Here is a 43,915-nt window from a genome sequence, read left to right on the forward strand (position 1 = left end):
GCCCGGGAAAGCCGACCGACAATGCCTTCATCGAAGCCTTCAACGGCCGTTTCCGCAGCGAGTGCCTGAACACGCACTGGTTCCTGACGCTTGCAGATGCGGCCGAAAAGATGGAGGCTTGGGTCAGATACTATAACGAGGATCGGCCGAACGGGGCCATCGGCAACAAGCCACCGATCCTGCTGCAAAATCCCGGCGGGACACCCGGCTCACCGCCGTGATCGAAGGCCGGAAACTCCAGCCTCCGGCGGTCCAGCAAACGGTCTCGGATCAACCAAACTCAGGACTCTCCCTCAGACCGGAGGAGAAAAGGGTCTCAGGTCATGCGTCTTCGGAGAGCTGAGCGGTCCGCGATCGCCGCCATGCGCCGGGGCTTTCCCCGGTCATCTGCCCGAAGACGCGTGTGAAGTGGCTCTGGTCGCCGAACCCGCAAACGAGAGCGATATCCGATAGCGGCAAATTTCCCTTTGTCAGGAGCTTTTTTGCCTCTTCGATACGGAGTTGCGTGAGATAGCGCTGTGGCGCGACGCCCATGCTGCGACGGAAGGCTCTGGCGAAATGGCTCGGGCTTAGCCTGCACTCGTCGGCGATCTGCGCGATTTTCAGGTTGGAAGCGAGACGGGCGGCCATCATTTCCGTAGCTCGCCGTCTCTGCCACGGAGCCAATCCAGTCGCATGTTCTTTTTCAGGAGGCTGCAGATGTCCGTAGCTCTCCATAAAATGCGTCAGGAGCGCGATGGCCAGCTGATCGATCAGGAGCTGATTTGAGTTCGGCGCTGCGGCGGCGTGGATGAGGGCGTTGGATAATCCCCAGAGAACGTTGTCAGTAATCCCAGTCTGCCAGCTCAACGACGTGATTGCTCCTACGCTGCACTGTTTGGCGAATGATGCCAGGCCAGCGACGGAGACGTAGAACTGGAGGGCGTGGAACTCGCCGCTGAACTGCCATTGTGGACGATCGCGTAGATCGACGATCTCCACCTCCCTGGCGTGGACAGGGCTAGAGATATCCAAGTGTCCGCGAAGCCAACGCGAGCGGCGTTGTAGATCGCTGAACTGATAGAGGATTGAAAAGGCCGCATCGGAGGCAATCGGCAGGGTTCGTTCCCTTGATTGCCGACAGCAACGCAGGTGGGTTGCGACGAGCGCCGGCTGTCCCTCGACCTCGAAGGAGGCGAGGGCGTTCCCTGTCATACCGAAATGGTCCACGGCACTCTGGCCGTAGAAGCCCCGATGAAGGGTCGACAGCGCTTCGCCCATGACCATCACACCATGACCGTTGCCGGCATCCCGACACGTAGAACCGCGCGATCCGGACGCGGCGGCCTGCCTCACAGAGCAATCCGGAATGTCGCCAGAAACACTTGACGTCGGCACGATTATTTATCCCGCGACATAATTCGGCCGTCAAGTTCCAATTTGATGGGAATGCGCTAGCCTGACGAGAATGAATCGAGTGCCGGCCGGCTGGGACGGAACATGCTATCGCTAGACCAACACATCTGCTTCGCGGTCTATTCGACCGCACACATGTTCAATCGCGTCTATCGTCCATTGCTCGACGAATTGGGGCTGACTTACCCGCAGTATCTGTGCCTTGTCGTGCTCACCGACGAAGGTGCGCAACCCGTTGGCGCGATCGGAGAGCGTCTTAAGCTTGAATCGAGCACGCTCACGCCGATGCTCAAGCGTTTGGAGAAGGCGGGGCTTATCTCTCGCGCTCGGGCCGTGACTGACGAACGTGTCGTCACGGTGGATTTAACCGCCTCGGGTAGAAAACTTCTCGAAAAGGTCCCTCCGATCAACATTGCGATTGCAGACGCCATCGGCGAGACCGAAGAACAGCGTGAAAAAATTCGGCAAGCCATTCTCGCAATCCGGGATCGGCTGGAGGCGAAGGCCGGATAGGCGCTGCCGCGGTCCGGTAAGTCGAAACCTACCAGGACCGAAGATGCCAGACCCAATGGCAGCCCAGCAATTTGTCGCTGAGAATTTTAGGGACCTCCTGCGCCGCTGGCACGGCTTTGACGCGCATGTCGGTCATTGGTTTCGATCATGATGGCTAAGGAGCCGCGCCGCGAGGCTGACAAGGGTCGCCGCGTCGAACCGACGGCCCAACGCTAAAAAAGGGCTCAGCAACCTTGGGCAGCCGCCGCAAACGCTAGCGGCAGCACGGGCATTTCGCGTCCTTATTCCATCAAAGCTCGATGTATAGGACCATCAATCTGGGTCAGTAAATCGAAGCGTGCAGGGCAGTTAAGTTCCGAAACACAAGGCCAAGATGACATCGGAACGAAAGAGATCCCCCATGGCTAGCATCACTGTCGAGACCCCATCGAGAGGTCTCTCGCCCCTCACGACCTTCGCGATGGCCGGTGCCGCCGGCATCGCGGTCGCCAACATCTATTACAACCAACCCATGCTCGGGCTGATTGAAGCCGACATCCCTGGCTCGCTGACAGCGCTCGTCCCGACCGCGACCCAGTTGGGGTATGCAGCAGGCTTGTTTCTGCTGGTACCTCTCGGCGATGTCGTTGAACGCAGACGCCTGATCGTTCTTCAATTCGGACTGCTCGCGCTTTCCCTGATTTTGGCGGCTATGGCGCCGAACGCGGCGATGCTCGTGCTCTCTTCGGTCGCCGTGGGTCTGACGGCGACCGTCGCCCAACAGATCGTTCCATTTGCCGCGCATTTGGCGTCGCCGGAGCGACGGGGAGCGACGGTTGGAACCGTCCTCGCCGGAATTTTGACCGGTATTCTTCTCAGCCGAACTTTGGCTGGTATCGTCGCAACTCACGGCGGCTGGCGTGAGATGTTCTGGCTGGGCGCTCCCATGGCGCTCCTGGCTGCCGGTCTCGTGATATTGGCCCTGCCTCGCAGTGAGCCCGATTCTCAACTCAGCTACGGGCGGCTGCTCCGCTCGATCGCCGGTCTTTGGCGCGAGTTTCCGCAGCTGCGGCTGGCAGCCACGACGCAGGCCCTGATCTTCGCGGCCTTTACAGCCTTCTGGACCGTGTTGGCGTTCCGTCTTCAGGCGCCTCCCTTCGGCATGGGTGCTGATGTTGCAGGACTGTTTGGGGTTGTGGGCGCAGTCGGCATCTTCGCAGCTCCGCTGGCCGGGCGTTTCGCGGACTCGCATGGGGCGGCGCCGGTGGTTGCGCTGGGAGCCGTGCTCACCGTCATGTCCTGGCTGGTGTTCGGGCTGTGGACCTCCTTGCTGGGTCTGGTCGTCGGCGTGATCCTGCTCGACTTCGCCATGCAGTCGGCGCTCGTCGCGAACCAGCACATCGTCTTCGCCCTGCGGCCCGAGGCCCGTGCACGACTGAACACCATCTTGATGGGCGCGATGTTCCTGGGCGGGGCGGCCGGATCGGCCGCGGGCACTGCGGCCTGGCAGTTCGGAGGCTGGACCGGTGTCGTGGCGCTGGGACTCGTGCTCGGGCTTCTCGCGGCGCTGCTGCAGGTTGTTAGAACCCGCCCGCTTGCACGCAAGCACTGACCGTACGACGCGGCGCCTCGACGAACGCCGAGGCGCCGCCCAAATCTCCAATGCCTACCCGCCCGCAAGTCGAGAATAGCAGTGTTCCGGCCAGGAGGTGCGCTGTTCGGCCCTGCTGGAATGCTGCAATTTAGGGGCGCGAAAAACGCACGGTGAAAACAACTCGCCGCGTCCGACAAAAAGGCAACGAAGCGAGCTGCTCAGTCCAGTGGCCAGAGGTTGTCATCAAGCCTGGCTCGAAGCTGCTCGACGAATAGTCTGACCTTTGACGGCAGAAATTGGCGGCTCGGATAGACTGCGGAGACTGACAGGGTTTCGGCAATTGCATCATGCAACGGCAGGGGAACCAGCGAGCCGTCCTTTATCTCGCTGTGCACGTCCCATTCGGAGAGAAGCGCGATACCGAGGCCTTCGACGCATGCACGGTGCAGTATCTCGATCGAGTTCGCCGTAAACCGCCCGCCGGCAAGCTGTGTAACCTGCTTGCCTCCTTGACGAAACGACCAATGGGTTTGGCCGGCGAGCGACAGGCATTCATGGTTCGCGAGGTCGCTTAGCTGTCCCAGGGGGCCTGCGCGTTCCAGATAGCTGGGGGCGGCGACGAGTATCCGCGTACTGTCGAACAAGCGCCGGGCGATCAGGTCGCTGTTTCGAAGCTGAGCGATTCTGATCGCAAGATCGTAGCCCTCGCCAACGAGATCGACCAAGCGGTCTGTAACCAGAAGGTCGACCTTGATCTTCGGGTGCTGGTTCATGAACGTGGCGATGAAGGGCACGATGACCTTTCGGCCGAATGCGGCCGAGGCGGTCACGCGCAAAAGACCGCTCGCGTCCGTGTTGCCGGCGATGCTCGCAATGGCCGCCGCTTCCGCTTCCAGCATGGCTTGCGCGTGGGGAAGAAATGCCACGCCAGCTGCGGTCGGAGATAGGGACCGGGTGTTGCGCTGGAGGAGACGGACGCCAAGCCGTTGTTCCAGTGAAGCCAAGCTGCGCCCAGCGGCCAACGATCCGAGACCCAAGCGACGCGCCGCGCCGGCAAGGCTCCCGGCGGAAACCGCTTCAACGAAAACGGCGAGAGAGACTGAGTCCATTCAGGTTTTCCGTAAAGCAGGGCGCCAAAACTGGCGCTGACGCGCTGTGACGATCGCCCGGCGCAATTGCCCCGTCATCGATCAAGACTTGTCGCCTCAAACGCCCTGACGATACCGGGAGGGAGTTGATGTTCCCGTGGGGCGACTGCCCGGAGCGTCTGCCTTTGCTCGCCACGCAAAAATGAACTCCGGCAACGTTGGATTATCATGCAGGCCCGACGGTTACATCTCTTGGCGACATCAGCCGAGAGATGAAGCATGACCCAGATCTTTGAACCTTTGACACTGCCTTCGCTGCAGCTGCCGCACCGGATTGCAATGGCTCCTCTGACGCGATCGCGCGCTGGCAAGGGGAACGTGCCGACCGCGATGATGGTCGAATATTATAAGCAGCGAGCGAGCGCGGCGCTTATCGTGACCGAAGCGACTCAAATATCTCAGCAGGGCCAGGGCTATGCCTGGACGCCTGGCATTCATACGCCTGAGCAGGTTGCCGGGTGGAAGGCTGTCAGCGATGCCGTTCACGCCGCGGGCGGGCGGATATTCTTGCAGCTCTGGCATGTGGGGCGCGTGTCGCATCCGAGTTTTCAGCCAGGCGGAGCAGCTCCGGTTGCGCCGACCTCTATGGAAGTCCAGGGCAAGACCTTCATCGTCGATGAAAACGGGCAGGGGGCTTGGACCGATATTCCCGTCCCGCAGGAACTTGCCATCGAAGGTATCGAGGCGATCGTCGAAGACTATGTGTCTGCCGCGCGAAATGCGCTCGCTGCCGGAATGGACGGGATCGAAATTCACGCCGGAAACGGTTACCTCCTCGATCAGTTCATCAATAGCGCCAGCAATCGCAGGACCGACCGGTATGGCGGGAGCTCGGAAAATCGGGCCCGGCTGCTCATCGAGGTGGTCGATCGGATCAGCCAGGTCGTGGATTCGCGGCGAGTTGGTGTTCGCTTGACGCCGATGGGCCGTTTCATGGGAATGGACGATGAGACGCCTGAGAAAACCTTCGGCTACATCGTGGACGAGCTCGACAAGCGCAACCTCGCCTATCTGCACCTCGTCGAGCCGGAAATCGTCGGGACCGAGAAGGACGCCGTTCTCGATCCGCGCTGGGATGCCATCATTCGCGATCTGCGCCGACGCTTTCATGGCGTCCTGATGCTGGCGGGAGGCTATGACGGTTCCAAGGCGGCAGAGGCGCTTGAGACGGGCAGGGCGGACATCATCGCCTTTGGCCGGCTCTTCATTGCCAATCCGGATTTGCCCGAGCGTCTGAAGCAGGTCGCGGAACTCAATGTGCCGGACAGCGCGACATTCTTCGGAGGCACGTCGCGTGGGTACACGGACTATCCGTCGCTCTCCGCTTAGAGCGCTTTCGCGCGAACTGGACACCGGTTCGCGTGAAAGACAATGCGATAAAACAAAGCCTTGGAGCATTTCCTTGATGCGCGGAAATGCTCCAGGGCACGATCGGATCGGCACAGGCGCGAGGCCGCGCTCCCCTCAGTCCAGCTTCAGCTTGCGCTGGGTGACGAGGCGCGTCCACTTGCCCTGCTCGGTCCGGAGCGTGCTGGCGAACTGGTTCGGCGTGCTTGCCACGCCGGTGAGGCCCTGCTCCTGGAGGCGCGCTGCCAGGGCGGGCTCCGTCACGATCTTGCGGATTTCGGCGTGGAGCCGGTCAATGATCGGCTGCGGCGTGCCGGCCGGAGCGAGCAGGCCGACCCATGAGTTGACGGTGAAATCGGGATAGCCGCTCTCCGCCACGGTCGGCGTATCCGGATAGGCGGGAACCCGTTCCGCTCCCGTCTGTGCCAGTGCGCGCAGGGCGCCCGCCTTGACATGCGGATGCGCGAGCGAAGCCGACAGGAACATCATCTGCACCTGCCCGCCGACCAGGTCCTGCTGGGCCGGGCCGCCGCCGCGATAGGGCACATGGGTGATGGTCGTGCCGGTGGCTTCTTGGAACAGCTCCGCCGTCAGGTGATTGCTGGAGCCCGCGCCGACCGACGCATAGTTGAACTTGTCCGGCTGCGCCTTGAGCAGGGCGACGAACGCCTTCAGGTCGTTAGCCTGGACACGCGGATTGACGACCAGGACCAGCGGATTGCTGGCGATCTGCGTCACAGGCTTCAGATCCTTCAACGAATCGAAGCTCAGCTTCGGAAAGACCAGCGGATAGGTCGCATAGCTGTCAAAGATCATAAGCAGCGTGTGCCCGTCCGGCTCCGAGCGGGCGACCTCGGCCGATCCGATCGTGCCGCCCGCGCCGCCGCGATTGTCGATCACGACAGGCTGCCCGAGCGCTTGTTGCAGGGAGGGCTGCAACTGGCGGGCGACGGTGTCGACGAGGCCTCCGGCGGGGAAGGCGACGATCAGGCGGATCGGCTTGCTCGGCCAGCTTTGCGCCTGCGCTAGTGCGGGCAGCATCAGCAGCAGGGCGCCTGCGGCAGCCAGCTTGAGAGCCTTGCGGATCATGGGGTGGTTTCCTCCCTGGTGTTTTCAGCGCTGGAAATGGGGTGGGATCTCGGCGTCCACGTTCACCCAAACGCTCTTGACCTGCGTATATTCGTGCATCGCGTCGAAGCCCATCTCGCGGCCGTAACCGCTCTTGCCGACGCCACCGAAGGGCGAGCCGGGGTTCACGCGCTTGTAGCTGTTGACCCAGACCATTCCGGCATTGAGATCGCGGGCGACGCGATGCGCGCGGCTCAGATTCTGTGTCCACAGGCCGCTGCCCAGGCCGTAATCGGTGCCGTTGGCGATCTGCAGCGCCTGCTCGTCGGTCGAGAAGGTCAGCACGGTGGCGAAGGGGCCAAACACCTCCTCTTGTGCGACCCGGTCGCGGAAGGACTTCGCCCTGACCACAGTCGGCTCGACATAGCAGCCCCCGGCAAGCGCGCCTGCCGGTGCCTTGCCGCCGGCCAAGAGCTCGCCACCCTCCTGCATGGCGGTGTCGACATAGGACAGGACACGTTCGCGATGCTGCATGCTTGTCAGCGGACCCATCTCGGTGGCCTCGTCCAGCGGGTTGCCGAGCCGGATCGAGCGTGTCAGCGGCAGGAACTGGTCGAGGAAGGCGTCGGCGATCTTCTCGTGCAGCAGTAGGCGCGCTCCGGCGATGCAGGCCTGACCCTGATTGTGGAAGATCGCCCAGGCGCTGCCGTTCACGGCAGCTTGCAGCGGCGCATCCTCGAAGATGATGTTGGGGCCTTTGCCGCCGAGTTCGAGCTGGACCTTCTTCAGATTGCCGCTGCTGGCCTGGACGATGCGCCGGCCGGTGGCGGTGCTGCCGGTGAAGGCGATCTTGGCGATGTCGGGATGCTCGGCGATGTATTGTCCTGCGACGCTGCCGAGCCCCGGCAGCATGTTGACGACGCCGTCGGGTAGGCCGGCCTGCGCCATCAGTTCGGCGATCTTGAGCGAGGTCAGCGGCGTGATCTCGGCCGGCTTCAGGACGATGCAATTGCCGGCCGCAAGCGCCGGGGCCATCTTCCAACTCGTAAACATCAGCGGGAAGTTCCAGGGCACGATCTGCCCGACGACGCCGACCGGCTCGCGCAGGGTGTAGTTGAGGAAGCCCGGCTCGACGGGAATGGTCTCGCCCTGGAACTTGTCGGCCATGCCGCCGAAATAGCGGAAGCAGGCAGCGGTGCGGGGAACGTCGAGACGCCGCGAATCCCGCAGCGGATGACCGGTGTCGAGCGTTTCCAGCCGCGCGAGGTCTTCCGCATGCGCCTCGATCAGATCGGCCAGGCGCAGCAGGATGCGCCCGCGTTCGGCCGCCGCCATCCGGTTCCAGGCCGGGAAGGCGCGTTGGGCAGCGACGACGGCGGCGTCCACATCCTCCCGCCCCGCGACCGCGACCTGCGCGATCACGCTGTTGTCGTGCGGATTGAGCGTTGCGAGGGTTTCGCCGGAGATTGCGTCGGTGAAACGGCCGTCAATGAAGAGCTGATGCCGGATGGGCGTCGTCAACCCGAGTTTCGCTTCGAGATCGGCGAAGCTCATGGGGCGACGTCCGATTGCGGGATCGTTGCGCGATTGCCGTATCTCATGACCCCTCTCGCGACATGACAGTGCCTGTCACGGCCGCTCGGGGGCGGTCATGTCCGATCGGTGAAGGTGCCTTCGCCGGGCAGCTGTGTTGTGGTGACCGGCCGACCTTAGGGGAGGCGCGCAGTGTTCGATAGCTGCCTCACGCCGAGCGCATTGTTCGGTGATCCCGACTAATCGCCATGAGGTCCGCAGCGAGTGCGGCGCCGTTTTCATCGTGCGGCGTCGCCGGAAGTAGACCCGCTTCGATCAGGGCCTCGTCCCAGGGCGGCAATCCGCCGAAGGTTGCGCGGATATGGTCGATGAACAGCTTAAGCTTGAAGGTCTGGCGTGACGTCACTGCATAGACCGCGTTCAAGGGGAAGGACGACAGGGAGTATTGCGGCAGCACGAGCTCCAACCGGCCCCTCTGGATCTGTTCGCTGGCGAGCAGCGTCGGCAGGCAGACAATGCCGGCCTGTTCCTGCGCATATTCGCAGAGCAGATGAACGCTGTTGGTCAGCAGCGTCGGGGCAAGGTCGACGATCTCGGCCTGCCCGTCGCGGTGAAACGTCCAGCGGTCGCGCGTCGGATAGCCGGAATAGAGGCCGAGCCGATGATGATGCAGATCGCGCGGGTGCAGCGGCGTGCCATGAGCTGCAAGATATTTGGGCGCCGCGCAGAAGACGCGCCTGACGAAGAACAGAGTTCGGGAGATGAACTCGCCGGATGTCGGCTGGAACATCTGCAGCGCGCAGTCGACGCCTGCCTTGATCGGGTCGACGACGACGTCGCTGACCGTCAATTGCATCTGGAGCTCGGGGTGAGAACTCTGGAAATCCCGGAGCAGCGAGGCGAACCGCCCCAGAACCAGCCCCGTCAGCGCATGGACCTTCAGAGTGCCGGCCGTTCCAGCCGGATCGATGCGCATCTCGCCGAGCAGATCCTTCGCCTGCCGGACAAGCGCGGCGCATTGAGGCAGGAAGGACTGCCCCAGCTCGCTGAGCCGCACCGCACGGGTGCTGCGATGGAGCAGCGGGCCGCCGACGAACTCCTCAAGCTGCTTGATGCGGTCCGTCACGACGGAGCGGGAAACACGCAGCTGTCGCGCCGCCTCGACGAAGCTGCCTGTCTCCGCGACGCGGACGAAGGTTTCGATGCTCTCAAGCCGATCCATGATGCGCAACCCAGGAGAGCAAATTGCCGGAGAAGCGCGAACCGATCATGCGCGCACGGTTCAATTCGGCCACTGCGTCTCTCGCCGCCTTCAGGGCGATGCGCGATCGTCCAACCATTTCAGGATGTTCGCGACGGTATCGCCGTAGAAGCGCTCATACAGGTTCTGCGAGACGTAACCGATATGGGGGGTGGCGAGCAGGTTCGGCAGGTTGCGGAACGGATGGTCCGGGGGGAGAGGCTCCTGATCGAAGACGTCGATGGCGGCGCCGGCGATCGTCTTCTTCTCCAGAGCGGCGATCAAATCGGCCTCGACGACGATCGGCCCGCGCGACGTGTTCACGAGCCGGGCGGTAGGCTTCATCAGCGCCAGCTCCGCCGCGCCGACGAGCCCGCGGCTGCGGCCGCTCAGGACCAGATGGACGCTGAGGAAGTCCGCCTGGCGGAACAGATCCTCCTTCGAGACCCAGGTCGCACCCGCTTCCTCGGCCCGTTCCACGGTCAGGTTCTGGCTCCAGGCAATCACGTTCATGCCGAAGGCCTGGCCGATCCGGGCAACGGCGGTGCCGATATTGCCGAGGCCGAGAAGGCCCAGGGTCCGTCCGCTGAGATCGCCGCCGATACGGCTCTGCCAGCCGCCGGCACGAAACGAGGCGTTCTCGTCGACCAGTCCACGTGCGCTTGCCAGGATCAGCGCCCATGTCATTTCGATGGTCGGCGCTGTGGAGTAGCCGGTAAAGGCGACCAGTATACCGCGCTCCTCAGCCGCCTTGGCATCGATCGAGGCGTTGCGCGCGCCGGTCGAGGCGATCAGGCGCAGCCTCGGGAGGCTTTCAATGATCGCGCGCGTCATCGGCGTGCGCTCACGCATGATGCAGACGACATCGAACGGCTGAAGGCGCGCGATGACTTCAACCGGATCGGCGAGATGGTCGTTGAACACGGTGATCCGCGCTCGCCCGTCGAGCGCGGACCAAGCCGCCATCGACAAGGCCACGTTCTGATAGTCGTCTAGCACGGCGACGTTCACGGGGGTGGAGGGGGCTGGCATGCGCTCGTCCTCATGATCTCGGGCAGTGCTTTGGCTTGCGGGACGCTAGCCGCCCCGCAAGCTTGCGACAATCGTTGACGCCTCAGGCTTGCCCCGTGGCGCCGCTCAGCGCCTCGCCCGTGCGGACGGCGAGGCCGTGCGTGCCGGGGGCAATCGCTGGATGCTCCTCTGTCGCCGTATCGGGCAAGGCTTCTCCCGACAGCGCTGCCTCGAGCTTCGCCTGATCGAGCTCGCCCTCCCAGCGGGCCATGACCAGCGTCGCGACCCCGTTGCCGATCATGTTCACCAGGGCGCGGGCCTCGCTCATGAAGCGGTCGATGCCGAGGATCAGCGCCATGCCGGCGACGGGGATCGCGGGCACCACCGAGAGCGTGCCGACCAGCGCGATGAAGGAGGCGCCGGTGACGCCGGAGGCGCCCTTCGAGGTCAGCATCGCCACGGCGAAGATCGCGAGCTGCTGGTGCAGGCTGAGGTCGGTATTGGTCGCCTGCGCCACGAAGAGCGCGGCGAGCGTCATGTAGATCGAGGTGCCGTCGGTGTTGAAGACATAACCCGTCGGCACGACCAGCCCGACGACCGGTTTCGAGCAGCCGGCGCGCTCCAGCTTCGCCATTAGGCTCGGCAGGGCCGAGTCGGAGGAGGAGGTGCCGAGGACGATCAGTATCTCTTCCTTGATGTAGGCTAGGAACTTCAGGATGCTGAAGCCGGCCCAGCGGGCGATGAGGCCGAGGACGCCAAGGACGAAGATCGCGCTGGTCAGGTAGAAGGTCGCAATCAGCAGGAAGAGCGGCCCGAGCGAGCCGACGCCGTAGCGGCCGATCGTGAAGGCCATGGCGCCGAAGGCGCCGATCGGGGCAAGCTTCATGATGACGTTGATCGCGCCGAAGACGAGCTTCGCGCCGGCATCGATGACATCGCGCACCGGCCGCGCCCGCTCGCCGAGATGGGAGAGTACATAGCCGAACAGGATCGAGATCAGCACCACCGGCAGGATGTCGCCCTTGGCGAAGGCGTCGACGACGGTGTTGGGGATGACGTTGAGCAGGAACTCGGTGATCGTCTGCTCGCCGGCCTTGCCAGCATAGGCGGCCACGGCTTTGGCATCGAGCGCCGAGGGGTGCGCGTTGAAGCCCGCGCCCGGCTTGACGACATTGGCGACGACGAGGCCGATGACCAGCGCCAGCGTCGAGACCACCTCGAAATAGATGAGCGCCTTGCCGCCGACGCGGCCGACCTTCTTCATGTCGCTCATGCCGGCGATGCCGGAGACGACGGTACAGAAGATCACCAGCGCGATCACCATCTTGATCAGCTTGATGAAGCCGTCGCCGAGCGGCTTCATCTCGACGCCGATCGACGGCCAGAAATGGCCGAGCACGATGGCGAAGGCGATGGCGATCAAGACCTGGATGTAGAGAATATTGTACCAGCGCTTGGCCGGGCGGGGTGAAGGATGATCTGCAGCCATTTTGGTCCTCCCTGGGCGCACGAGGGCGCCGCCGCGGACGGACGCGCCCGCGCTTGGTTGTGTTTCTTGGCTAGGCGTTTCGCAGTCTCTTCGTGGTCGCGCCGATTCAGGCCGGCGTCGGAGGCTGGAGCGACATGACGAGCAGGATCGAGGCGGGCGCGTTCGTTTCGTTGCTGAGCTGGCGCCCCTCGCCGGGCGCGATCCGGCAGGAATCCCAGCGGCTCAGGCTGACTCTGTCCTGTCCGTTCGAGACGGTGACGGTGCCGTCGAGCACGACATAGAGCTTCTCGACGGCGGAAGCGTCGAGCGTCGTGCCGCCGCCGGGCGCGATGGTCGAGACGCCAAGCCACGCCGTGTCGGCCGGGCCGGCCTCGCGGCCCTGCAGCCGAACCATCTTCATCAGCGCATGGCCGGGGGCGTCATAGGGCGGGGCCTCGCCGAAGCGCACGACATGCATGGCGTCAGGCTCCCGGCACCAGCACGACGCGTTCGCGTGAGGAGCCCATCACCGCCTGATAGGCGGCGTGGGCGTCCTTGAGCGCATAGACCGCGCTGTCCTTGATCGGGAAGGGCTTCAGGAAGCCGACAGCGAAGCCCGGAGCGAGATCGCGCAGGATCGCACCGGTTTCGACCGAGCTCAGCGCGATGGTGTCGATGCCGACATAGGTGTGACGGCCCTTGTAGAAGGCCAGGATATCGAAGGTGACGAAGCGGTCGATCACGGCGATGAAGATCGCCCGGCCGCCGACGGCCATGGATTTCTGCCCGATCTCGTAGAAGGGGTCGCCCACCGTGTTGAAGACGATGTCGGCGCCCTTGCCGCCGGTGAGCTCGCGCACCCGCGCCGGCACATCCGTGCCGCTGGCGGAAATGACCTCGACCGGGCCGCTGGCATGGCCGGCATAGGGTTCCTGCCGGCGGGTGATGCCGATGACCTTGGCGCCGCGCCAGCTCGCGATCTGCGCAGCGGCCTGGCCGACCTTGCCGTTGAGGCCGAGGATCAACACGGTCTCGCCAGCCTTGGGCAGGCCGGCGCGCCGCAGACCCTCCCAGGCGGTGACGAAGGGCACGCCGATGCCGGCGGCCTCGCGCATCGTGACACCCGCGGGGATCTCGACGACCGCATCGGCCTCGACGATCAGATGGCTCGCCTGGGCGCCGTCCTGGCGGATGCCGAGATCGCCGGAGGAGCCGAAGACCTGCTTGCCGAGGAGGCCGGCCGGCCCGGCGACGACCGTGCCGGCGAAATCGCGGCCCGGCGTGCGTGGGAACACGGCATAGGGCATCAGCCCCGTCGCAGCCTTGGCGTCGGACGGGTTGACGGCCGCGGCCTGGATTTCGACCAGAACCTCATGGGCGGCGAGCGGGCGTAAGGGGCGTTCCTCGATCGGCAGCGCGATCTCTTCATAGCTCGCGGCCTTGGTATGGAGCCGCAGGCCGCGCACGGTCTGCGGGCGGGTGGCCTGGGCTTCGCGAATGAGGGCTTGGGTGGCAGGGGACATGATGGTTCGCTTCCGATGAGAGAGGTCAGGCCACCCGCTTCGCGCCGGCGGCGTGGTCGGGCAGGCCGATGAGGGCGCGGGCTTCCTGCGGGGTGGCGATCTGGCCGCCGAGGTCCTCAACGATACGGCGGGCCTTCTGAACCAGCGCCGCGTTCGAGGGAGCGAGGACGCCGTGGTCGATATAGACACCGTCCTCCAGTCCGACGCGGACATGGCCGCCGGCGAGATAGGAGAGCGCTACGCTCTGGAAGGCCGAGCGGCCGATGCCGATCGCGGTGAAGAGCGCGCCTTCAGGCAGAAGGCCGCGGGCATAGAGCACGGTCTCGGGCGAGGGCTGGAAGCCGTAGCGCACACCCATCACGAAGGAGGTCAGCGGCTTCGGCTGCAGCGTGCCGTCCTTGATCAGGTCGGTGAGCAAGGCGATGTCGCCGGAATCGAACAATTCGATCTCCGGGCGCACACCGGCCTCCGCGATTACCCTGGCCATGCGGCGGACGTTGCCGGGCGTGTTGATCACGACCTCGCCGCCGGAATTCATGGTGTTGAGGTCGAGCGTGCAGATATCGGGCTTCAGCGCCGCGACGTGGGCGACGCGCTCTTCAGGCACCATCAATGTCGTGCCGGGGCCAGCGACTTTCGGATCCTGTTCGGAGGGTACGAAGCGCCCGCCCGGACCGGTCGTGAGGTTGATAATGAGATCGGGATTGCCGGCGCGGATGCGCTCGACCACCTCGCGATAGAGCGCAAGCTCCATCGAGGGCCGGCCACTCTGCGGATCGCGGACATGGATATGGGCGATCGCCGCACCGGCTTCCGCCGCTTCGAGCGCGGAATTGGCGATCTGCTCCGGCGTGATCGGCAGATGCGGGCTCTGCTCGGGCCTGGTCAGGTTGCCGGTGATCGCACAGGTGATGAAGACTTTCGGGAGGGGCGCGCGCATCGGTTCGCCCTCAGAGCGCCCGGCCGCCATCGACCTGGACGGTATGTCCGGTCGAGTAGCCAAGCATGGTGGCGCAGGCGGTGATGGCGGCGGCGATGTCCTCGGCCGCGCCGATGCGCTTCAGCGGCGTCGAGGCGCTGACCTTGTCGTTGAAATCCGCGCCGCGGCCAGGGACGAACTCGGTGTCGACCACGCCCGGCGAGACAGCGAGCACGCGGACCTCCGGCGCTAGCACGCGGGCCAGCGCCTTGGTCATCACGTCGATGCCGGCTTTGGCGGCGCAATAGGCGATCGAGGAGCCGACGGCGGTGAAGGCGGCGATCGACGAGATCGAGACCACCAAGCCGTCACCCGAGGCCTTTAGCATCGGCGCGAAGGTGCGGATCGTCGCGAATTGCCCGCGCCAATTGACCTGCAGCATGCGGTCGATCAGCTCGTCGGTGAGCGCGTCGAGGTCGGCATGGGGCACCGGCTTGGTGTAGCCAGCCGCGTTGATCAGGATGTCGAGCTGGCCGAAGCGGGCCTGAATGGCGTCGCGCAGGGTGATGAGCGAGGCGGTGTTGGCGACGTCGGCGACATAGGCGGCGTGTCCGTCGCCGAGATCCGCGATGAGGGCTTCGGCGGCCTGCGTATCGCGTTCGCTGTCGAGATGGGTGACGATGATGGTCGCGCCGGCGGCGGCGAGCATGCGGCTGGTGGCGGCGCCGATGGCGCCTGCGCCACCGACGACGAGTGCGACCTTGCCGTCGAGCGAGCGTGGATAGAGCTTCCGGATCGGTGCCGCGGCGAGGGCATCCGGTTGGGCGAGATGAGACATGGCTGTCCCTGCTCCTGACTGTGAAGGGGAATGCGCGGATCAGCGTATCGGGGGGACCGGCAGCTTGGCTTCGCCGGGTTCCATCACGAAGGTGTAGTCGAAGAGGTACCAGGGCCCATCGACATCGGCGGCGGGCGCGGGGCCGGTGCCGGGCCGAAAATCGCCGATGAGATGGCGGGTCACGCCGAAGACGACGTCCGTTTCCAGATGCTCGTCGTCATCGACGAAGACCTGCGTGATCAGCGTCTTGTAGCCCGGCTTGAAGCCGAGGAAATGCAGATGGGCCGGGCGGAACGGGTGGCGCTGCTGGGCCCGGAGCAACTCGCCGACCGGGCCGTCGGTCGGGACCGGATAGCCGGCGGGCTTCACCGAGCGGAAGGCGATGCAGCCATCGGCATCCGTGGTGAACTTGCCGCGCAGGTTCATCTCGGCTTGGCCGGGATCCTGGTTCTCGTAGAGCCCGACCGGCGAAGCCTGCCAGACATCGACCTCGACGCCGGCGAGCGGGCGGCCCTCGGGATCGGTGATCCGGCAATTTGCGAAGAGGGCGGGGCCGGGCGTCTCTGAGCGGATGATCGAGCCGCCGTTCGGTGTCGTCGGCGAATGCATCCGCCAGAACGGGCCGAGCAGCGCAGCGGCCGTTTCGGTTGCGCCATTCTGGCCGTTGTTCAGCAGGCAGACCAACGTCGAGAAGCCGATCGCGTCGGAGAACAGCACGGCTTCGTTATGGCTGTCATTGGTCGCCTGGCCGATGCGGTTGAGGACATCGAGGCCGAGTTCGAACTCGTCCTCGGTCAGCCGGACCTCCCGGGCGAAGGCATGCATATGTCGCACGAAGGAGGCCATGACCTCCCTGAGCCGGGCATTCGGGGCTCGCGACATCGCGTCGAGCACGACCGGCGTCACGGCATCCTGGGTCTCGATGATGTGGGAGCGGAGTGCGGTCTCTGCTCCCACGGGGGTTGCCCTCGCATTCATCGGTGTTTCCTCCGTCGCCTGTGCCGCGTCAGCGGTGCATTGTTGTGCGATCGATTGCATTAACAGTTATGCGATCGATTGCACGTTGTCAAGCGAGCCAAAAAATGCTCAGTTGCAGGCGACGATTCAGCCGGCGGAAAACTGATGAAATCCATGACCTTGGCGTCTGGCGGGCCACGTGTGGCGACACTCCAGTCGATCGCCGAGGCAGCCGGCGTGCACCGCTCCACGGCGGCGCGCGCGCTCGATCCCGCCCAGGCCCATCGGATCTCGCCGGAAGTGGTGGAGAAGGTGCGGACGGAGGCGCTGCGGCAGGGTTATCGCCGCGACGCCATCGCGGCCTCGCTGCGGACCGGCCGGTCGCGCCTGGTCGGCGTCGTGCTGCCGGACCTCGCCAATCCGGTCTTCGCGCCAATCCTCGATGGCATCGGCGCCGCCTTGGCCCAGGGTGGCTATTCGATGCTGGTGGCGGAAGGCGGGGCCGACGAGGGACGCCAGGTCGCGATCGTCGAGGAGTTGATTGCGCGTCGGGTCGACGGGCTGGTGCTCGCGACGGTGCGGCGCTCCGATCCGGTCCTGACCGTCTGCCTCGGCGCCGGCGTCCCGACCGTGCTGGTCAACCGGGCGGAGGATGATTTGCGCGCAGCGACCGTGGTTTCCGACGATATCGGCGGCATGCGGCTGGCGGTCGAACATCTGGTCGCGCTCGGCCATCGCCGGATCGGACACCTGGCCGGTTCCGAAGCGCTCTCCACCGGTGTTCTGCGTCGGCGGGGCTTCGAGGCGGCGATGGCGGCGGCGGGGCTCGATGCTTCGGCCGTTTCGGTGGCCCCCGCCTACAGCCGCCCCCTGGGGCAGGCGGCGACGGCGTTTCTCCTAGACACATGGCCCGGCCTGACCGCGGTCGCGGCGAGCAACGACTTGCTCGCGCTCGGCGCCTATCAAGAGCTGAAGCAGCGCGGGTTGTCCTGCCCCGACGATATATCGGTCGTCGGCTACAACGATATGCCGCTGGTCGACATGGTCGATCCGCCGCTGACCACCGTACGGATTGCTCATGCCGAGATGGGCCGGACCGCAGCGCAACAACTGTTGGAGCGTCTCTCGGACGCGGATGTTGCTGCGCGCATGCAATTCATGCCCGTCGAACTTGTCGTGCGCGCTTCGACGCAGGAGCCGAAATAAGGTTCCTCGCGACGCGGTCGCGTCCATCCCACTCGCTGTCATTCAATCGGAACGCGGTCGAAGAACTGCCTTCGGGCATGGTCGAAGGCTCAGCTCGGCCGGACTAAACCACTGTATGATTTCGTTCGGCACGAGATCAGCGCACTTGTCTGCAGACCACATCCACCATCGGCTGGATCGAAATGCGGATAAGAGGATCGAGGCTTCGCGAAAGAGCGGCAACGAAGCGCCGGCCCTGGCTGACACCCCTCGTCGCTCTTGGCCTGAAGGCCCCGGCAATCACCTGTCGGCGTGAGACGGAAACCCTGGCAGCACGAATTCCGCAAGCTCTTGCAGAACCCCCTTAGCCGGGCGCTGACTATGGCGCAGGTTGAAGGCGACGTGATGAACACCTTGCGTAGAAAAAGCAACGAGTCGCTCGATCAGGCGTTTCCGGCCGATTTGGTAGCCGAGAAAGATCGGTGACGGCTCGGTGTCGGGACCGTCTGTCAGGTCGATGAACATGGATTGTGCGAAGGGCCGAAAGGCGCCGCCGCCTTGGGTCTCGACCGCACGCTGCCAGAGATCGATGCGGGGCTTCTGCTCGGCGACGGGCCTGAAATAGGAGACCCAGCCATCGAGATGGCGCGCGATCCACTGGATGCTCTGCTGGGCGCTGCCCACTGCCAGGATTGGCAGGTGGCGCCCCGTTGCCTTCGGAAGCAGATCGAGGCCCTGCATCTCGCCGAAAGACCCGGCCAGGGCAGGGTAGTCCTCGGAGGTCGTCCGGCGGATGACCTCGACCGCCTCGCGAAAGATCGTGCCGCGCTCCTCATGGGAGCGGCCGAAGGCCGGAGATTCCCCCGCGCGATCGCCCGAGGCGGCGCCGAGCAGGAACCGCCCCCCGCTGATCACATCCACCGACGCCGCCGCCTTGGCGGTATGCAGCGGGTGGCGCAGCGGCAGGACGATTCCGGCGGCGCTGAGCGCGATCCTCTGCGTCACCGTCGCGAGCTGACCGAGCCAGACCCAGGGGTCGTAGATCTGCCCGGCGTCGTTGAAATCGGGATCGAACAGCGGCACGTCGCGGATCCAGAGCGTGGCGAAGCCGGCCCGGTCGGCCGCGACGGCAAGGTCGAGCTGGCCGGTCATGTCGGGCACGCCGTTGGTCAGCGGCGCCATCGGCAGCATCAGACCAAGCGTCATGCCGCCCGGCCGGAACATGCGCGCAAACCCTTTGTGCTGGAACGGTGTATCGGGCACGCGCATGTCTCCTTGGCGAGGTGGCCGGGATCGGGATCGTCAGCCGATGCTGCAAGCGCCGTCGACAAAGGCGGCATCCTGTTCGGCGGCGCGTCGCAGCGCGGCCTCGAAGGTCGCGACCGATTGTGCCCCGGAGATGATGTCGCCGCCGATGATGAAGGTCGGCACGCTGCGCAAGCCGGCCGCGCCTTGCGCCTCTTCATGGGCACGCACATCGGTGGCGGCTTCGCCATCGCGCAGGAAGGCCTCGGCCTCGGCCCGGTCGAGCCCCTGTTCGGCAGCGATTTCGACCAGTGTATCGAGATCACCGATGTCGCGCCCTCGCTCGAAATAGCCCGACAGAAGTGCTTCTGCGAGCAGCGTCGCGACGCCGTGACGCTCGCCGAGGTGCATCAGCCTGTGGGCTGCGAAGGTGTTCGGCGTCTTCTCCATGGCGGCATAGTCGAAGGCGGCTTCACCGTCCTTGGCAGCCGCGACCGTTTGCGCGTCCAACATGCTGCTGCGCTCCCAACTGCCGAATTTGAGCGAACGATAGGTGCGCCGGTTCATGCCTTCGGCCGGCATGGTCGGATTCAGCTCGAAGGGCTTCCATTGGATGTCGACGGCGACATTCTCGGGCAGGGATTCGATCGCCCTGGCCAGCCGGCGCTCGCCGATGAGGCACCATGGGCAGATGAAATCGGAAACGATCGTGACGGGAATGGACATGGTGGGTCTCCTTCTGCGACCCAATGTCGGTGTTGCTCCCTTCAGTGATAATAGACTGGTTGGCGAGATCATTATTGCTCACAAGGCAAAGGTGGGACATGGACAGATTTGCCGCGGCAAGCGCCTTTGCAGCCGTCGTCGAGCATGGTGGCTTCGCCCCGGCGGCTCGCCGCCTCGGCGTGGCCCCATCCTCTCTGACCCGGCAGCTCAATGGCCTCGAGGAGGCGCTCGGCGCGCTGCTTCTCAACCGTTCCACGCGCAGCGTTACGCTCACGGATGCCGGGCGGCGCTATTATGAGGATGTCCGCCGCATCCTTGAGGATCTTGAGAAGGCCGATCGGGCGGTAGGCGAGCGGGCCGGCCCGCCGAGCGGGCTGTTGCGGGTGACGATGCCGGTCGCCTTCGGCCGCCTCCATATCGCCCCTGCCTTGCCAGGCTTCCTGCGGCGCTGGCCGCAGGTTCGGGTTGATATCCAATTGACCGATGCAATGACCAATCTGGTGGAAGACCGGATCGACATCGCGATCCGCTTAGGGCCGCTGCAGACATCGAGCCTCGTCGCGCGCAAGCTTGCGCCGCATCGCCGCGTCATCTGCGCCAGCCCCGATTACCTGGGCGAACGTGGCGTGCCGCGCGAACCCCTCGACCTCGCGCACCACAATTGCTTGCTGTTCGACTATCAGACGCTCGACAACAGCTGGACGATGGCGCGCGACGGCAAGAGCGAGAAGGTACAGGTCTCCGGCAATCTGCGTGCCAACGGCTCAGAGGTACTGCGCGAGGCCGCGATCGGCGGCGCCGGCCTGATCCTCATGCCGACCTGGCTCGTCGGCGGCGACATCGCGGCCGGCCGGCTCCAGCCGGTGCTGGAGGAATGGTCGCCATCTCCCGGCGCTGAGGAGGGCGCCATCTCGGCCGTCTATCTCCACAATCGGCGCGGCTCCAAGAAGATCGGGAGCTTCATCGACTTCATGGCGGACCATTTCGGCGCGCCGCCCTATTGGGATCGTTACGCGCGCTAGCGATCTTTGCGCAAATCGCAACGAAGAAGCGCATCGAAGGCGAATTATCATAGCCGCGTGGGGTGATCATCTTGCTGTCGTCGAAAAGGAGACGACCCGTGCAGACATCACCTTCGTCGGCGCAATCGAAGCACCGCGCCCTGATCATCGGCGGCTCCCTCGCTGGCTTGTTCACCGGCAATATGCTGCGCAGCATCGGCTGGAACGTCGATATCTACGAACGCTCGCGCCATGACCTCGACAGCCGCGGCGGCGGCATCGTGCTGCAGCCCGACGTGGTCGAGGTGTTCCGCCGTAGTGTCGCTTCGCTCGCCGGAGGCGAGCTCGGTGTCGCTTCGCGCTATCGCACGGTCCTGCGGCCGGATGGCACGGTCCAATCCAAGCAGTTTGCCCCGCAGGTCCAGACCTCCTGGTCACTGATCTATACGACGTTGAAGCAGGCTTTCGGCGAGGCCCATTATCATTGCGGCAAGGTGCTGGCCCGTGTCGAGCAGAACGCCGGGGCCCGAACGGTCACCGCGTTCTTCGACGATGGCTCCAGCGAGACGGGCGATCTGCTCATCGGCGCCGATGGCGGCAACTCGACGGTCCGGGCGCAGATCTGGCCGCAGGAGCAGCCGAGCTATGCCGGCTATCTCGCCTGGCGCGGGCTCGTGCCCGAGGATGAGATGCCCCCAGTTGCGCGCGAGACGCTGCGCGGGGATTTCGGTTTCGCCAATAATCGCGGCTCGCACATCCTCGGCTATCTGGTCCCCGGTCTAGACAACGACCTGCGCCCCGGCCACCGGCTCTACAACTGGGTCTGGTACCGCGTTGCGAGCGATGACGAGATTGCCGGCATCATGACCGACCGAGACGGCCGCCAGCGCGGATACGCGATCCCCGAAGGGCTCCTGGCGCGGAAGTGGATCGCCCATCTCGGCCGCGAGGCGAGGGCGCTGCTGCCCCCTGCGTTCCGCGAAATTGTCGAGGCGACAGCGGAGCCTTTCGCGCAGGCAATCCGCGATCTCGCTTCTGACAATATGGTGGCGGGGCGGGTGATCATCCTCGGCGATGCCGCCGCGATCCCGCGCCCCCATACCGCGGCGAGCACATCGAAGGCGGCGGCGAACGCGCTGGCGCTTGCCGAGGAGCTTGAGCGGTCGCCGGATGATATCGAGGCCGCGCTCGCGCGCTGGGAGCCGGCGCAGGTCCGCTACGGCAAATTCCTGAAGCGGCAGGGCGTCGAGACCGGGGAATATCTGCTGTTTCACAGGGTTCACGCCTTGTCGCAGGCATAGACCGCCTTCGACACCGAGCCTTGCCGGGCAGGCATGAAGGATCGGCGGCGGCTGTCCAATCGCCCTCGCTCATTTCTCGAATTGATCGTTTGATAAATAGTTGTTGACAGGAGCGCGTCGCTGCGAAATTGTTTATCAAAAGATAAATGAAGACAGCAGACCTGCCGCCCGCAGAACAACCAGGGCCAACGAGCGAGGAACGCCATGAAGATCGACCGTCGCCGGCTGCTGGCCGGAGCTGCTGCTTTGTCTCTCCCCGCTTACATCCCCTCGTTGCGGGCGCAGCCGGCGACCATCAAGATCGGTTTCCCGACCTCTTTGACCGGCCCATTCGGGGCCGAGGCGCAGGACCAGGTCCGCGGCGCGCAGCTCGCGGTGCAGCAGTTCAACCAGGGCGGTGGGCTCGGCGGCCGGATGGCCGAATTGCTGGCGCGCGACGACAAGCTCAATCCCGGCGAGGCGGCGACCCGCACGCTGGAGCTGATCGAGAAGGATCAGGTCCAGTTCATGGCCGGCAGCCTCTCGGCAGCCGTCCAGCTCTCGATCAACAACATCACCAAGGAAAGGAGGGTCATCTTCAATTCCTGCAGCCAGTCGGATGCCATCAACGAGGCGCGTGACTGGTCGCGCTACACCTTCCACGAGGCGCTGAACCCGCACATGACGACGGGCCCGGTCGCGCGCCACGCCTTCAAGAGCTTCGGCAAGCGCGCCGCCCTGCTGACGGCGGATTATGCCTTTGGCCATGAATTGTCGCGGGCGGTGCGCCGCGTCGCGCAGGAGGCTGGCGCGGAGATCGTGACCGAGATCCGCCACCCGCTGGGGCAGGCGGATTACTCGACCTTCATGCCGCGCATCCAGGCTGCGCGCCCGGACGTGCTGTTCCTGCTGAACTTCGGCCGCGACCAGATGATCTCGGCGAAGCAGGTCGGCGATTTCGGTCTGAAGCGCCGCACGCGCGTCGTCGCCCCGGTGCTGGCCTTCTATGCCCGCGTCGCGGGCGGGCCGGACGCCTTCGACGGCGTGATCGGCGGCGCTCCCTATTTCTGGCGGCTGGAGGAGACCTCGCAGACGGCGCGCGCCTTCAATGCCGGCTTCCGGGCGGCCAATGCCAATCTCGACCCGTCCGACTATGCCGCCGTTTCCTATTCCGGTGTGCGGGCCATTCTCGAAGCCGCCAAGGTCGCCGGCAGCACCGACAGCGAGCGCGTCGCCGCGGCGCTGCGGGGGCTGCGCTACGACCATTACAAGGGGCCGCAATATTACCGCGCCTGCGACCACCAATCCGTACAGAGCGTGCTGATCCTGGAATCGAAGCGCGGCGGCAGCAGCGCCAACGACGTGTTCCAGATCATCGGCAGCGAGGGCCCCGAAGAGGCCATGCTGCGGAGCTGCTCCGAGCTCGGCCACGCCGGCAACTGAACCGCCGCAACGCATGCAAAAACGGGAGGCGCCCATGCCGCTCTCCGAGATGACGCTCGACCTCTTCCTGCTGCAGCTCTTCACCGGGCTGGCGTTGGGAGCGATCTACGCGCTGATGGCCATCGGCCTTTCGCTGATCTTCGGCATGCTGACCGTGGTGAATTTCGCCCATGGCGCGATGTTCATGGTCGGCGCCTATGCCGGGCTGGTGATCTTCAATGCAACCGGGAGCTTCTGGCTCGCCGTCCTCGGCGGTCCGCTCGCGGTCGCGGCGATCGGCCTTCTGGCCGAGCGCTTCCTGATCCGGCCGCTCTACGGCAAGGGCATCGACTATCCGCTGCTCGTCACCTTCGGCCTCTCCTATGTGATGGTCGACAGCATCCGCATGATCTTCGGCAAGGTCGGCATGCCCTTCGCCCAGCCGGAATGGCTGCAAGGCGCGACCGATATCGGGATCGGCTTCTTCCCGACCTATCGGCTGTTCGTGCTGGCGGCCTCGGCCGCGATCCTCGCCGCGCTCTATCTCTTGGTCGAGAAGACGCGCTGGGGTCTAGTGATCCGCGCCGGCGCCCGCGACGCCACGATCATGAAGGTGCTCGGCGTCGATGTGGCGCGGGTCTGGCTCGTCGTCTTCGGCATCGGCGCGGGGCTTGCGGCGCTGGCCGGCGTGCTGGCGGCGCCGCTGCAGGGCGTCACGCCCGAAATGGGCAATGCCATGCTGATCGAGGCTTTCGTCGTCACCGTGATCGGCGGCATGGGCTCGCTCGCCGGCGCCGTGCTGGCCGGGCTCATTGTCGGCGTCGTGGTCAGCATGACCTCGCTGCTCATGCCCGAGATGGCGCAGGTCTCGATCTTCATCCTGATGGCTTTGGTGCTGATCGTGCGGCCGCAGGGCCTGCTCGGCCAGACCGGGCTGATGTCGTGACGCGCAGTGAGGTTCCGATGAGCACCCTCTCGACACCGGCCGTTGCCGCACGCTCGAATTGGCGCGACGCGGTCGCCCGGCACCAGTTCCTGATCGTTCTCGCCGTGCTCTGCGTGCTGCCTTTCGTACTGCCCTACAAGGCGCTCGCACTCAACGTCCTGATCTTCGGGCTGTTCGCCGTCGGCTTCAACCTGATGTTTGGCTATCTCGGCATGCTCTCCTTCGGCCATGCCGCCCTGTTCGGGGCCGGGGCCTATGGCGCGGGTATTGCCATCGTCCGCTTCGGCCTGCCCTGGCCGCTTGCCGTCGCACTCGGAACCCTGCTCGGCGGCCTGACGGCGCTTGCCATCGGCACGCTGGCAGCCCGCACGCGCGGTATCTATTTCGCCATGGTGACGCTCGCTCTGTCGCAATGCGTCTACTACATCGCGCATCAGGCGGTGGACTGGACAGGCGGCGAGAATGGGCTACGCGGGGTCAATGTTCCCGCGACCTCGGTCTTGGGCGTGGCGATCGACTTCCACAATCCGACGACCAAGTATTTCGTCGTGCTGGGTTTCGTCGCGGTCGCGCTCTATGTGCTGTCGCGCATCCTCGGCTCGCCCTTCGGGGCGGTGCTGGAGGCGATCCGCGAGCGTGAGGCCCGCGCCATCGCCTGCGGCTACGATGCCCGCATCACCAAGCTCGTCGCCTTCGTCATCTCGGGGCTGTTCTGCGGTCTGGCCGGTGCGCTCTATGCGATCCATCTCTCGGTCGTGCCGCTGGAGACGCTGCATTACGAGACCTCCGGCATGGTGGTGATGATGACGCTGCTCGGCGGGATGGGCACCTTCATCGGGCCGTTCATCGGCGCATTCGTCTATCTCGTGCTGAAGGATGTGGTGACGCTCTGGACCGAATACTGGCAGTTCGCCGTCGGCCTGGTCTTCATCGTCATCGTCCTGCGTTTCCCTGGCGGTGTCCTTGGCACGCTCCTGCAGAAGGTGAGACCATGACGGACGCGACCATGATCGAGGCCGTCGGGCTGACGCGCCGATTCGGCAGCTTCACCGCGGTAAAGGACGTCTCCGCCCGCTTCGAGCGCGGCAAGATCACGTCGGTGATCGGTCCCAACGGCGCCGGCAAGAGCACCTTCTTCAATATGCTGTCTGGCTCGCTTAAGCCGAGCAACGGGCGCATCCTCTTGGAGGGGCAGGATATCACCGGCCTGGCGCAACATCGCTTTGCTCCGCTCGGCATCGCCAAATCCTTCCAGATCACCAGCGTTTTCCCGCAGCTCTCGGTGCTGGAGAATGTGCGCCTCGCCTCTCAGGCGCTGGTCAGCCGCTACGACTTCTGGACGCCGCGTGCGCGATTGGAGGGGCTGCGCGAGATCGCGCTCGGGCTCCTGTCGGAGGTGGGGCTGGAAGCTCGCGCCGATGGTGTCGCTGGCACGCTCGCTCATGGCGAGCAGCGTGCGCTGGAAGTCGCGATGGCGCTGGCCTCGCGGCCGCGCCTGCTCCTGCTCGACGAGCCCACCGCTGGCATGAGCCCAGAGGAAACCGTGGCGATGATGGCGCTGATCCGCAAGCTCGCGAGCGAGCGCACGATCATCCTTGTCGAGCACAAGATGAAGCTCGTCATGGGCGTCTCGGATGCGATCGTCGTGCTCCACCATGGCGAATTGATCGCAGCCGGCACGCCGGACGAAATCCGCGGCAACGAGCAGGTGAAGCGCGTCTATCTGGGCGAAAGGCAGCACTGATGCTGGAGATTGCCGGACTCAATGCCTGGTACGGGCGCTCGCACGCCATCCAGGACGTATCGCTGAGCGTGCGCCGCGGCGAACTGGTCTGCCTCATCGGCCGCAACGGCGCGGGTAAGACCACGACGCTCAAATCAGTGATGGGGCTCGTCGCAAACTGCGCCGGCAGCATCGTCTTCGATGGGCAGGAGATGACCGGGCAGCCGGTCCATGCCCGCTATGCCGCGGGCCTCGCCTATGTGCCCGAGGAGCGCCGGATCGTGCCGGGGCTGACGGTGCGCGAGAATTTGATCCTCGGCGTGGTCGCCTCGCCCCGGCGGGCCGAGGCCGAGGACATGATCGAGCAGGCGACGGCGATGTTTCCGCGCCTGAAGGAGCGGCTCTCCCAGATCGCGGCGACGATGTCCGGCGGCGAGCAACAGATGCTGGCGATCGCGCGCGCCATGATCGCGGAGCCGAAGATGGTGCTGCTCGACGAGCCGAGCGAGGGCATCATGCCGCTGCTGGTCGACGAGATGTTCGAGCAGTTCGAGCTGATGAAGCAACGCGGCACCACCGTCCTGCTGGTCGAGCAGAATGTCGGGCTGGCGCTTGCGATCGCCGACCGCGCCTATGTGATGGAGAGCGGCGCGGTCGTCCACGCCGATACGGCGCAGGCGATGCTGGCGGATCAGTCCGTTCAGGAGCGCTATCTCGCCGTCTGACGTGCCGGTTGCCGGCCAGCTCGTTCAGGGCGCTGCAGATGCCAACGCTGTGAATAGACGACGGCAGGCTGCCAATGGCAACGACGATTGGACGTTGAAGCCGGATTGTCGAATCTGGCAGACCTTAACAGGAATGCTTGCCACGATGTCGAAAGGGGCCCTCGATCCGCAGGAGCGAGCGGCCAGATGTACTTTTGGCGACTGGTGGAAACCGCAGTCTTCGTCAAAGAAAGGATTTGGGATGGTCAAAGTTAAGTACGAGGTCGTCGAGCACGACGGAGGCTGGGCCTACAAGGTTGGTGACGTGGTCTCTGAGACATTTCCCAGCCATGAGGCAGCACATAAGGCAGCGTCGGATGCCGCCGCTCGGCAGACAGTCGCTGGTCAGACCGGTGGGATCGTCTATGAGGATCGCGATGGTCGCTGGCATGAGGAAGTTGCTGATGGACGTGATCGGCCGTCGACCGAGGTTGTCGATAAAGACTGAGATCCCTGGCTTCGACCATCTATTCCTCCCTGATCGCCATCTATCGGTCCGATCAGGATGAGAATGTCTTGGAGAGTGCTACCCGGATGGTTCACGGCCGGCACGTTGGATCAGGCAACATCGCAGGCATCGCGACGGCCTTGAATTCGATGAGGTTATGCAGAAATCGGAGTGGGCGTCGGGAACCCGACGCGCACTCTGGAAGCAGTGCTGTCAGGCGGCGGAGGAGGTCAGCGCGGGATAGTCGAGATAGCCTTCGACACCCTGCGAGTACCAGGTCTCCATGTCGTCCGGATTGAGGGCGGCGCCTTTTGCGAGGCGCTGGGGCAGGTCCGGATTGGCCAGGAAGGCGCGTCCGAAGGTGATCGCATCGGCCTCGCCTGCGGCCAGAGCCGCGCTGCCGCGCGCCAGATCGAAATCCGAGTTCAACACCAGCGGCCCGTCGAAAGCTTTGCGGATCACCGGCGCGATCGGCGGATGGTCGGGCCGGCCGCGCGTGCCGTTCGGCGGCGGCTCGCGGAGTTCGAGGAAGGCGATGCCGAGCGCCGACAGAGCCTGCGCCGCCGCGGTGAAGAGCGGCACCGGCTGCGGATCGTTGATGCCCTGGGATTCGCCGTTGGGCGAGAGCCGTACCGCGAGCCTCTCGGCGCCGACCACGCCGGCGACCGCCTCGCTGACCTCGCGCAGCAGCCGCGTCCGGTTATCGATCGAGCCGCCATAGGCGTCTGTGCGCAGATTGGCGCTGGAACGCAGGAACTGGTCGATCAGATAGCCGTTGGCGGCATGGAGCTGAACACCGTCGAAGCCGGCGCGCAGCGCGTTGTCCGCCGCCTTGCGATAATCCTCGACGATCCGCGGGATTTCCTCGATCGCCAGGGCGCGGGCCTGGACGTAGGGCTGCTTGCCGTCATAGGTGTGGGCGAGCCCCGGTGCGGTCGTCCCTGAGGACGAGACCGGCGCGGCGCCTTCGCGCAGGCTCGGATGCACGACGCGGCCCATATGCCAGAGCTGGCAGAAGATGCGCCCTCCGGCAGCATGGACCGCGTGGGTGACGCGGGTCCAGCCGACGACCTGCTCGTTCGACCAGATGCCGGTGGCGAAGGGCCAGCCGAGCCCTTCGCGACTGATGCCGGTCGCCTCGCTGATGATGAGGCCGGCACCGGCGCGCTGCGCGTAGTACTCGGCCATCATCGGGGTTGGCAGATGGTCGCGCGTCCCGCGGGCGCGTGTCAGCGGCGCCATGAAGATGCGGTTCGGCGCCTGCACCGCCCCGATGAGGATCGGATCGAACAAGGTCGGCATACAGTTTCCTTGAGGGTTGAGGACGGCGTCACGCGGAGGGCAGGGGGGCGTTAGCACCCTGCTTGAACTCGACCGTGGTGAAAACGAGTTCGGTGTCGCCTGTATTGGTCAGGTCGTGGATCATGAACTCACCCGCGCCATAGGCATGGTGCTGGGTGTCGCCCGGCTTGTACGAGACCTCGGCGACGCGGCCGTCGGCATATTGCGAGCGCGCGCTGCCACCCGTTACGGCGGTCCAGAAATAATCCAGGACATGGGTGTGGAAGCCGATGCGCTCGCCGGGCTGCAGGGCCAGTGCCCAGACCCGGACGCGGTCGGTCTCGGACACGAGCTGCGTACCGACGAGGCCACGGCCAAGATTGGCTTCGAACTCGGCGCGCTCATGGGCCGAGAGGTTCGCGGGAGGGTTGGGCCAGACGAAATCGCTGTTCTGGGTCATCGTTCTCATCCTTTCTGTCGCTGTTGCAAGGAAACGGTCGTCGCGTCAGGCGGCGATGCCGGTCGAAACTGCGGTTTCCGTCATCACGGCCTCGGGCTTGCGGTGGCGTTCGGCCAGCTCGCGCTCCGCCGGCGTAAGGAGCTGGGCCTGCATGTAGGCGCCGAGGTCGCGGGCGCGCTTGATCACCGCCCGCCCATAGGGCAGCCGCTCGGCCTCGAAGGCGGCCAGGCCGGCAGCGATGTCGTCGCCATGGGCCTCGAGGACGCGGGCGAGCGACCAGGCGTCGGCCGCGGCCTTGGTTACGCCCATCCCGACATGCGGCCGGGCGACGAAGGCGGCATCGCCGATCAGGGCGACGCGGCCCTCGATCGCCATCCGCGGCGTCTCCAGATCCTGGATCGCCTGGATGAAGGGCTGCGAGGTCTTCTCGACGACCTCCGCGAACTGGGGCGACAACAGACGCCGCGCCGCCTGCCGCATCTCCTGCTGAACCGCCGGGCGGATCTTGTTGGGAGGGATGGAGAGCTCGTGCTGCACGCCGTCCACGTCGGTCAGCAGTTCGCGCAGCGCGCTTCCCTGCGCGGCCGGCCGGTACCAGACGAAGTTGAAGCGGCGCTGGCCGGGCTCCATCGACTCGCCGGCTCCCGCGACGGGATAGCCGAGCATCTGCTCGCCCGGCGGCAGCGAGAAGGCGAAGCTGTCGAACAGGGCCTCGCGCGTCTGGGGCGAGAGATCGGCTTCGTCTACCAACCCGCGCCAGGCGATGTAGCCGACATAGGAGGGCATGGCCTCGGGCAGCAATTGCCTGCGGACGGCCGAGAAGATGCCGTCCGCGCCGATGAGGAGGTCGGCGCGTGCCGTCTCACCATAGCCGAAGCGGGCGGTGACGCCCTCGGCATCGACGGCGAGCGCTTCCAGGTTCCTGCCCCGGTGATAATGCGCGGCCGGCAGCGCCTCGCGCAGCAGACTGTAGAGCCGTCCCCAGGAGGTCAGGACTTGCGGCAGGGCATGTTCGCCGAGCAGGCTGCCGTCGGGAGCGAAGACGCAGCGTCCGCGCACGGCGACGCCAATCCGGGCCGTCTCGCTGTCGATCCCGCAGAGCCGCAGGACCTCGAACAGTTCGTCATGGGTGACGATGCCGGCGCCACGCCCCGAAAGCTCGTCGGCGATGCGCTCGTAGATATCGACCTGCCAGCCCTGGCGCAGCAGCAAGAGTGCCGCGAACAGGCCCGCCATCGAGCCGCCGATGACGATTGCGCGGCGCGATGGCGGGCGCAGCTCATGCGTTCCTTCGGACATGGGGTCGTTCCCTTTTCATATTTAATTGATCAATCGATCAATTGATGGCGCTGATGATGCCTTTGCCGTGGTGGTGGTCAGTGCACGCCGAGATGCTCTTCGAGGCGGGCCGGCTCGGCCAGGAAGTCTGAGGCCGGACCCTGTTCGACGACGCGGCCGGTGCTGATCACCACGACCTCGTCCGCGAGTTGCAGGGCGAATGTCATGTGCTGCTCGACGAGGATCACCGAGAGCCCGGCCTCACGCAGGCGTCGGACGATCGAGCCGACCTCGGCGACGATCTGCGGGGCGAGGCCTTCGGTCGGCTCGTCCATCAGCAGGACGCGCGGCGCCGTCATCAGCGCCCGGCCGATCGCCAGCATCTGTTGCTCGCCGCCGGAGAGCAGGCCGGCCGGATGCCGATACCGCTCCTTCAGCCGGGGAAAGAGGCCGTAGATGTCGTCATTGCTCCAGACGACCCGGCCAACGGGCGCCGACGCCCGGCGCGCCACGGCGAGGTTCTCCTCGACGCTCAGGCTGCGGAATATCCGCCGTCCCTGCGGCACCAGCGCGATGCCGGCCCGGCAGATCGCCTCAGGCGAGAAGCCTGAGACGTCACGACCCTCCAGCGTGATGCGGCCGGAGCGCGAGCCCAGCAGGCCGGCGACGGCGTTCATGCAGGTCGTCTTGCCGGCGCCGTTGCGTCCGAGCAGGGCGAGGATGCCGTTGGCCGGAACCTTCAGCGACAGGTCGTGCAGGATGTGGCTGTCGCCGTAGAAGGCGTTCAACGCTGAAAGGGAGAGGATGGGTTCACTGCGCAAGATAGGCCTCCCTGGTACGGGGATCGGCGATGACCTCGTCGCGCGTGCCGTCGACCAGCAGGCGGCCGTGATGCAGCAGCGCGATCTTTTCCGCGAAGGCCAGCGCGACGTCCATGTCGTGCTCGATCATCAGAATGGTCAGGGCGCGGGGCAGTTCCTCCAGCAGCGTGCTCACCGTCTTGCGTTCCTGCTTCGAGAGGCCGGCGAGCGGCTCGTCGAGGAGCAGGATCTCTGGATCCTGCGCCAGCGCCATCGCGATTTCGAGACGGCGCTTCTCGCCATAGGAGGTTTCCTGCACCGGACGATCGGCGAGGCTCTCCAGCTTGACGCGGGCGAGCACCTGCATGGCCTCGCGGCGCAGCGTGGCGTCGGCCGCGACCGCGCCGTATGGCCGCCAGCGCTGGCGGCGATTGCCGAGGAGCGCCATGATGACGTTGCCGATCACGGTCTCCCGCCCGAACAGCGTCAGGATCTGGAAGGTGCGGCCGATGCCGCGTGCCGCCCGGCGGAAGGTCGGCAGGGTCGAGACGTCCTCACCTTGCAGGAGAATCTGCCCGGCGCTGGCGCGCAGATCGCCGGCGATCAGGTTGAACAGCGTGGTCTTGCCGGCTCCGTTCGGCCCAAGCAGCAGTCGCCGCTCGCCGGGCTCGACCGTGAAGGTCACGCTCTGGATGACGTTGAGGCCGCCGAAACTCTTGCGGAGATCGTTGACTTGGAGCGCGGTCACGGGCGGGCCTCCTCGATGCGCGCGKCGGCGTTCGTCAGCCGAGCCCCCATCTCCCGGCGCGCCACCAGCCGTGCCCGCAGCAAGCCGGTCAGCCGCCTGGCGCCGGGCAGGAGACCCTCGGGCACGACGATGATGATGAAGAGGAAGATCAGCCCGAGCAGTGTCGGCCAGCGATCGGTATAGGCGCTGGCGACGTTCTTGAGCAGGACGACGAGGGCAGCGCCGAGCACCGGCCCGAAGGTCGTGCCGAGACCGCCGGCAATCACCATCAACACCGCTTCCGACGATACGGTCAAAGATAGCGAGTGCGGGCTGATGAAGCGGAAGACCAGCACGTAGAGGATGCCGGCGACGCCAGCGAGGACGGCCGAGAGCACATAGGCAGCGAAGCGGATCGCCCAGACATCGTAGCCGAGCGTGCTCATCCGCCGCGACTGGTCGCGCACGCCCTGCATCGCGGTGCCGAGCGGCGAGCGCGCCAGGGTGGCGACAAGGAAGAGGCAGCCCGCGGTGACGGCGAGACAGAGATAGTAGAGGCCGGTGCCGTGGCCGAAATAGCCCTCGATCCGCGGCAGGCTGATGCCGTTCTCGCCATTGGTCAGTTCGACATAGCGGAAGGCGACGCCCCAGACGATCTGCCCGAGCGCGAGCGTGATCATCAGGAAGCTCAGCCCCGAGGTGCGCAGCGCAACGAGACCGAACAGCGCGCCGACGATTCCCGTGAGCAGCAGGGCGGCGAGGATGGCGGCCGGGACCGGCCAGCCGGAATTGACCGTCAGCAGCGCGAAGGCATAGCCGGCAATGCCGAGGAAGGCGGCGTGACCGAGCGAGACCATGCCGCAATAGCCGGCGATCAGGTTCACGCTGACGGCGAACAGGCCGTAGACCAAGATCTGCGTGGCGATGGCGAGATAGAACTCGCCGGGCAGCACGAACGGAACCGCCAGCGCGCCGAGGAGGAAGAGGAGGCCGAAGGTCTTCATGCCGGCTGCCTTCCGAAAAGGCCCTGGGGGCGCAGCGCGAGCACCGCGACCATGGGCAGGAACAGGATAACGTAGGCGAGGTCCGGCACGAGCATCTGGCCGAACGTGTAGATCACGCCGATCAGCATGCTGCCGACGAAGGCGCCGGATAGAGAGCCGATGCCGCCCAGGATGACGACGAGCAGCGCCAGAGGCAGCATCTCGGCATCCAGCCCAGGGTAGACCGACATGATCGGCGCGGCGAGCGCCCCGCCCATGCCCGCGAGCGCCACTCCGACGCAAAAGACCGTGGTGAACAGGCGCGAGACCGGGATGCCGGTGGCGCGCGCCATTTCGCGATCGTCAACGGCAGCCCGGATTCGGGCGCCGAGCGTGGTGCGCTCGACCAAAAGCCAGATCGCGACGAAGGCGACGATGGCGATGCCGATCAAGGCGAGGCGATAGGCCGGGAAGGCGATGCCGGCGATCTGTACGGCACTGCGCAAAGCCGTCGGGGCAGGCTGGGCGATCGGATCGCCGGACCAGATCAGCAGGCACTGGTCGGCGATGATGAAGGCGAGGCCGAGCGTGCCGAGCACCTGCGCCAGCTCGCGGCCGGCGAGGCGGCGCACCAGCGTCCGCTCAATGATGCCGCCGAACACGGCGCAGACGACGCCCGCCGCCAGCACCGCCGCGGTGAAGCCGAAGCCGATCATCGAGGTCGCGATATACCCGCCCAGCATGAAGAAGGCACCGTGGGCGAGGTTCGCCACCCGCATCAGGCCGAAGATCAGCGAGAAGCCGATCGCCAGCAGGAACAGGATCGCTCCGAAGGCCAAGCTGTTGAGCAGCCCGTTGATCCAGAACATGATAGATATCTCCCGGCGGCCGGCCGCCGGAGCGGCCGGAGTTCAGCTCAGTTCAGGCGGGGGGCGGCGGCGTCCATGTCGAACCAGTCGAAGGGCCGGTCGCCGACATTCACCATCACCGCCTTGACGTCGAAATAGGCGTCGAAGGATTCCTTGCCGAATTCGCGTCCGATGCCGGAGAGCTTGAACCCACCCCAGGGCGAGGCGGCATCGACGCGGTGATGGTCGTTGATCCAGACGATGCCGGCCTCGATCCGGTCGGCGACGCGATGAGCGCGGGCCACGTCGCGGGTGCGGATCGCGGCGGCGAGGCCATAGGGGCTGTCATTGGCGATGCGGACCGCATCCTCTTCCGTGTCGAAGGGAGTCACGACGGTGAAGGGGCCGAAGACCTCCTCCTGGAAGATCCGCATGGAGGGATCGACATCGGCGAAGACCGTCGGCTCGACATAGAAGCCCGGCTTGCCGTCGAAGGCAGGCGGAACGCGGCCGCCGGCGACGAGGCGCGCGCCTTCCTCGAGGCCGATGCGCGCGAAGTCGAGCACGCGCTGGCGCTGCCGCTCCGAGATCACCGGGCCCATCTGCGTGGCGGCGGCGAAGGGGTCGCCGACGGCGATCGCCTTGGCCTTAGCGGCCAGCTTCTCGACGAAGGCGTCGTAGATGCTGCGCTGGACGATGTGGCGGGCGGCGCAGACACAGGTCTGGCCGGCGCCGACGAAGGCGCCGAAGGCAGCGTAGTTCACCGCCTGGTCGAGATCGTAATCGTCGAACACGACGACGGGGGTCTTGCCGCCGAGTTCCAGCGTCTGGCGGGCGAAATTGCTCGCCGCCGCGGCGCCTGCCCGCCGGCCGGCATCGGTCCCGCCGGTCAGCACGAGCTTGCGGATGCGCGGGTGCTCCGAGAGCGCCCGGCCGGTGATAGCGCCCGTCCCGGTCACGACGTTGAAGACGCCGGGCGGCAGGCCGGCTTCCGAGAAAATCTCGGCGAGGCGCAGCGTGGTCAGCGGGGTGTATTCCGAGGGCTTCACCACGGTGGTGCAGCCCGAGGTTAGGGTCGGCGCGATGTTGCGGCTGGCGATCAGCAGCGGATGGTTGAACGGCGTGACATTGGCGACGACACCGACCGGGAGACGCCGCGCATAGGTCAGATACTCTCCCTCGACGGGGATGACATCGTCCCGCCGGGCGATGGCGAGGCCGGCATTGTAGCGGAAGAGGTCGGGCACGCGGGCAAGCTGCGCCCGGGTTTCGCGGACGGGCCGCCCGTTGTTCAGGGTTTCCAGCTCGAACAGCTCTTCGAGATGAGCTTCCATGACGTCGGCGAGCTTGTTGACGAGCCTCGCCCGCGTCCGCACCGACATGTCGCGCCACTCCTTCGAGCGGAAAGCGGCATCGGCGCTCAGCACCGCGCGATGGACATCGTCCGCGCTCGCCTCGATGACTTGGGCGATCGTCGCGCCGGTGCCGGGCGAAGCGATGTTCATCAGCTCGCGCGGGCCGGGATCGACCATGCGGCCGTCGATGAACAGGCCCCGGGGGGAGGCATGGGAAGTCGTCCCGGCCGAGGCCGGTTGCGTCTGCGTAGCCATGTTCGTCTCCGTTTCGATCAGGCGCCGGTCAGGCGCCAGGCGTTGCGGCCGGTAATGTTCGCACGGTCCTCCACCGAGAGGCCGGGAACCGCGTCGAGCGTGCGCAGCGGCGTCTCGTCGGCCATGTCGAAGGGGATGTCCGTCCCTAGCAGGACATGCGCGGCGCCGACCAGATCGATCAGATAGGCGAGAGCGCCGGCATCATGGGTGATGCTGTCGAAATAGAAGCGCTTCAGCAGCTCCTTCGGCGAGCTTTCGATCGACTGGGCCTCGCGCCGGACCTTCTGGCCATGGACGAGGCGGCCGATCTGGTAGGGGATGAAGCCGCCGCCATGCGAAAGGCAGACCTTGAGGTCGGGCAGTTCGTCCATGACGCCGCCGAAGATCAGATCGGCGGCCATGACCGCGGTATCGAGCGGGTTTCCGACGAGATTGGTCAGGTAGTATTTCTCAAGGCCGGGCTTGGTGCCGAAATAATAGGGATGCGTCAGGATCAGCACGCCGAGCTCGGCGGCGCGGCGCAGCACGGGCCGGAATTTCGGCTCGGACAGCGCGGCGCCGTCGATATGGCAGCCGATCATGATCGAGCGTATGCCGAGTTCGCCGGTGATGCGCTCCAACTCGGCCAGCGCATGATCTGGCGATTGCATCGGCAGCGTGCCCATCGGGCGCAGCCGGTTCGGGGCGCTCGCCGCGAAGGCGGCGATCTCGTCGTTCACCCGCCGCGCGAAGGCGGTCTCGACGGCAGGGTCGATGCGGTAGAAGAATAGCGTCGGCGAGGGCGAGATCAGCGCGGCATCCAGGCCCCGGCGGTCGAGCTGGGCGAGCTTCTCCGCCGGCGTCAGGAATTCCTCGAACAGCGGATAGGCGAAGCCTTCGCGATGGGCGAGGCGCGTGGCGGCGCCGGAGCGATCGACTCTGACGCCGAAAGGCTCCTCGTTCTCGGCGAGGTATCGGACGATGGCGGCCGGGATGACATGGTTGTGAGCGTCTACGATCATGATGTCCGGAGTGTTGTCTTGTGGGGCAGGCAGGGATCAGAGCTTGGTCGGCTCGTTGCGCGAGTAGACCGGGGCTGCGAGGAAGCTCTCCGGCTTGTAGGTCCAGAACTGCGAGACGTTCTCGTAGGTCTTGACGACCGTGTTCACGAGTCGGCCGTCGCTGCGCTCCGTCTTCCGGATGTAGATATTCTGGACTGGGTTGCCGTAGTTATCGAGGCGCCAAGGGCCGCGCGGATCATTGCCGACCTCGACCTTGCGCAGCGCCGCGATGAGAGCCTCCTTGTCCTCGGCCTTGCCGCCGATCGACGTCAGGGCGGCTTCCAGCGCGAGGCCAGCTGAATAGGCGCCGGCCGAGTAGAAGCCGGGATCGACACCAGTCTGCTTGCGCAATTCCGAGACGAAGCGCTGGTTGGCTTCGCCGGTCAGGGCGGCCGAATACCAGCCGGCCGAGACGATGCCGACAGCTTCGTCGCCCATGCTGTGCAGCACGCCCTCATCCACGGTGGTCATCGCGCCGACGACCGGAATCTTCTGCTTCAAGCCATATTCGGCATATTGGCGCAGGAAGCGCAGGCCGTTGGCGCCGGCGAAGGCTGCGAAGACCGCGTCGGTATCGCCGATCTGGGAGATGTAGGAGCCGTAATCGGCGACGTTCAGCGGCGCCCAGAGCTTGCGGATGACCGTGCCGCCGGCGGCTTCGAAGGTGCGCTGGAAGCCGGCAGTCTGCTCCTGGCCGAAGGCGAAATCGTCGGCGATCGTGATGACCTTTTTGTAGCCGAGGTCACGCGCCGTATACTCGCCGAGCGGATGACAAGGCTGGGCCGAGGTCGAGGACGTCCGGACGAACCAGGGATTGAGCCGGCGCTGGGTCAGGTCCTCGGCAGCGGCTGAGCAGCACAGGAACGGCACAGCCGCTTCCTGGAGATAGTCGTTGATCGCGAGCGCCTCGAAGGCGGCGGTCGGTCCGACCACGACATGGACATTGGAGCGCTGGACCAGTTCCTGGGCGCGGGTCTTGGCCAGCGCCGGCTGACCGCCGGTATCGGCGACCACGAACTCCACCGCTCGTCCGGCGATGCGCTCGCCGCGCTCCTTCAGGAACAGGCGGAAACCGTCCTCCATCTGCCGTCCGCCGGCGGCCAGCGCGCCGGATTTGACGGTGAGCATCCCGATCCGCAGCGGCTGCGATTGCGCCAGCGCCGGCAACGCCACGCAGGCGCCGAGGGCGGCGCTTCCACCAAGAAGGTGTCGTCTGGAAATCATGTCTTCCTCCCAGTCTCTTTTATTTATCGTTTGATCAGCAATTGCACGGGAGGAGTGACCCGTCAAGCCGCGGGAAGAAGGAGGTGATGTCAAATTATATAATCCGGATAGGACGACAGGCGCGCGCCTGCGCTTTCCACTGAGCGGTTCACCTGATAAATATAGGTATGGCAAACGACGACGCTGACATCATCATCCGCGCTGAGAGCGCCTCTCGCGGCCGCTCTGCGGAGCGTTCCCGCTCTCCTCTGGAAGGGGCGCGCCGAATGAGTCCGAGCCAACGCGAGGAGGTCATCGTCAAGGAGGCGGTGAGCTTCTTCGCCGAATTCGGCTTCGAAGGTCAGACACGGGAACTGGCGCGGCGCCTCAACATCACGCAGCCATTGCTCTACCGCTATTTCGAGACCAAGGACGCGCTTGTCGAGCGCGTCTACCAGGAAGTGTTCCTGCGGCGCTGGAACCCGTTCTGGGACGAACTGATCGCGGATCGCAACAAGCCGCTCAGAGAGCGGCTGGTCGAGTTCTATCAGGATTATGCTCGCGTCATCCTGACCTATGAGTGGGTCAGGCTGTTCATGTTCGCAGGTCTAAAGGGTCTTGATTTCAATACTCGCTATCTTGAACTCCTCCGCCGCCGGGTCTTTACGGCGTTGGTCGCAGAGTTGCGGCACGAGTTCGATCGGCCGTCGATCGAGAGTCGCCCGGTGACGGAGATGGAGATTGAAGCGGTCTGGAGCCTTCATGCGGCAATCTTTTATCTTGGAGTCAGGAAGTTCATCTACGACATGCCGGTCGGACCCCTGGAGCCGATCATCGAAATGAAGGTACGCTCGTTCATTGATGGCGCGCGCGTCGTTGTAGACTGACGCGATAGGAGAGACCCCTTCTCATTTGCAAAGGGCAGCATCTGTTTGCGCGAAAATCGGCTTAGCGGCAGCTATTTCGGCTGGAAGAAACGCATTTGCCGAGGAGTATTATCAGCGGGATTTAACTGAATTCCCTTGAGAGGAGCGCTCCCGCTAGCCGTATTGTGACGGGTGTTTCCGGCGCCAAGCACCAGGACTTTCGCCAGTTATCTGCCTGAAAACACGAGCGAAGTGGCGCGGACTGCTGAAGCCGCAAATCGGGGCGACATCCGCGCGCGGCAGCTTCCCCCTTGTCAGGAGGTTCTTCGCTTCTTCGACCCGGAGCCGCGTGAGGTAAAGCTGCGGTGTGACCCCCATGGTCCGCCGGAAAGCTTTAGAGAAATGGCTCGCACTAAGCCGGCACTCGTCGGCGATCTGCGCAATCTTCAGTTTGGAAGCAAGTCGAGCGGCCATAATTTCTGTTGCCCGCCGCCGCTGCCACGGAGCAAGCGCTCCTGATGGCCCCGTTTCTGCCGGCTGTAGCTTCTGATGTGATCTGCGAAGACAGTTATGTCGTTGGCTTTCCACTGCGCGCACCCTCCACAGCGCGAAATTCGCGCCGTGCCCTTATCGTCGTGGTCTTCACGATGCCTCGTCAGGCAGCCTTGGTCGCGGTGGCCTGACCGAGCACGGACAACAGCCGGCTCAGATCGGCCCAGAGCTCGCCGGGCTCTTCGAGGCCGATGCTGACGCGCAAGAGCGGGCCTTTCGCGGTCCAGGCCGTGGCGGTGCGGTCCTGCGCGATCGCCTGCGGCGCGACGAGACTGCGCGTGCCGCCCCAGGAGGCGCCGATCGCGAAGACACGCAAGGCGCTCAGCGCCGCGCTCATGGCGTCGTCGTCGACAGGCTTCAGCACGAGGCTGAACAGGCCGGACGAGCGGCCCATGTCACGCTTCCAGATCGCGTGGCCCGGGCACGACGGCAGCGCCGGATGCAGCACGCGTTCGACCGTGGGATGATCGACGAGCCGGCGGGCGAAATCCTCCGAGATCTTGCCCATATGGGCGACGCGCAGCCCCATGGTCTCGATGCCGCGCAAGGCGAGTTGGGCTTCATCCGGCGAGACGCCGACGCCGAAGCCGCGCAGGATCTCCTTCATCTTCTGGCGCAGTGCCATGTCCCTGACGGTGATGGAGCCGAGCAGCAGGTCGGAATGGCCACCGACATATTTGGTCAGCGCCTCGCAGGCGAAATCGGCGCCGTGCTCCAGCGGCTTGAAGATCAGCGGCGTCGCCCAGGTGTTGTCGCAGCCGACGAGCGCGCCCTTGGCCTTCGCCGCAGCGGCGATGGCCGGCACGTCCTGGACCTCCATCGTATTGGAGCCGGGCGACTCGACCCAGACCAGCTTGACGGTATCGTCGATGAGATCGGCGATTCCGGCCCCCATCTGCGGGTCGTAGACGCCATAGGCGATGCCGCGCGGCGCCAGATACTCGGCGCAGAAGCTGCGTACCGGCGGATAGACATGATCGGGGATCAGCACCTTGTCGCCGGGCATCAGCACCGACAGCATCACGATGGTGACCGCCGCCTGGCCTGAGGGGACGAGCACTGTGCGGATCCCGTCGTGCAGCTGGGTCAATTGCGCTTCCAGCGTGCGCGTCGTCGGGGTGCCGTGCAGCCCGTAAGTGTAGCCGTCGAAACCGCGATATTTGCGCGCCATGAAGCTCGCCCCGTCCGGATAGACGATGGTCGAGGCGCGGTGCGTGGGCACGGCGAGCGAGGCATAGCCCTCCTCATTGACGGCCGGGTGGTGAACACAGAGTGTCAGGTCGTGCATGGTCGGTTTCCCTCGTCGGGGTGATATTCAAAGCTTTGAAATCAGGGAGCAATCTGTCGTCTGGCATCGGATGATGCCGGGATGTTATGGATTCGGGCCGTCGTCCCGCAGGGCGCGCTTGGCGACCTCGCGCATCCAGTCGATTGCCACGGGCAGGATCGCGTCGTTGAAGTCGTAGCGGGCGTTGTGAAGCTCGCCCTCGGGGCCGGCCGGGCCGTTGCCGATCCAGATGTAGGCGCCGAGCTTGTCCTTGATCAGGAAGGAAAAGTCGTCGCCTGTGGTGCTGGGGCGCAGGTCGGTTCGCACCTTGGCGCCGATCGCCTCGCCGGCAGCCGCCGCGAGCTTTGCCTCTGCGGGGGTGTTGATGATGGGTCGTCCGGTCGAGAGGATCTCGACATCGGCGCGCATGCCATAGGCTTCGCATGTGCCGGCGATCAGGCTCTCCATCCGCTTGATGACGGCCTCGCGGACCTCCTGTCGATAGGTGCGTAGCGTACCGACCAGGGTGACGCTCTCCGGGATCTGATTGCTGACCACGCCGCCCTGGATCTGGCCGATCGAGAGCACGACGGCATCGCAAGGGTCGACATTGCGGGAGATGATGGTGTGGAGACCCATGATCAGATGGGCCGAGGCCAGGATCGGATCTCGCGTCTGGTGGGGGATCGCGGCATGGCCGGCAAGCCCGTGCAGAGTGACTTGCCAGCGACCGCCCGCCGCCATGACCGGCCCGTCGTGGACCGCCACGGTTCCGACTTCGAGACCAGGCCAATTATGGAAGGCAAAGATGCGCTCCATCGGGAAGCGCTCGAACAGCCCGTCGGCGATCATCGCCTTGGCGCCGGCCCCATTCTCCTCGGCCGGCTGGAAGATGAACTGGATGGTGCCTGTCCAGTCGGGATCGGCGGCGAGCATCGCGGCCGCGCCGAGCAGAGCGACCGAGTGGCCGTCATGGCCGCAGGCATGCATGACGCCGGCGGTCTGCGAGGCATAGGACACGTCATTGCGTTCTGCGATCGGCAGGGCGTCGATATCGCCACGCAGGCCGACCGAGCGGTTTGAGCCAGGCCGCGAGAGCGTCGCGACGATGCCGGCGCCGCCGATGCCAGCCTCGAAAGGAATGCCGAGTTCGCGCAACCGTTCCTGGAGGTAGGCCGAGGTCTTTGTCTCCTTCTCGGAGAGCTCGGGATGAGCGTGAAGATGGCGGCGCCATTCGGTTAGACGCGGGAGGAGCTTCGTATCCATGGTCAGTCCGTTCGTGGAATTCAGCGCTTTGCGGAGAGCAGCAGATGCTCTTCCAGCCGCCTGACGAGCCAGGCGAGCACAAGGGCGATGGCGAGGAAGATCACGCCGACAACAACCATCGGCTCGGTGTAGCGGAAGGTGTCGGACGAGATGTCGAGCGCCGCGCCGAAGGCTTCGTAGACGGCGATGGCGGCGAGATAGGGCGTCGATTTGAAGATGCCGATGAAGTAGTTGCCCATCGGCGCGGCGATATTGCGTAGCATCTGTGGCGCGATCACCAGAACGACGGTCTGCAAGCGCTTCAGGCCGAGCGCGCGCGCGGCTTCGAACTGGCCGGGCTTCACGCCGTCGATGCCAGCCTTGAAGACTTCGGCCAGATAGCCGCTGTAGTAGAGGCTGATCGCGATGACACCGATCGCGATGGCTGGTAGCTTGATGCCGTAGGACGGCAGCACGAAGTAGAAGAAATAGAGCTGGACCAGGAGCGGCGTCGAGCGGATGAAATCGATCAGGAAGCGCATCGCATAGCGCATCAACCGGTTGCTGCGCCGCGCGATCTCCAGCGTGAAGCCGAGTAGCGAGGCGCCGACGCAACTCAGCAGCGCGACCAGGATCGAGGTCCAGAGGGCGCCGACGATCTTCGGCACGATGGAAAGGGCGAAGCCCGCATCAAACAGCATGGTCGAGCTTCCGTCCCGCGCCGACCTTGCGCTCGACCCAGCGGCCGACGATCGTCGCGGGGTAGCAGAGGATGAAATAGGCGACGAGCAGCGCGAAATAGACCTTCGGCGGATCGTAGACGAGCTGGGAGATTTCCTTGGCCCGGAAGGTCATGTCCGTCAGCGTCACCAGCGAGACCAGCGCCGTGCCCTTCACGAGCTGGATGAACTGATTGATGAAGGTCGGGACCATCGCGAGCAGCGCCTGCGGCAATTCGATCAGCATCAGGATCTGCCAGCCGCGCAATCCGAGCGACCGCCCGGCCTCGCTCTGGCCCTTGTCAAGCGATTGCAAGGCGCCGCGCACCGCCTGGCTGCCATAGGCGCCGATATGCAGGCCGARCACCATCGAGCCGACGGTGATGCCGGACAGTCGCAGGCCGAAGGACGGCAGGGTGTAATAGAAGCCGTAAAGCAGGATAACGACGGACGTGCTCCGCCAGAACTCGATCAGCGTGGTGATCGCGCCATAGGCGAGGCCACGCCAGCAATGCTGGGCGATACCGGCGGCGAAGGCGAAGGGCACGGCATAGAGCATGCCGAGCGCCGTCACCGCCAGCGTGACGTTCAGCCCCTGGAAAATGCCTGAGAGGACGTCGAGAAAGCTCATGATGTTCGCCGCGCCGCTCAGCCGTTGCCGGCGCAGATCTGCGCAGTGGTGATGGCACCAGCATCCTCATCGGTCGTGAAGTTGTACTTCTCCATGATCGGCTTGAGGCCGCCGCTGGCCCGCAGCTTGGCTAGCTCGGCATTGTAGGCGTCGCGCAGCTTGGCACTGCTCTTGGGGAAGACCGTGCCAGTGTAGAGCTTGGCTGGCTGGCCGTTCGCCTTGATCAGCCCCTTGAACGGCACGGCGCGCTCGATGCCTTCGACCTTCTGCTCGTCGATGACGCCAATGGCGCTGGGCACCGAGAGAGTCGTGACATCGGCCCGGTCGGCCAGGATGGCGCTGACGGCGGCCTCGTTGTTGGGGAAGAGCGCGATCTGCGATTCCGGCACGCCCGCAGCGATGGCGTTCTTGGTGTTCTCCGAGCCGCGGCCGCCGGCGAGGCGCACCTTCGGATTTTTCGCGATGTCCTCGTAGGAATGCAGGTTCAGCGGATTGCCGGTCTTGACGAGCAGGCTGTCGCCGACGGCCACGTCCGGCTCGCTGAACAGCACCTGCTCGCAGCGCGGCGGCGTGATCGCGACGCCGGACGCGATGATGTCGAAGCGTCCCGCCAGCAGGCCAGGGATCATCGCGCCGAAATCGGAGACGACGAACTCGAAATCCTTGACGCCAAGCGGCGCGAAGACGGCGCGGATTACATCGGGATGAATGCCGACGACCTTGTTGTCCTTGTCGCGATAGGCCCAAGGCGTACGATTATGGATCCCGACGACAAGCTTCTTGCCGGCCCATTCGGATTGAGCCTGCGCTTGTGACGACCCCGGGCCGCTGAAGGCCGCGAGCACCGCGACGGCGCCGGCGAGGAGGAGGGGAAGGCGGCGACGCGAGATGGCAGTCATAACGATCTCCGATCCGGAAAGGTTGGATCTGCTCAGTGCAGGATCTGGCTCAGGAAGAGCTTGGTGCGCTCGTGCTGCGGGTTCTTGAAGAACTCGTTGGGGGTGTTCATCTCGACGATCTGTCCGGCGTCCATGAAGATGACGCGGTCGGCGACCTGGCGGGCGAAGCCCATCTCGTGGGTGACGCAGAGCATGGTCATGCCCTCCTCCGCCAGCGAGACCATGGTGTCGAG

44 protein-coding genes and 1 pseudogene are annotated in these 43,915 nt (G+C 65.3%); 14 read left to right on the forward strand and 31 right to left on the reverse strand.

The genetic code is table 11. The features are described from left to right. Positions 1 to 221, forward strand: a 221-nt coding sequence (locus AC1DNE_RS29760; protein WP_476841357.1) for an integrase core domain-containing protein, incomplete at its 5' end; no start/stop codon positions are given. 100 nt (positions 222 to 321) lie between these two features. On the opposite strand, the gene AC1DNE_RS29765 is transcribed toward AC1DNE_RS29760, so the two are convergent. Continuing rightward, positions 322 to 1,260: a helix-turn-helix domain-containing protein gene (locus tag AC1DNE_RS29765; RefSeq protein ID WP_476767148.1), complete on the reverse strand. Its 939-nt coding sequence runs from the start codon at positions 1,258 to 1,260 to the stop codon at positions 322 to 324. Between the two features lie 270 nt (positions 1,261 to 1,530). Here AC1DNE_RS29765 and AC1DNE_RS29770 point away from each other — a divergent pair, with 270 nt between their 5' ends. Continuing rightward, positions 1,531 to 1,908 carry a MarR family winged helix-turn-helix transcriptional regulator gene (locus tag AC1DNE_RS29770; RefSeq protein WP_441473777.1) on the forward strand — a complete coding sequence of 126 codons (378 nt, stop codon included), beginning with the start codon at positions 1,531 to 1,533 and terminating at the stop codon, positions 1,906 to 1,908. A 400-nt stretch (positions 1,909 to 2,308) separates the two neighbouring features. Beyond that, the gene (locus AC1DNE_RS29775) at positions 2,309 to 3,499 is read left to right on the forward strand and encodes an MFS transporter (RefSeq protein WP_441473778.1); all 1,191 of its coding nucleotides are present in this window, start codon (positions 2,309 to 2,311) and stop codon (positions 3,497 to 3,499) included. A gap of 200 nt (positions 3,500 to 3,699) precedes the next feature. On the opposite strand, the gene AC1DNE_RS29780 is transcribed toward AC1DNE_RS29775, so the two are convergent. Next, positions 3,700 to 4,590, reverse strand: a complete 891-nt coding sequence (locus AC1DNE_RS29780; RefSeq protein WP_441473779.1) for a LysR family transcriptional regulator — start codon at positions 4,588 to 4,590, stop codon at positions 3,700 to 3,702. 258 nt (positions 4,591 to 4,848) lie between these two features. Between AC1DNE_RS29780 and AC1DNE_RS29785 the strand changes: the two genes are divergently transcribed. Then, positions 4,849 to 5,958: an alkene reductase gene (locus tag AC1DNE_RS29785; protein WP_476767149.1), complete on the forward strand. Its 1,110-nt coding sequence runs from the start codon at positions 4,849 to 4,851 to the stop codon at positions 5,956 to 5,958. 135 nt (positions 5,959 to 6,093) lie between these two features. On the opposite strand, the gene AC1DNE_RS29790 is transcribed toward AC1DNE_RS29785, so the two are convergent. The 10 genes from AC1DNE_RS29790 to AC1DNE_RS29835 all read right to left on the reverse strand — a co-directional run bounded on the left by AC1DNE_RS29790 (position 6,094) and on the right by AC1DNE_RS29835 (position 16,554). After that, positions 6,094 to 7,065 carry a tripartite tricarboxylate transporter substrate binding protein gene (locus AC1DNE_RS29790; protein ID WP_441473781.1) on the reverse strand — a complete coding sequence of 324 codons (972 nt, stop codon included), beginning with the start codon at positions 7,063 to 7,065 and terminating at the stop codon, positions 6,094 to 6,096. Positions 7,066 to 7,089: 24 nt separating this feature from the next. Beyond that, positions 7,090 to 8,598, reverse strand: a complete 1,509-nt coding sequence (locus tag AC1DNE_RS29795; RefSeq protein ID WP_476841358.1) for an aldehyde dehydrogenase family protein — start codon at positions 8,596 to 8,598, stop codon at positions 7,090 to 7,092. 187 nt (positions 8,599 to 8,785) lie between these two features. Then, positions 8,786 to 9,799, reverse strand: coding sequence for a LysR family transcriptional regulator (locus tag AC1DNE_RS29800; RefSeq protein ID WP_441473783.1), 1,014 nt, complete (start codon positions 9,797 to 9,799; stop codon positions 8,786 to 8,788). Positions 9,800 to 9,889: 90 nt separating this feature from the next. Continuing rightward, a complete protein-coding gene (locus tag AC1DNE_RS29805; RefSeq protein ID WP_476767151.1) occupies positions 9,890 to 10,849 on the reverse strand; it encodes a D-2-hydroxyacid dehydrogenase family protein in 960 nt (319 codons plus the stop codon). An 82-nt stretch (positions 10,850 to 10,931) separates the two neighbouring features. Further along, positions 10,932 to 12,317: a dicarboxylate/amino acid:cation symporter gene (locus AC1DNE_RS29810; protein ID WP_476767152.1), complete on the reverse strand. Its 1,386-nt coding sequence runs from the start codon at positions 12,315 to 12,317 to the stop codon at positions 10,932 to 10,934. 106 nt (positions 12,318 to 12,423) lie between these two features. Beyond that, positions 12,424 to 12,774, reverse strand: a complete 351-nt coding sequence (locus tag AC1DNE_RS29815; RefSeq protein ID WP_441473786.1) for a cupin domain-containing protein — start codon at positions 12,772 to 12,774, stop codon at positions 12,424 to 12,426. Positions 12,775 to 12,778: 4 nt separating this feature from the next. Further along, entirely contained in the window at positions 12,779 to 13,819 is a 1,041-nt protein-coding gene (locus AC1DNE_RS29820) for a quinone oxidoreductase family protein (RefSeq protein WP_441473787.1), read from the reverse strand. Between the two features lie 25 nt (positions 13,820 to 13,844). Continuing rightward, complete coding sequence (locus AC1DNE_RS29825) at positions 13,845 to 14,759, reverse strand: beta-keto acid cleavage family enzyme (protein WP_441473788.1); 915 nt, start codon at positions 14,757 to 14,759, stop codon at positions 13,845 to 13,847. 10 nt (positions 14,760 to 14,769) lie between these two features. Further along, a complete protein-coding gene (locus AC1DNE_RS29830) occupies positions 14,770 to 15,576 on the reverse strand; it encodes an SDR family NAD(P)-dependent oxidoreductase (RefSeq protein WP_441473789.1) in 807 nt (268 codons plus the stop codon). A gap of 39 nt (positions 15,577 to 15,615) precedes the next feature. Beyond that, positions 15,616 to 16,554, reverse strand: a complete 939-nt coding sequence (locus AC1DNE_RS29835) for a dioxygenase family protein (protein ID WP_441473790.1) — start codon at positions 16,552 to 16,554, stop codon at positions 15,616 to 15,618. A 144-nt stretch (positions 16,555 to 16,698) separates the two neighbouring features. On the opposite strand from AC1DNE_RS29835, the gene AC1DNE_RS29840 reads away from it, so the two are divergent. Next, the gene (locus AC1DNE_RS29840; RefSeq protein ID WP_441473791.1) at positions 16,699 to 17,739 is read left to right on the forward strand and encodes a LacI family DNA-binding transcriptional regulator; all 1,041 of its coding nucleotides are present in this window, start codon (positions 16,699 to 16,701) and stop codon (positions 17,737 to 17,739) included. Between the two features lie 279 nt (positions 17,740 to 18,018). Here the strand turns inward: AC1DNE_RS29840 and AC1DNE_RS29845 are convergent, their stop codons facing one another. Further along, positions 18,019 to 18,981, reverse strand: a complete 963-nt coding sequence (locus AC1DNE_RS29845) for an LLM class oxidoreductase (RefSeq protein ID WP_476767153.1) — start codon at positions 18,979 to 18,981, stop codon at positions 18,019 to 18,021. Positions 18,982 to 19,020: 39 nt separating this feature from the next. Continuing rightward, positions 19,021 to 19,689, reverse strand: coding sequence for a DsbA family oxidoreductase (locus AC1DNE_RS29850; RefSeq protein ID WP_441473793.1), 669 nt, complete (start codon positions 19,687 to 19,689; stop codon positions 19,021 to 19,023). A gap of 98 nt (positions 19,690 to 19,787) precedes the next feature. On the opposite strand from AC1DNE_RS29850, the gene AC1DNE_RS29855 reads away from it, so the two are divergent. The 8 genes from AC1DNE_RS29855 to AC1DNE_RS29890 all read left to right on the forward strand — a co-directional run bounded on the left by AC1DNE_RS29855 (position 19,788) and on the right by AC1DNE_RS29890 (position 27,273). After that, entirely contained in the window at positions 19,788 to 20,711 is a 924-nt protein-coding gene (locus tag AC1DNE_RS29855; protein ID WP_441473794.1) for a LysR family transcriptional regulator, read from the forward strand. 98 nt (positions 20,712 to 20,809) lie between these two features. Continuing rightward, positions 20,810 to 21,991, forward strand: coding sequence for an FAD binding domain-containing protein (locus AC1DNE_RS29860; RefSeq protein WP_441473795.1), 1,182 nt, complete (start codon positions 20,810 to 20,812; stop codon positions 21,989 to 21,991). Positions 21,992 to 22,195: 204 nt separating this feature from the next. Next, positions 22,196 to 23,413, forward strand: a complete 1,218-nt coding sequence (locus AC1DNE_RS29865; RefSeq protein ID WP_441473796.1) for an ABC transporter substrate-binding protein — start codon at positions 22,196 to 22,198, stop codon at positions 23,411 to 23,413. A 34-nt stretch (positions 23,414 to 23,447) separates the two neighbouring features. Then, positions 23,448 to 24,338 carry a branched-chain amino acid ABC transporter permease gene (locus AC1DNE_RS29870; protein WP_441473797.1) on the forward strand — a complete coding sequence of 297 codons (891 nt, stop codon included), beginning with the start codon at positions 23,448 to 23,450 and terminating at the stop codon, positions 24,336 to 24,338. Positions 24,339 to 24,355: 17 nt separating this feature from the next. Next, positions 24,356 to 25,333, forward strand: coding sequence for a branched-chain amino acid ABC transporter permease (locus tag AC1DNE_RS29875; RefSeq protein ID WP_476767155.1), 978 nt, complete (start codon positions 24,356 to 24,358; stop codon positions 25,331 to 25,333). Further along, positions 25,330 to 26,082 (forward strand): ABC transporter ATP-binding protein, encoded by a 753-nt coding sequence (locus tag AC1DNE_RS29880; RefSeq protein WP_476767156.1) that lies wholly within the window; start codon positions 25,330 to 25,332, stop codon positions 26,080 to 26,082. Before AC1DNE_RS29875 ends, AC1DNE_RS29880 begins: the two co-directional genes overlap by 4 nt. Next, positions 26,082 to 26,786 (forward strand): ABC transporter ATP-binding protein, encoded by a 705-nt coding sequence (locus AC1DNE_RS29885; RefSeq protein ID WP_441473800.1) that lies wholly within the window; start codon positions 26,082 to 26,084, stop codon positions 26,784 to 26,786. The genes AC1DNE_RS29880 and AC1DNE_RS29885 overlap by 1 nt, the downstream gene beginning before the upstream one ends. 241 nt (positions 26,787 to 27,027) lie before the next feature. Continuing rightward, positions 27,028 to 27,273, forward strand: a complete 246-nt coding sequence (locus AC1DNE_RS29890; protein ID WP_441473819.1) for a DUF2188 domain-containing protein — start codon at positions 27,028 to 27,030, stop codon at positions 27,271 to 27,273. 213 nt (positions 27,274 to 27,486) lie between these two features. Here the strand turns inward: AC1DNE_RS29890 and AC1DNE_RS29895 are convergent, their stop codons facing one another. From AC1DNE_RS29895 to AC1DNE_RS29940, 10 genes are all read right to left on the reverse strand, one after another. Then, positions 27,487 to 28,575 (reverse strand): alkene reductase, encoded by a 1,089-nt coding sequence (locus tag AC1DNE_RS29895; protein WP_476767158.1) that lies wholly within the window; start codon positions 28,573 to 28,575, stop codon positions 27,487 to 27,489. A 28-nt stretch (positions 28,576 to 28,603) separates the two neighbouring features. Further along, the gene (locus tag AC1DNE_RS29900; protein ID WP_476767159.1) at positions 28,604 to 29,014 is read right to left on the reverse strand and encodes a cupin domain-containing protein; all 411 of its coding nucleotides are present in this window, start codon (positions 29,012 to 29,014) and stop codon (positions 28,604 to 28,606) included. Between the two features lie 45 nt (positions 29,015 to 29,059). Beyond that, positions 29,060 to 30,313 (reverse strand): FAD binding domain-containing protein, encoded by a 1,254-nt coding sequence (locus tag AC1DNE_RS29905; RefSeq protein WP_476767160.1) that lies wholly within the window; start codon positions 30,311 to 30,313, stop codon positions 29,060 to 29,062. A gap of 77 nt (positions 30,314 to 30,390) precedes the next feature. Continuing rightward, positions 30,391 to 31,113, reverse strand: a complete 723-nt coding sequence (locus tag AC1DNE_RS29910; protein WP_476767161.1) for an ABC transporter ATP-binding protein — start codon at positions 31,111 to 31,113, stop codon at positions 30,391 to 30,393. Then, positions 31,103 to 31,840, reverse strand: a complete 738-nt coding sequence (locus AC1DNE_RS29915; RefSeq protein ID WP_441473805.1) for an ABC transporter ATP-binding protein — start codon at positions 31,838 to 31,840, stop codon at positions 31,103 to 31,105. Before AC1DNE_RS29915 ends, AC1DNE_RS29910 begins: the two co-directional genes overlap by 11 nt. Further along, complete coding sequence (locus AC1DNE_RS29920; RefSeq protein ID WP_476841359.1) at positions 31,837 to 32,823, reverse strand: branched-chain amino acid ABC transporter permease; 987 nt, start codon at positions 32,821 to 32,823, stop codon at positions 31,837 to 31,839. The genes AC1DNE_RS29915 and AC1DNE_RS29920 overlap by 4 nt, the downstream gene beginning before the upstream one ends. Continuing rightward, complete coding sequence (locus AC1DNE_RS29925; protein ID WP_441473807.1) at positions 32,820 to 33,671, reverse strand: branched-chain amino acid ABC transporter permease; 852 nt, start codon at positions 33,669 to 33,671, stop codon at positions 32,820 to 32,822. The genes AC1DNE_RS29920 and AC1DNE_RS29925 overlap by 4 nt, the downstream gene beginning before the upstream one ends. 47 nt (positions 33,672 to 33,718) lie before the next feature. Then, the gene (locus AC1DNE_RS29930) at positions 33,719 to 35,260 is read right to left on the reverse strand and encodes an aldehyde dehydrogenase (RefSeq protein WP_441473808.1); all 1,542 of its coding nucleotides are present in this window, start codon (positions 35,258 to 35,260) and stop codon (positions 33,719 to 33,721) included. 17 nt (positions 35,261 to 35,277) lie between these two features. Then, positions 35,278 to 36,261: an amidohydrolase family protein gene (locus AC1DNE_RS29935; protein WP_441473809.1), complete on the reverse strand. Its 984-nt coding sequence runs from the start codon at positions 36,259 to 36,261 to the stop codon at positions 35,278 to 35,280. 36 nt (positions 36,262 to 36,297) lie between these two features. Then, a complete protein-coding gene (locus AC1DNE_RS29940) occupies positions 36,298 to 37,524 on the reverse strand; it encodes an ABC transporter substrate-binding protein (RefSeq protein WP_441473810.1) in 1,227 nt (408 codons plus the stop codon). Between the two features lie 167 nt (positions 37,525 to 37,691). Here AC1DNE_RS29940 and AC1DNE_RS29945 point away from each other — a divergent pair, with 167 nt between their 5' ends. After that, positions 37,692 to 38,390: a TetR/AcrR family transcriptional regulator gene (locus tag AC1DNE_RS29945; protein WP_441473811.1), complete on the forward strand. Its 699-nt coding sequence runs from the start codon at positions 37,692 to 37,694 to the stop codon at positions 38,388 to 38,390. 153 nt (positions 38,391 to 38,543) lie between these two features. Here AC1DNE_RS29945 and AC1DNE_RS29950 read toward each other — a convergent pair whose 3' ends face one another. The 7 genes and pseudogenes from AC1DNE_RS29950 to AC1DNE_RS29980 form a co-directional block, all read right to left on the reverse strand. Then, complete coding sequence (locus tag AC1DNE_RS29950; protein WP_476767163.1) at positions 38,544 to 38,843, reverse strand: helix-turn-helix domain-containing protein; 300 nt, start codon at positions 38,841 to 38,843, stop codon at positions 38,544 to 38,546. Positions 38,844 to 39,024: 181 nt separating this feature from the next. After that, on the reverse strand, positions 39,025 to 40,209 hold the full coding sequence (locus tag AC1DNE_RS29955; RefSeq protein ID WP_476767164.1) for a trans-sulfuration enzyme family protein: 1,185 nt from the start codon (positions 40,207 to 40,209) through the stop codon (positions 39,025 to 39,027). A gap of 84 nt (positions 40,210 to 40,293) precedes the next feature. Then, a complete protein-coding gene (locus AC1DNE_RS29960; RefSeq protein ID WP_476767165.1) occupies positions 40,294 to 41,454 on the reverse strand; it encodes an amidohydrolase in 1,161 nt (386 codons plus the stop codon). Between the two features lie 20 nt (positions 41,455 to 41,474). After that, positions 41,475 to 42,134, reverse strand: a complete 660-nt coding sequence (gene ehuD / locus AC1DNE_RS29965) for an ectoine/hydroxyectoine ABC transporter permease subunit EhuD (RefSeq protein WP_476767166.1) — start codon at positions 42,132 to 42,134, stop codon at positions 41,475 to 41,477. Further along, entirely contained in the window at positions 42,124 to 42,783 is a 660-nt protein-coding gene (locus AC1DNE_RS29970; RefSeq protein WP_476841360.1) for an amino acid ABC transporter permease, read from the reverse strand. Before AC1DNE_RS29970 ends, ehuD begins: the two co-directional genes overlap by 11 nt. 17 nt (positions 42,784 to 42,800) lie before the next feature. Next, positions 42,801 to 43,682, reverse strand: coding sequence for an ectoine/hydroxyectoine ABC transporter substrate-binding protein EhuB (gene ehuB / locus AC1DNE_RS29975; RefSeq protein ID WP_441473817.1), 882 nt, complete (start codon positions 43,680 to 43,682; stop codon positions 42,801 to 42,803). A 32-nt stretch (positions 43,683 to 43,714) separates the two neighbouring features. Then, positions 43,715 to 43,915: pseudogene (locus AC1DNE_RS29980) on the reverse strand (amino acid ABC transporter ATP-binding protein); the annotation flags it as partial.

The sequence above is a fragment of the Allobosea sp. 05L423 genome, assembly GCF_056397745.1.

What these genes read in the sequence shown, in the direction of transcription:
- AC1DNE_RS29765 (WP_476767148.1), bottom strand. Translation starts at nt 1,260, where the DNA reads ATGGGCGAAGCGCTGTCGACCCTTCATCGGGGCTTCTACGGCCAGAGT.
- AC1DNE_RS29770 (WP_441473777.1), top strand. Translation starts at nt 1,531, where the DNA reads ATGTTCAATCGCGTCTATCGTCCATTGCTCGACGAATTGGGGCTGACT.
- AC1DNE_RS29775 (WP_441473778.1), top strand. Translation starts at nt 2,309, where the DNA reads ATGGCTAGCATCACTGTCGAGACCCCATCGAGAGGTCTCTCGCCCCTC.
- AC1DNE_RS29780 (WP_441473779.1), bottom strand. Translation starts at nt 4,590, where the DNA reads ATGGACTCAGTCTCTCTCGCCGTTTTCGTTGAAGCGGTTTCCGCCGGG.
- AC1DNE_RS29785 (WP_476767149.1), top strand. Translation starts at nt 4,849, where the DNA reads ATGACCCAGATCTTTGAACCTTTGACACTGCCTTCGCTGCAGCTGCCG.
- AC1DNE_RS29790 (WP_441473781.1), bottom strand. Translation starts at nt 7,065, where the DNA reads ATGATCCGCAAGGCTCTCAAGCTGGCTGCCGCAGGCGCCCTGCTGCTG.
- AC1DNE_RS29795 (WP_476841358.1), bottom strand. Translation starts at nt 8,598, where the DNA reads ATGAGCTTCGCCGATCTCGAAGCGAAACTCGGGTTGACGACGCCCATC.
- AC1DNE_RS29800 (WP_441473783.1), bottom strand. Translation starts at nt 9,799, where the DNA reads ATGGATCGGCTTGAGAGCATCGAAACCTTCGTCCGCGTCGCGGAGACA.
- AC1DNE_RS29805 (WP_476767151.1), bottom strand. Translation starts at nt 10,849, where the DNA reads ATGCCAGCCCCCTCCACCCCCGTGAACGTCGCCGTGCTAGACGACTAT.
- AC1DNE_RS29810 (WP_476767152.1), bottom strand. Translation starts at nt 12,317, where the DNA reads ATGGCTGCAGATCATCCTTCACCCCGCCCGGCCAAGCGCTGGTACAAT.
- AC1DNE_RS29815 (WP_441473786.1), bottom strand. Translation starts at nt 12,774, where the DNA reads ATGCATGTCGTGCGCTTCGGCGAGGCCCCGCCCTATGACGCCCCCGGC.
- AC1DNE_RS29820 (WP_441473787.1), bottom strand. Translation starts at nt 13,819, where the DNA reads ATGTCCCCTGCCACCCAAGCCCTCATTCGCGAAGCCCAGGCCACCCGC.
- AC1DNE_RS29825 (WP_441473788.1), bottom strand. Translation starts at nt 14,759, where the DNA reads ATGCGCGCGCCCCTCCCGAAAGTCTTCATCACCTGTGCGATCACCGGC.
- AC1DNE_RS29830 (WP_441473789.1), bottom strand. Translation starts at nt 15,576, where the DNA reads ATGTCTCATCTCGCCCAACCGGATGCCCTCGCCGCGGCACCGATCCGG.
- AC1DNE_RS29835 (WP_441473790.1), bottom strand. Translation starts at nt 16,554, where the DNA reads ATGAATGCGAGGGCAACCCCCGTGGGAGCAGAGACCGCACTCCGCTCC.
- AC1DNE_RS29840 (WP_441473791.1), top strand. Translation starts at nt 16,699, where the DNA reads ATGAAATCCATGACCTTGGCGTCTGGCGGGCCACGTGTGGCGACACTC.
- AC1DNE_RS29850 (WP_441473793.1), bottom strand. Translation starts at nt 19,689, where the DNA reads ATGTCCATTCCCGTCACGATCGTTTCCGATTTCATCTGCCCATGGTGC.
- AC1DNE_RS29855 (WP_441473794.1), top strand. Translation starts at nt 19,788, where the DNA reads ATGGACAGATTTGCCGCGGCAAGCGCCTTTGCAGCCGTCGTCGAGCAT.
- AC1DNE_RS29865 (WP_441473796.1), top strand. Translation starts at nt 22,196, where the DNA reads ATGAAGATCGACCGTCGCCGGCTGCTGGCCGGAGCTGCTGCTTTGTCT.
- AC1DNE_RS29870 (WP_441473797.1), top strand. Translation starts at nt 23,448, where the DNA reads ATGCCGCTCTCCGAGATGACGCTCGACCTCTTCCTGCTGCAGCTCTTC.
- AC1DNE_RS29875 (WP_476767155.1), top strand. Translation starts at nt 24,356, where the DNA reads ATGAGCACCCTCTCGACACCGGCCGTTGCCGCACGCTCGAATTGGCGC.
- AC1DNE_RS29880 (WP_476767156.1), top strand. Translation starts at nt 25,330, where the DNA reads ATGACGGACGCGACCATGATCGAGGCCGTCGGGCTGACGCGCCGATTC.
- AC1DNE_RS29885 (WP_441473800.1), top strand. Translation starts at nt 26,082, where the DNA reads ATGCTGGAGATTGCCGGACTCAATGCCTGGTACGGGCGCTCGCACGCC.
- AC1DNE_RS29890 (WP_441473819.1), top strand. Translation starts at nt 27,028, where the DNA reads ATGGTCAAAGTTAAGTACGAGGTCGTCGAGCACGACGGAGGCTGGGCC.
- AC1DNE_RS29895 (WP_476767158.1), bottom strand. Translation starts at nt 28,575, where the DNA reads ATGCCGACCTTGTTCGATCCGATCCTCATCGGGGCGGTGCAGGCGCCG.
- AC1DNE_RS29900 (WP_476767159.1), bottom strand. Translation starts at nt 29,014, where the DNA reads ATGACCCAGAACAGCGATTTCGTCTGGCCCAACCCTCCCGCGAACCTC.
- AC1DNE_RS29905 (WP_476767160.1), bottom strand. Translation starts at nt 30,313, where the DNA reads ATGTCCGAAGGAACGCATGAGCTGCGCCCGCCATCGCGCCGCGCAATC.
- AC1DNE_RS29925 (WP_441473807.1), bottom strand. Translation starts at nt 33,671, where the DNA reads ATGTTCTGGATCAACGGGCTGCTCAACAGCTTGGCCTTCGGAGCGATC.
- AC1DNE_RS29930 (WP_441473808.1), bottom strand. Translation starts at nt 35,260, where the DNA reads ATGGCTACGCAGACGCAACCGGCCTCGGCCGGGACGACTTCCCATGCC.
- AC1DNE_RS29935 (WP_441473809.1), bottom strand. Translation starts at nt 36,261, where the DNA reads ATGATCGTAGACGCTCACAACCATGTCATCCCGGCCGCCATCGTCCGA.
- AC1DNE_RS29940 (WP_441473810.1), bottom strand. Translation starts at nt 37,524, where the DNA reads ATGATTTCCAGACGACACCTTCTTGGTGGAAGCGCCGCCCTCGGCGCC.
- AC1DNE_RS29945 (WP_441473811.1), top strand. Translation starts at nt 37,692, where the DNA reads ATGGCAAACGACGACGCTGACATCATCATCCGCGCTGAGAGCGCCTCT.
- AC1DNE_RS29950 (WP_476767163.1), bottom strand. Translation starts at nt 38,843, where the DNA reads ATGGCCGCTCGACTTGCTTCCAAACTGAAGATTGCGCAGATCGCCGAC.
- AC1DNE_RS29955 (WP_476767164.1), bottom strand. Translation starts at nt 40,209, where the DNA reads ATGCACGACCTGACACTCTGTGTTCACCACCCGGCCGTCAATGAGGAG.
- AC1DNE_RS29960 (WP_476767165.1), bottom strand. Translation starts at nt 41,454, where the DNA reads ATGGATACGAAGCTCCTCCCGCGTCTAACCGAATGGCGCCGCCATCTT.
- ehuD (WP_476767166.1), bottom strand. Translation starts at nt 42,134, where the DNA reads ATGCTGTTTGATGCGGGCTTCGCCCTTTCCATCGTGCCGAAGATCGTC.
- ehuB (WP_441473817.1), bottom strand. Translation starts at nt 43,682, where the DNA reads ATGACTGCCATCTCGCGTCGCCGCCTTCCCCTCCTCCTCGCCGGCGCC.